65 protein-coding genes and 2 pseudogenes (1 of these 67 running past the window's edge) are annotated in these 54,563 nt (G+C 53.4%); 56 read left to right on the forward strand and 11 right to left on the reverse strand.

Features of this window, described 5'->3' with window-relative positions:
- The first annotated feature begins 130 nt into the window (after positions 1–130).
- The 17 genes from FYJ85_RS10985 to FYJ85_RS11065 all read left to right on the forward strand — a co-directional run bounded on the left by FYJ85_RS10985 (position 131) and on the right by FYJ85_RS11065 (position 11,902).
- The gene (locus FYJ85_RS10985; RefSeq protein WP_154418490.1) at positions 131–487 is read left to right on the forward strand and encodes a hypothetical protein; all 357 of its coding nucleotides are present in this window, start codon (positions 131–133) and stop codon (positions 485–487) included.
- A 116-nt stretch (positions 488–603) separates the two neighbouring features.
- On the forward strand, positions 604–1,032 hold the full coding sequence (locus FYJ85_RS10990) for a DUF3846 domain-containing protein (protein ID WP_206213117.1): 429 nt from the start codon (positions 604–606) through the stop codon (positions 1,030–1,032).
- Between the two features lie 147 nt (positions 1,033–1,179).
- Positions 1,180–1,611, forward strand: coding sequence for a gamma-glutamylcyclotransferase family protein (locus tag FYJ85_RS10995; protein WP_206213118.1), 432 nt, complete (start codon positions 1,180–1,182; stop codon positions 1,609–1,611).
- Positions 1,608–1,976: a gamma-glutamylcyclotransferase family protein gene (locus FYJ85_RS11000; RefSeq protein WP_154418496.1), complete on the forward strand. Its 369-nt coding sequence runs from the start codon at positions 1,608–1,610 to the stop codon at positions 1,974–1,976. Before FYJ85_RS10995 ends, FYJ85_RS11000 begins: the two co-directional genes overlap by 4 nt.
- Before the next feature lie 3 nt (positions 1,977–1,979).
- Complete coding sequence (locus tag FYJ85_RS11005) at positions 1,980–2,189, forward strand: hypothetical protein (RefSeq protein ID WP_154418498.1); 210 nt, start codon at positions 1,980–1,982, stop codon at positions 2,187–2,189.
- A 372-nt stretch (positions 2,190–2,561) separates the two neighbouring features.
- Positions 2,562–2,753: a methylation-associated defense system helix-turn-helix domain-containing protein MAD1 gene (gene mads1, locus FYJ85_RS11010; protein WP_154418735.1), complete on the forward strand. Its 192-nt coding sequence runs from the start codon at positions 2,562–2,564 to the stop codon at positions 2,751–2,753.
- Positions 2,750–3,967 (forward strand): DNA (cytosine-5-)-methyltransferase, encoded by a 1,218-nt coding sequence (dcm, locus tag FYJ85_RS11015; RefSeq protein WP_154418500.1) that lies wholly within the window; start codon positions 2,750–2,752, stop codon positions 3,965–3,967. The genes mads1 and dcm overlap by 4 nt, the downstream gene beginning before the upstream one ends.
- A complete protein-coding gene (locus FYJ85_RS11020; protein WP_206213119.1) occupies positions 3,964–5,181 on the forward strand; it encodes a type II restriction endonuclease in 1,218 nt (405 codons plus the stop codon). Before dcm ends, FYJ85_RS11020 begins: the two co-directional genes overlap by 4 nt.
- A 2-nt stretch (positions 5,182–5,183) precedes the next feature.
- Positions 5,184–5,603, forward strand: a complete 420-nt coding sequence (locus FYJ85_RS24410) for a very short patch repair endonuclease (RefSeq protein ID WP_154418504.1) — start codon at positions 5,184–5,186, stop codon at positions 5,601–5,603.
- Positions 5,600–6,460, forward strand: a complete 861-nt coding sequence (locus FYJ85_RS11030; RefSeq protein ID WP_154418506.1) for a TIGR02391 family protein — start codon at positions 5,600–5,602, stop codon at positions 6,458–6,460. The genes FYJ85_RS24410 and FYJ85_RS11030 overlap by 4 nt, the downstream gene beginning before the upstream one ends.
- Before the next feature lie 31 nt (positions 6,461–6,491).
- Entirely contained in the window at positions 6,492–6,860 is a 369-nt protein-coding gene (locus tag FYJ85_RS11035) for a hypothetical protein (protein WP_154418508.1), read from the forward strand.
- 77 nt (positions 6,861–6,937) lie between these two features.
- Positions 6,938–7,786, forward strand: coding sequence for a BRO-N domain-containing protein (locus tag FYJ85_RS11040; RefSeq protein WP_154418510.1), 849 nt, complete (start codon positions 6,938–6,940; stop codon positions 7,784–7,786).
- A complete protein-coding gene (locus FYJ85_RS11045; protein WP_154418512.1) occupies positions 7,783–8,439 on the forward strand; it encodes a helix-turn-helix domain-containing protein in 657 nt (218 codons plus the stop codon). Before FYJ85_RS11040 ends, FYJ85_RS11045 begins: the two co-directional genes overlap by 4 nt.
- Complete coding sequence (locus tag FYJ85_RS11050) at positions 8,436–9,938, forward strand: Y-family DNA polymerase (protein WP_154418514.1); 1,503 nt, start codon at positions 8,436–8,438, stop codon at positions 9,936–9,938. The genes FYJ85_RS11045 and FYJ85_RS11050 overlap by 4 nt, the downstream gene beginning before the upstream one ends.
- Positions 9,935–10,366 carry a hypothetical protein gene (locus tag FYJ85_RS11055; RefSeq protein WP_154418516.1) on the forward strand — a complete coding sequence of 144 codons (432 nt, stop codon included), beginning with the start codon at positions 9,935–9,937 and terminating at the stop codon, positions 10,364–10,366. Before FYJ85_RS11050 ends, FYJ85_RS11055 begins: the two co-directional genes overlap by 4 nt.
- 95 nt (positions 10,367–10,461) lie before the next feature.
- Positions 10,462–11,115, forward strand: a complete 654-nt coding sequence (locus tag FYJ85_RS11060) for a nucleoside 2-deoxyribosyltransferase (protein WP_154418518.1) — start codon at positions 10,462–10,464, stop codon at positions 11,113–11,115.
- 94 nt (positions 11,116–11,209) lie between these two features.
- Positions 11,210–11,902, forward strand: a complete 693-nt coding sequence (locus FYJ85_RS11065) for an MmcQ/YjbR family DNA-binding protein (protein ID WP_154418520.1) — start codon at positions 11,210–11,212, stop codon at positions 11,900–11,902.
- Between the two features lie 15 nt (positions 11,903–11,917).
- On the opposite strand, the gene tnpA (FYJ85_RS11070) is transcribed toward FYJ85_RS11065, so the two are convergent.
- The 3 genes from tnpA (FYJ85_RS11070) to FYJ85_RS11080 form a co-directional block, all read right to left on the reverse strand.
- Entirely contained in the window at positions 11,918–12,202 is a 285-nt protein-coding gene (tnpA, locus tag FYJ85_RS11070) for an IS66 family insertion sequence element accessory protein TnpA (protein ID WP_154418522.1), read from the reverse strand.
- 51 nt (positions 12,203–12,253) lie between these two features.
- Positions 12,254–12,577, reverse strand: coding sequence for an IS66 family insertion sequence element accessory protein TnpA (gene tnpA, locus FYJ85_RS11075; RefSeq protein ID WP_154418524.1), 324 nt, complete (start codon positions 12,575–12,577; stop codon positions 12,254–12,256).
- 261 nt (positions 12,578–12,838) lie between these two features.
- On the reverse strand, positions 12,839–14,176 hold the full coding sequence (locus tag FYJ85_RS11080; protein WP_154418526.1) for an endo-1,4-beta-xylanase: 1,338 nt from the start codon (positions 14,174–14,176) through the stop codon (positions 12,839–12,841).
- A gap of 273 nt (positions 14,177–14,449) precedes the next feature.
- Between FYJ85_RS11080 and FYJ85_RS24415 the strand changes: the two genes are divergently transcribed.
- Positions 14,450–15,229: a helix-turn-helix domain-containing protein gene (locus FYJ85_RS24415; RefSeq protein ID WP_419643245.1), complete on the forward strand. Its 780-nt coding sequence runs from the start codon at positions 14,450–14,452 to the stop codon at positions 15,227–15,229.
- 95 nt (positions 15,230–15,324) lie between these two features.
- The gene (locus FYJ85_RS11090; protein WP_154418530.1) at positions 15,325–15,585 is read left to right on the forward strand and encodes an ArsR/SmtB family transcription factor; all 261 of its coding nucleotides are present in this window, start codon (positions 15,325–15,327) and stop codon (positions 15,583–15,585) included.
- 32 nt (positions 15,586–15,617) lie between these two features.
- Here FYJ85_RS11090 and FYJ85_RS11095 read toward each other — a convergent pair whose 3' ends face one another.
- The 5 genes from FYJ85_RS11095 to FYJ85_RS11115 are packed head-to-tail and all read right to left on the reverse strand — an operon-like array spanning position 15,618 to position 25,559.
- Positions 15,618–19,931 carry a glycoside hydrolase family 2 protein gene (locus tag FYJ85_RS11095; RefSeq protein WP_154418532.1) on the reverse strand — a complete coding sequence of 1,438 codons (4,314 nt, stop codon included), beginning with the start codon at positions 19,929–19,931 and terminating at the stop codon, positions 15,618–15,620.
- A 31-nt stretch (positions 19,932–19,962) separates the two neighbouring features.
- Positions 19,963–20,526, reverse strand: a complete 564-nt coding sequence (locus FYJ85_RS11100; protein WP_154418534.1) for a hypothetical protein — start codon at positions 20,524–20,526, stop codon at positions 19,963–19,965.
- Between the two features lie 51 nt (positions 20,527–20,577).
- A complete protein-coding gene (locus FYJ85_RS11105) occupies positions 20,578–21,336 on the reverse strand; it encodes a type II secretion system protein (RefSeq protein ID WP_154418536.1) in 759 nt (252 codons plus the stop codon).
- A 24-nt stretch (positions 21,337–21,360) separates the two neighbouring features.
- Positions 21,361–24,441, reverse strand: a complete 3,081-nt coding sequence (locus FYJ85_RS11110; RefSeq protein WP_154418538.1) for a glycosyl hydrolase — start codon at positions 24,439–24,441, stop codon at positions 21,361–21,363.
- Complete coding sequence (locus FYJ85_RS11115) at positions 24,438–25,559, reverse strand: AraC family transcriptional regulator (protein WP_154418540.1); 1,122 nt, start codon at positions 25,557–25,559, stop codon at positions 24,438–24,440. Before FYJ85_RS11115 ends, FYJ85_RS11110 begins: the two co-directional genes overlap by 4 nt.
- A gap of 456 nt (positions 25,560–26,015) precedes the next feature.
- On the opposite strand from FYJ85_RS11115, the gene FYJ85_RS11120 reads away from it, so the two are divergent.
- From FYJ85_RS11120 to FYJ85_RS11140, 6 genes and pseudogenes are all read left to right on the forward strand, one after another.
- Positions 26,016–26,729 (forward strand): hypothetical protein, encoded by a 714-nt coding sequence (locus FYJ85_RS11120; protein ID WP_154418542.1) that lies wholly within the window; start codon positions 26,016–26,018, stop codon positions 26,727–26,729.
- 395 nt (positions 26,730–27,124) lie between these two features.
- A pseudogene (locus FYJ85_RS24040) lies at positions 27,125–27,196 on the forward strand (hypothetical protein); the annotation flags it as partial.
- 21 nt (positions 27,197–27,217) lie between these two features.
- Positions 27,218–27,937 carry an IS1595 family transposase gene (locus FYJ85_RS11125; protein WP_268878755.1) on the forward strand — a complete coding sequence of 240 codons (720 nt, stop codon included), beginning with the start codon at positions 27,218–27,220 and terminating at the stop codon, positions 27,935–27,937.
- A 172-nt stretch (positions 27,938–28,109) separates the two neighbouring features.
- A complete protein-coding gene (locus FYJ85_RS11130) occupies positions 28,110–28,607 on the forward strand; it encodes a transposase (protein WP_206213120.1) in 498 nt (165 codons plus the stop codon).
- 57 nt (positions 28,608–28,664) lie between these two features.
- Positions 28,665–29,204, forward strand: a complete 540-nt coding sequence (locus FYJ85_RS11135; protein ID WP_206213121.1) for a helix-turn-helix domain-containing protein — start codon at positions 28,665–28,667, stop codon at positions 29,202–29,204.
- A 105-nt stretch (positions 29,205–29,309) separates the two neighbouring features.
- Positions 29,310–29,789 carry an integrase core domain-containing protein gene (locus FYJ85_RS11140; RefSeq protein ID WP_154418548.1) on the forward strand — a complete coding sequence of 160 codons (480 nt, stop codon included), beginning with the start codon at positions 29,310–29,312 and terminating at the stop codon, positions 29,787–29,789.
- A 171-nt stretch (positions 29,790–29,960) separates the two neighbouring features.
- On the opposite strand, the gene FYJ85_RS11145 is transcribed toward FYJ85_RS11140, so the two are convergent.
- The 3 genes from FYJ85_RS11145 to FYJ85_RS11155 are packed head-to-tail and all read right to left on the reverse strand — an operon-like array spanning position 29,961 to position 32,571.
- A complete protein-coding gene (locus FYJ85_RS11145) occupies positions 29,961–31,547 on the reverse strand; it encodes a recombinase family protein (protein ID WP_154418550.1) in 1,587 nt (528 codons plus the stop codon).
- Positions 31,547–31,855 carry a DUF6694 family lipoprotein gene (locus FYJ85_RS11150; RefSeq protein ID WP_154418552.1) on the reverse strand — a complete coding sequence of 103 codons (309 nt, stop codon included), beginning with the start codon at positions 31,853–31,855 and terminating at the stop codon, positions 31,547–31,549. The genes FYJ85_RS11145 and FYJ85_RS11150 overlap by 1 nt, the downstream gene beginning before the upstream one ends.
- Entirely contained in the window at positions 31,852–32,571 is a 720-nt protein-coding gene (locus FYJ85_RS11155) for a S24 family peptidase (RefSeq protein WP_154418554.1), read from the reverse strand. The genes FYJ85_RS11150 and FYJ85_RS11155 overlap by 4 nt, the downstream gene beginning before the upstream one ends.
- A gap of 139 nt (positions 32,572–32,710) precedes the next feature.
- Here FYJ85_RS11155 and FYJ85_RS11160 point away from each other — a divergent pair, with 139 nt between their 5' ends.
- From FYJ85_RS11160 to FYJ85_RS11310, 31 genes and pseudogenes are all read left to right on the forward strand, one after another.
- A complete protein-coding gene (locus FYJ85_RS11160; RefSeq protein WP_154418556.1) occupies positions 32,711–32,896 on the forward strand; it encodes a hypothetical protein in 186 nt (61 codons plus the stop codon).
- Between the two features lie 245 nt (positions 32,897–33,141).
- Positions 33,142–33,687, forward strand: a complete 546-nt coding sequence (locus tag FYJ85_RS11165) for an ERF family protein (protein ID WP_154418558.1) — start codon at positions 33,142–33,144, stop codon at positions 33,685–33,687.
- Positions 33,688–33,689: 2 nt separating this feature from the next.
- Complete coding sequence (locus FYJ85_RS11170) at positions 33,690–34,355, forward strand: ribonuclease H-like domain-containing protein (RefSeq protein ID WP_154418560.1); 666 nt, start codon at positions 33,690–33,692, stop codon at positions 34,353–34,355.
- A gap of 27 nt (positions 34,356–34,382) precedes the next feature.
- A complete protein-coding gene (locus tag FYJ85_RS23115; protein ID WP_206213122.1) occupies positions 34,383–34,991 on the forward strand; it encodes a hypothetical protein in 609 nt (202 codons plus the stop codon).
- A 5-nt stretch (positions 34,992–34,996) separates the two neighbouring features.
- Positions 34,997–35,458, forward strand: coding sequence for an ERCC4 domain-containing protein (locus FYJ85_RS11180; protein ID WP_154418562.1), 462 nt, complete (start codon positions 34,997–34,999; stop codon positions 35,456–35,458).
- On the forward strand, positions 35,455–36,336 hold the full coding sequence (locus tag FYJ85_RS11185) for a helix-hairpin-helix domain-containing protein (RefSeq protein WP_154418563.1): 882 nt from the start codon (positions 35,455–35,457) through the stop codon (positions 36,334–36,336). The genes FYJ85_RS11180 and FYJ85_RS11185 overlap by 4 nt, the downstream gene beginning before the upstream one ends.
- A 1-nt stretch (position 36,337) precedes the next feature.
- A pseudogene (gene nrdD / locus FYJ85_RS11190) lies at positions 36,338–36,496 on the forward strand (anaerobic ribonucleoside-triphosphate reductase); the annotation flags it as partial.
- Positions 36,493–37,698 (forward strand): ATP-dependent DNA helicase, encoded by a 1,206-nt coding sequence (locus FYJ85_RS11195; protein ID WP_154418567.1) that lies wholly within the window; start codon positions 36,493–36,495, stop codon positions 37,696–37,698. The pseudogene nrdD and the gene FYJ85_RS11195, both read left to right, overlap by 4 nt.
- 5 nt (positions 37,699–37,703) lie before the next feature.
- Entirely contained in the window at positions 37,704–38,105 is a 402-nt protein-coding gene (locus FYJ85_RS11200) for a hypothetical protein (RefSeq protein WP_154418569.1), read from the forward strand.
- Between the two features lie 3 nt (positions 38,106–38,108).
- A complete protein-coding gene (locus tag FYJ85_RS11205) occupies positions 38,109–39,275 on the forward strand; it encodes a DNA polymerase III subunit beta (RefSeq protein WP_154418571.1) in 1,167 nt (388 codons plus the stop codon).
- Between the two features lie 7 nt (positions 39,276–39,282).
- Positions 39,283–40,095 carry an adenine nucleotide alpha hydrolase family protein gene (locus FYJ85_RS11210; protein WP_154418573.1) on the forward strand — a complete coding sequence of 271 codons (813 nt, stop codon included), beginning with the start codon at positions 39,283–39,285 and terminating at the stop codon, positions 40,093–40,095.
- Positions 40,092–40,604, forward strand: coding sequence for a hypothetical protein (locus tag FYJ85_RS11215; RefSeq protein ID WP_206213123.1), 513 nt, complete (start codon positions 40,092–40,094; stop codon positions 40,602–40,604). The genes FYJ85_RS11210 and FYJ85_RS11215 overlap by 4 nt, the downstream gene beginning before the upstream one ends.
- 79 nt (positions 40,605–40,683) lie before the next feature.
- Entirely contained in the window at positions 40,684–40,986 is a 303-nt protein-coding gene (locus FYJ85_RS11220; RefSeq protein ID WP_154418575.1) for a hypothetical protein, read from the forward strand.
- 134 nt (positions 40,987–41,120) lie between these two features.
- Positions 41,121–41,363 (forward strand): hypothetical protein, encoded by a 243-nt coding sequence (locus FYJ85_RS11225; protein WP_154418577.1) that lies wholly within the window; start codon positions 41,121–41,123, stop codon positions 41,361–41,363.
- A complete protein-coding gene (locus FYJ85_RS11230) occupies positions 41,360–41,665 on the forward strand; it encodes a hypothetical protein (RefSeq protein WP_154418579.1) in 306 nt (101 codons plus the stop codon). The genes FYJ85_RS11225 and FYJ85_RS11230 overlap by 4 nt, the downstream gene beginning before the upstream one ends.
- Positions 41,649–41,945 carry a hypothetical protein gene (locus FYJ85_RS11235; protein ID WP_154418581.1) on the forward strand — a complete coding sequence of 99 codons (297 nt, stop codon included), beginning with the start codon at positions 41,649–41,651 and terminating at the stop codon, positions 41,943–41,945. Before FYJ85_RS11230 ends, FYJ85_RS11235 begins: the two co-directional genes overlap by 17 nt.
- Positions 41,932–44,325: a hypothetical protein gene (locus FYJ85_RS23120; protein WP_206213124.1), complete on the forward strand. Its 2,394-nt coding sequence runs from the start codon at positions 41,932–41,934 to the stop codon at positions 44,323–44,325. The genes FYJ85_RS11235 and FYJ85_RS23120 overlap by 14 nt, the downstream gene beginning before the upstream one ends.
- 292 nt (positions 44,326–44,617) lie before the next feature.
- On the forward strand, positions 44,618–44,902 hold the full coding sequence (locus FYJ85_RS11245; RefSeq protein ID WP_154418583.1) for a hypothetical protein: 285 nt from the start codon (positions 44,618–44,620) through the stop codon (positions 44,900–44,902).
- Position 44,903: 1 nt separating this feature from the next.
- Positions 44,904–45,662, forward strand: a complete 759-nt coding sequence (locus FYJ85_RS11250) for a hypothetical protein (RefSeq protein ID WP_154418585.1) — start codon at positions 44,904–44,906, stop codon at positions 45,660–45,662.
- Positions 45,663–45,671: 9 nt separating this feature from the next.
- The gene (locus FYJ85_RS11255) at positions 45,672–46,220 is read left to right on the forward strand and encodes a winged helix-turn-helix transcriptional regulator (protein WP_154418587.1); all 549 of its coding nucleotides are present in this window, start codon (positions 45,672–45,674) and stop codon (positions 46,218–46,220) included.
- Between the two features lie 70 nt (positions 46,221–46,290).
- Entirely contained in the window at positions 46,291–47,289 is a 999-nt protein-coding gene (locus FYJ85_RS11260; protein ID WP_154418589.1) for an AAA family ATPase, read from the forward strand.
- Complete coding sequence (locus tag FYJ85_RS11265) at positions 47,283–47,543, forward strand: hypothetical protein (RefSeq protein ID WP_154418591.1); 261 nt, start codon at positions 47,283–47,285, stop codon at positions 47,541–47,543. Before FYJ85_RS11260 ends, FYJ85_RS11265 begins: the two co-directional genes overlap by 7 nt.
- A gap of 2 nt (positions 47,544–47,545) precedes the next feature.
- A complete protein-coding gene (locus FYJ85_RS11270) occupies positions 47,546–48,079 on the forward strand; it encodes a hypothetical protein (RefSeq protein ID WP_154418593.1) in 534 nt (177 codons plus the stop codon).
- Complete coding sequence (locus FYJ85_RS11275; protein ID WP_154418595.1) at positions 47,992–49,809, forward strand: phage terminase large subunit family protein; 1,818 nt, start codon at positions 47,992–47,994, stop codon at positions 49,807–49,809. The genes FYJ85_RS11270 and FYJ85_RS11275 overlap by 88 nt, the downstream gene beginning before the upstream one ends.
- A 39-nt stretch (positions 49,810–49,848) precedes the next feature.
- Complete coding sequence (locus FYJ85_RS11280) at positions 49,849–50,064, forward strand: hypothetical protein (RefSeq protein WP_154418597.1); 216 nt, start codon at positions 49,849–49,851, stop codon at positions 50,062–50,064.
- Positions 50,065–50,170: 106 nt separating this feature from the next.
- The gene (locus tag FYJ85_RS11285) at positions 50,171–51,631 is read left to right on the forward strand and encodes a phage portal protein (protein WP_206213125.1); all 1,461 of its coding nucleotides are present in this window, start codon (positions 50,171–50,173) and stop codon (positions 51,629–51,631) included.
- Between the two features lie 37 nt (positions 51,632–51,668).
- On the forward strand, positions 51,669–52,241 hold the full coding sequence (locus FYJ85_RS11290; protein WP_154418601.1) for an HK97 family phage prohead protease: 573 nt from the start codon (positions 51,669–51,671) through the stop codon (positions 52,239–52,241).
- A gap of 14 nt (positions 52,242–52,255) precedes the next feature.
- Positions 52,256–53,659, forward strand: coding sequence for a phage major capsid protein (locus FYJ85_RS11295; protein ID WP_154418603.1), 1,404 nt, complete (start codon positions 52,256–52,258; stop codon positions 53,657–53,659).
- Positions 53,660–53,728: 69 nt separating this feature from the next.
- Positions 53,729–54,037, forward strand: a complete 309-nt coding sequence (locus FYJ85_RS11300) for a hypothetical protein (protein ID WP_154418605.1) — start codon at positions 53,729–53,731, stop codon at positions 54,035–54,037.
- Complete coding sequence (locus FYJ85_RS11305) at positions 54,021–54,314, forward strand: hypothetical protein (protein WP_154418607.1); 294 nt, start codon at positions 54,021–54,023, stop codon at positions 54,312–54,314. The genes FYJ85_RS11300 and FYJ85_RS11305 overlap by 17 nt, the downstream gene beginning before the upstream one ends.
- Positions 54,301–54,563, forward strand: partial view of a hypothetical protein gene (locus tag FYJ85_RS11310; protein WP_154418609.1) — the beginning only. It continues 436 nt past the right edge of the window; the window shows 263 of its 699 coding nt (coding positions 1–263); it begins with the start codon at positions 54,301–54,303; its stop codon lies beyond the right edge, outside the window. Before FYJ85_RS11305 ends, FYJ85_RS11310 begins: the two co-directional genes overlap by 14 nt.

Below are 54,563 nucleotides of genomic sequence, written 5' to 3' on the forward strand. Positions count from 1 at the left end.
AAAAGTAGATTGCTTTACAGCTCATGAGTGCATGGGGAAGGGGGAATTTGCTTTGGAAAGGAAGAATTTTTAAGAAAAAGTCAGAAATACCACAAAACGACTTGACAAAACCTAACATAGAAGGACAGGTATGGCGCAAACCATGAAAATCCGAATTTACGAAACAGACTTTGAAGGCAATCCTGTCGAATGCACCGGGGAGTATTTTTCCGGGAAGACAGCTCTGGATATCGTCAATGCTATGAAAATGAATCCCTTTCAGGCAAGCCAGACTCCGCTGAATTTCATGCGATGGATGCTTGCAAGTATCGGGCAGGAAAAGTTCGCACTCCCTGACGATGAGGAAAAGGCTTCACTCCTGTTTCTCCAGCGTCTTACAACTCTGGGATACGCCACATTTGTACTTGACGCGGATGAGGTTGATCTTGAGCATCCCATTCCGCCGATGCAGGGAAATCCGAAAAAGCAAGTTCCATCTCCAAAATAAGACTGGAATATATATCTGATTATTAATCGGTTGCGACTGGATATAACAACAACCCATGGCATTGTATGCCACACGAACGGAGCATGGGGCTTCGGTCGGAAACCGGAGAGTTTTTTATGAGAGCAATTTTCATCAACGCCGTCGACCGGAAGGTCGAAGAAATCCAAATCGAAAACGAGCTTCATGCATTTTATGAGCGCATCGGATGCGACATGATCCAGTGCCTTGATGTCGGAGCGAACCATGTTTTGGTCTGCGACGAGGAAGGCCGCCTCCGGAACTGGAAGGTCGGATTCCGGTGGCCCGGATCCGAAGGAATCGCCGGGAATGCCCTGCTGGTCTGCGTGGACAAGAACGACGACTTCACCGATGCAAAAGTCCCAAGAATTCTGATCGAACGCAACATCAAATTCCTCGACCTGGAAAAGACGCCGCTCCCGCCGCCCGCCTTCGGATGCGCTTTTATCCCGGATTTGAGTCCGGAAAGCATCGAGGCGGCAAGGGCGGAAGCCATGCACGATCTCTTACGCAAACGCGGGTGCTGAGCATCGGAAAGCCGGGGGCTTCCGCTCCCGGCGGTTTTCACTGGAAAATATCACTTTCTTTCGGGAAAAAATCGTAGAATGAACTGGATATTCCGAAAAGCCATGCAAATATACGCTCATGGAAAAAATCGCAGGAAAGGAACTGAAATGAAGGGGTTATACGCATATTTCGCATACGGAAGCAACCTGCTGCCGGAGAGGTTGTTTCAGCGTTGCCCGACGGCGGTTCCATATGCTCCGGCGATTCTGCCGAACTACCGTCTGACCGAACGGCTTTATGCCGATGTCGACTATGCACCGGGAGAACAAGTTCACGGGTTTGTATATCTTCTCCGGGCGCATGACGTGGCGCGTCTTGACCGCTACGAGGGATATCCGCAGATTTACCGCCGTTACACCGTGGATGTGATCCTCGACGACGGGACGGAACTGCCCGCGCTGATTTACGAAATGACTCCGAAAACCAAGGAAATCCGCAACAGATTACCCTATCCGGAAGAGTATCGGAAGATCTGCCGTGAGGGGGCGAATCTTCACAGAATCAAAAATCATTTTATCAGAAAAAGGAGGCGCAAATGAAAAAAGAAACTGTCCTGATCGCCGCATACGGCACTCTTCGTTCCGGTGAACGGAATGAACGTTTCTGCCGGAATGCCATTTCCCGCAGAATCGCAACGATTTCCGGAACACTCTATGACACGGGATGGGGATTCCCGGCATTTGTCCCGAAAGGCGATACCCCGGTCACTGTTGAGCTGATTGCAATCCCGATCCGAGACTGGGCGGATGTCGACCGGCTGGAAGGCTATCCCCGCCTCTACGATCGTGTTCTGACGGATTTCCGCCTGCCGGACGGTTCGACTGTTCAGGCATGGATCTACACCATAAACCATCTGCCGGAGCAGGCTAAAGTCATCCCCTCCGGCGACTGGAAAGCGAGGTGAACCATGGAAAAGACTGTCCTTGTTGAACTGACCTCAAAACAGATCAAGCTGACAGAAGGAATCGTACTGGTGGTGCTGTTCGGAAGCATCGCCGCCGGACTGGGGCTGATGTATCTCTGGTTCCCGCTCGGTATCGCGATGTTCTGCATCGCTGGAATTGCCTTCCTCGCATTCTGCGGTATCCGCGTCTGGCGGTGGTGGGTGAACGGATAATGACAACCCACTCCTTCGGAAAGAGGTGGAAAAACAAGCTCCCCCCGCGGGAACCGATACTGCATGCGGGTCTACTTCTTCTGGGATGAGAAAAGCAATCAAGTCGTGGTCGGATGGCTCCCGTCATATCTCAGCAACCGGATCAGCTGAAAACGCTTCTTCCCCCTGAGCAGAAAAATATTTTCATGCCTGATACTTTCCTGATGAGAAACTGTCTCGAACAGTTTTTAAAGCCAACAAATACCGATAAATCAATATAAAACCCTATCAAAACCATATATTTTCCATCTGTTCTCCTTGAATATTTCAATGGCAGCAGTATGTTACGGGTATGACATTACTCATGGTGAAAATCGTGGAGCAGTCTCAATGATGGATGAAAGATGGCTTTCGGTTGACGAGATCGCAGAATATCTTGGAGTCGGCCGGGAAACAATTTACAACTGGATCGAGAAAAGAGCAATGCCAGCCCATAAAGTCGGCAGATGCTGGAAATTCAAGCGGCAGGAAGTTGATGCCTGGGTGGAGTCCGGAAAAGCTGCCGAAGGGTGTGGTGCGCTATGATGAAAAAATCAATGGATGATGATATCCTGAGACAGAAAATCATCGCACTGCTGAAAGAATCCGGCTCTACCTCGTCGGACAGCGATTTGAACGCGGCTGTCATGAACATGCTGAAAATCCTGCCGCCGCCTGTCGTCAAACTGGATGCGAAGAATTCCCTTCCGGTCAGTTCATGTCTGCTTGAAAATGAAATCCCGTATCCTCCTCCAAAGAAAGCTGATTTTACTTTCATCGACCTGTTTGCCGGAATAGGCGGATTCCGTCTTGCATTTCAAAAGGCCGGGGGACGGAGCATTTTCAGTTCGGAATGGGATGAGGCGGCACAAAAGACTTACGAGGCAAATTACGGAGAAATTCCCGTCGGCGACATCCGCGCCGTTGACAAAGATGCCATTCCCGCCCATGATGTGCTTTGTGCGGGATTTCCCTGCCAGCCGTTTTCTCTTGCCGGAGTGTCAAAAAAGAACTCAATGGGACGCGCGACAGGCTTTGAAGATCAGACACAGGGAACGCTGTTTTTTGAAATCAAGGAAATCCTGGCAAGAAAACGCCCTGCGGCATTCATGCTTGAAAATGTCAAAAACCTGTTCCGTCACGATCAGGGGAGGACATTTGAAATCATCCGGCATACCCTTGAAGATGTTCTTGGCTACGTTGTCAACTGGCGGATTGTCGATGGCAGCAAATGGGTCCCGCAGCATCGGGAACGTCTGTTTATTGTCGGATACAACCCTGACCTGATAGACATCAGAAAAGAAGATATTTTCATCCCCGTTGAGCCGCTCATTGAGGAGCATTACAAGGCGAAACAGCTCAAGGACATTATTCTGCCTCATGTGGACGGATACACACTCGGCCCGGGGACATGGGATACGCTTGAACGTCATAAGGCGCACCACGAGGCGGAAGGAAACGGCTTCGGCTACGGACTGCATCATGTTCCAATCAAAGAGAATGAAATAACAAGAACCATTTCCGCCCGCTATCACAAGGACGGAGCGGAAATTCTCATTGAGCAGCCGGGGAACCGTCCCCGCCGTCTGACCGTCGAAGAGGCAATGCAGTTGCAGGGCTATGATCCGGAACATTTCCTGTTCCCCGTCTCCAGGACTCAGGCATACAAACAAATCGGGAACAGCGTTGTATGGCCCGCGATTCATTCATGCGCATTGGAAATAGCAAGAGTTTTGAGAACCCGGAGAAAAGCAAAATGAACCTTGAAATGCGTTGCAAAAACATTTCTTTGACTCGTTTTCTTGAGCTTCTGGATCAGGATAAACTGTTCTGGCTTGTCAAACGTCTTTCCGGAAACGACACGGGAATTACAGGGGGGCACCAGTCCGGGATTTACGTCCCCCGCCAGTTTATGGAGGCGGTCGTTCCTGCGGTTGTGACTACGGAGCAATACAACCCGACGCAGGAAATCTCGTGCTATATTCCAAGTCAGGACTGCCTGAAAACCGGAATTCAGGCGAAATACTACAACAACAAGTATTTTCCTGAAATGAAACTGAAAAAGAAGTATGACGAATTCCGGCTGACCAGATGGGTGGGAACTCCATTGCAGGATGTGGAAAACACCGGCAGCATCTGCATCCTTGCCGGAACATGCAGAAACGGGGAAACGGAATTGCTCGGCTGGGTGAGCAATACGGCGGAAGAAGAGGAGCTCATCGAATACTGGCTTGGCAAAGAAGTGGAGCCGGGACAGATGTATCTATCCTCCGCGTCAGCTGAAAAAAGCGATCTGCCTCTTTTGAAACAGCTGCCGGTTTCATGGCTGAAAACATTCCCGACCGGGCGTGATATTTTTGAATTTATCGAAACGCGCTTCCCTCAAAGCTCGTGGGCAAAGTCCATTGACGAGCTGCTGCTGAAAAGGAGGGCGATGGAATTCGATATCTTTTCCGAGGTTGAGAGACACAATGTTATGCCGAACATCAAAGACGGTTTTACATCGGTGGATGAATTCATCAAATATGCCAACAGCGTGGCAAATCGGAGAAAATCCCGTGCCGGGACATCCCTTGAACTGCATCTGGAGAGCATCTTTCGGTACGAACAGCTGAAATTTGAAGCTCAGGTCATTACTGAGCAGAACAAAAAGCCGGACTTTATATTCCCTTCGGGGAAGGACTATCACAATCCGGCATTTCCCAGCGCAAAACTGCATATGCTCGCATCGAAAACCTGTTGCAAGGATCGGTGGCGGCAGGTTATTTCCGAAGCGGACAGAATTGAAAATAAACATCTGTTCACCTTGCAGCAGGGTGTTTCTTCAAACCAGCTCGCTGAAATGTACCAGCACGGAATTATATTGGTCGTCCCACAGCCGATAATCACGTCTTTCCCGGAAGATTACCGTACCAAAATCATGAATTTGACAAATTTCGTTGATTTCATAAAAGAGAGTCAACAAGCTGTGTGACAATGGATTCCCTGACCAAAGAAAAACGAAGCTGGAACATGAGCCGGATTCGGTCGAATGACACGACACCGGAACTCGCAGTGCGATCGTTCCTCTTCCGGCACGGATTCCGCTTCCGACTTCATGTCAAAAGTCTGCCGGGACATCCCGACATTGTCCTTCCAAAATACAAAACAGTTATTGAGGTTCGCGGTTGTTTTTGGCATCGGCATCCCGGATGCCGACAGGCAACCATGCCGTCCTCAAATGTTGAATTCTGGCAGAAGAAATTCAAACAGAATGTCGACAGAGACAAGGAGACGGAAAAACAGCTGAACGAGCTCGGTTGGAATCTAATCGTGGTTTGGGAATGCGAGCTGAAATCAGATGAATTTCTAAAATCCCTTCCATCCTTAATTCTTAATAAAAGGAATTGCCAATGAATTATGGGAAATCACTTTCCGAGCAGGAATTAAAATCAATAGCCAGTGTTTTGGGAGCAACAGAAAGCATTCTCTCTAAAGCGAACCTTAAGGATTTAATGATTCAGGAGAAACTCCACATCGTAGACGACGGATACCGAAGCAACCAATACGTTTATCGATTGGGGCTGAATAAGCGAGATTGGCTTTACAATTGTTTTGCCGAGACCTGTAATCAAGAGCAGAGTTTCGACAAAATTTATCGTTTTATTGAAGCTGCAATGAATCCAATTAGATATGCTGCTGACTCCGACAGATCGAAATATTTTTCACTCAAGGAAGAATTGAATAAAGTTTTGCTTTTAATTGGACTTTTTGTAGATGAAAGAGGTAAACTTTTGCCTACGAAACAAGCCTCGACTCTTGAGGAGGTTGATGAGCGTGTCAATCACCTTAATGCAGAATTGCAAAAGAGATGCATCCATTACGAAGTGAAAAAGTATTGCAAGAAAGAGCTTCTTCAAAAGGATTTCTTCGATGCCGTATTTGAGGCGTCAAAAGGGCTTGCTCAACGAGTACGTGAAATTTCTGGCATGCAAGGGGATGGAGGACAACTTTTTCAACAAGCATTTTCCTTAAAGAATCCAAGTTTATTTTTTAATTCTCTTAGGACTGAGTCCGAGAAAAGTGAATTTACCGGACTGAGCGAGTTACTTCAGGCTATTTTCCACCTCGTCCGTAATCCCGCAGCCCATACACCTAAAATCAACTGGAAAGTAGAAGAGGAAAAGGCTCTTGACATTCTGACAGTCATTTCATTTGCTCATAAGTATCTCGATGAATGTCGTCAGATGCCTGGGAAGTTGACCCAAAAATAGAAAATAAAAAGTGGCAGGAGCTTCGATAATAATGGGACTTGATATCTACATCAGCAGAAAAACATCGTCCGGCAAGGAATGCCTTATCCACTGGCACAAATTCGGGCCTCTGGCCGAATGGCTCAGGAAAAAGATTTACGATGGGAAACTGGACTGCAATGAGCGCCCCCTGGATTACCTTGCGCTGGTGTCTTTGCACGAAAACTGCGTTGCCGCGCTGGATTCAGAGAATTGGAAAGAGAAAATGCAGGAACAGCTTTTCCCCGTAAAGTCGGATTTCGCCTGGACGGGGCGGCGTGAACTTGCCTATTTAAAGATGATGGAGGCTATCGCCGAGGACATTGAAGATGTGTCCCAACCGGGAGACGGGGAAGAACTGCTGATTCAGATAACGTATTGAGTGATGTACCATGAACCACGAGCAAATCAAGACTATCAAACATAAGGTCGTGTATATTAAGGATAGAAGGCATAAAGATGAGCGAAACGGGTAAAAAATCCCTTGTGGTCTTTCAGGACAAGACTATTCGCCGGACATTGCACAATGATGAATGGTATTTTGCCGTGGTTGATGTTGTAGCGGTTTTGACGGACAGTGTCAATCCGACGGATTACATCAAAAAAATCCGTCGCCGCGATCCGATACTCGCGCAAGGGTGGGGACAAATTGTCACCCCCCTTTCCATCGAAACGGCTGGCGGGGTTCAAAAGGTGAACTGTGCCAATGTCAAAGGACTGTTCCGTATCATCCAGTCCATCCCATCGCCCAAAGCAGAACCGTTCAAGCAGTGGCTGGCGCAAGTTGGCTACGACCGGGTGTTGGAGATCGAAAATCCCGAACTCGCCCAGGAACGCATGAAAGAACTCTATGAGCAGAAAGGTTATCCAAAGGATTGGATTGACAAGCGGTTGCGCGGTATCGCCATTCGCCAGAATCTCACCGATGAATGGAAAGCGCGAGGTATCACCGATGAACGAGATTTTGCCATCCTTACTGCGGAAATCAGCAAGGCAACTTTCGGTATGACGCCGTCTGCCTACAAAATCTACAAAGGATTGAATTCACCGAATCAAAATCTCCGCGACCATATGACAGACCTGGAACTGATTTTCACCATGCTCGGCGAACGTGTCACTACGGAACTTTCCAAACAGGAAAAACCTACCTCCATGCCGGGACATAAATCGGTGGCGCAACGAGGCGGCAGGGTTGCCGGGAATGCCAGAAAAGAGACGGAAAAAGAATTAGGGCACTCCATTATATCCGAAGAAAATCATCTCTCCAACGATGAACTGCCTGGAATCGGAGAAGGCGAAGATAAATGAGTCATAAGCAGGACAAAGCCGCCAAACGCAAAGCAAAGCTGAAGGCGCGGAAATTTCACGCTGAGCAACATCGTCTGTACCAGAGCGGACGTATCGCCGATGCGCTCATGGATCTGTGTGCCGATGTTCTGCCGGAGTATGTCGACGATTCCAGGGGGATCGACCTTGTCGGGCGCAATATTCTCTGGCGCATGGGCATGGTCGCGTGGAATATCGCCGTCACCGGCCGCCGGGAGATTGATGAATCCTCTATCAACACGATGAAGCTGGATGAGGAATCCCGGAGGATGGTGCGGGATGAAGTCAACGCGCTTGTCCGGCTCAAATACAAGAAATATCCTGATCTCCGGACCTCCATTTCAAATGTATCCGCTGTCAATGCCGCCGGAGTTGCAAAGCTGAAAGTTGTTCTCGGCGATACATTCCCTGCTGTGTCCATTCCTGATTTTACCGATGAATCCGGACTTCTTACACCGGAACAACTTCTTGCCAAACGCAAGGCATTGGGACTCTCGCAGGTTAAGTTTGCCGCCGCGCTCAACGTTTCCGTGAAGAAGGTCTCCGCATGGGAGCATGGGAAGGCCGAACCAAGTGAGGATGAAATAGAAAAGATAGCCGCTCTTTTTCGTGAGAAAGTTTGCTGCAACAAATGAATGACCGCGTTTACATAGCGATTGACCTGAAATCCTTTTATGCCTCGGTGGAGTGCGCCGACCGGAAACTCGACCCGTTGACGACCAATCTTGTGGTTGCCGACCAGTCCCGGACGGACAAGACGATCTGTCTCGCGGTTTCCCCGGCGCTGAAAGCCTGCGGCATCCCCGGACGGCCGCGCCTGTTCGAAGTGGTGCAGAAGGTCCGGCAGGTCAACGCCCAGCGGCAGCGCATCGCGCCGGGACACCGATTCAGCGGCAAGTCCGTGAGCGCCCCGGAACTGGCGGCGAACCCGTCTTTGGAACTGGACTACATCGTCGCCGTGCCGCGCATGGCACGTTACATCGAGGTCAGCTCTCAGATTTACGACATCTACCTGAAATACGTCTCACCGGACGACATTCACGTCTATTCCATCGACGAAGTGTTCATCGATGCGACCCCGTATTTGAAACTCTACAAACTCTCTGCCTGCGATTTTGCCGTGAAGCTGATCCGAGAAGTCCTCGCCGCCACCGGGATCACTGCGACTGCGGGGATCGGCACGAATCTGTATCTTGCCAAAGTCGCAATGGATATTGTGGCAAAACACATTCCTGCAGACGAAAACGGGGTTCGAGTCGCCGAACTGGACGAGCAGTCCTACCGGGAGAAACTCTGGACGCACCGACCGCTGACAGACTTCTGGCGAGTTGGCAAAGGTTACGCCGCTAAACTGGAATCCCTGGGGCTGCGGACAATGGGCGATGTCGCCCGGATGTCGGTCAAGTGCGAGGATGTCCTTTACCGGACCTTCGGCGTCAATGCGGAACTGCTGATCGACCATGCCTGGGGCTGGGAACCGGTCACCATTGCGGAGATCAAGGCATACAAACCGGAGAACAACAGCATCAGTTCCGGTCAGGTGCTGCAGGACCCGTATGAATTCGACAAAGGGAAACTGGTCGCCCGTGAGATGACCGACCAGCTGGTGCTCGATCTCGTGGAAAAACATCTCGTGACCGATCAGCTGGTCCTGACCGTGGGATATGACGCCTCCAATCTGACCGATTCGGACCGCCGCATGAGATATGCCGGGCCGGTTCGAATCGACCATTACGGCAGAGAGATTCCCAAGGAGGCACACGGCTCGGTTAACCTTGATCGCTTCACCTCATCCGGCAGAATTATTACGGATGCCATGATGAAACTGTTCGACCGCCGCGTCGATCCGAATCTGCTGGTTCGGCGCATCACCGTTGTGGCGGCGCACGTCCTTAACGAGAAGGATGTCCCCGCCGCCCCGGAGGAACAGCCCGATCTCTTTACGGATTACGAGGCTCTGGAAAAACAGAAAGCGGCGGAACAGGCGGAGCTGGACAAGGAGAAGCGTCTTCAGCAGGCAGTTCTCAACATCAAAAAACGTATGGGAGCGAATGCCATCCTCAAGGGCATGAATCTGGAGAAAGGCGCGACAGGCAAGGTGCGGAACGAACAGATAGGAGGACATCGGAAATGAACAGTCCTTATGCCGACATCATCCACTTGCCGCACCACGTCTCGCAGAACCATCCGCAGATGCCGATGCTCGACAGAGCCGCACAGTTCGCGCCATTTGCCGCGCTGACGGGATATGATGACAGTATTGCTGAGGCCGGACGGCTCACGACGGAACGCCGGGAACTAAGTGAACAGGAACAGAACGAACTTAACAGGAGATTCGATTTCCTGATAAGCAGGTTGAAAGGTTCCTCCGAGGTGGATATAGTACACTTCGTTCCGGACGTGCGAAAACCCGGCGGAGAATATCAAACGACTACGGGATCAATAAAGAATATATCTCTTCCAGAACGAATCATAACTTTGGATACCGGGGTGATCATTCATCTGGATGATATTTCGTATATTGGCGGATCAATTTTCTCCGAAATGATGGAGGATTCGTGAAATGTTGTTACCGCTTTTAGCAGAGAGGCTCATTCAATTTTAACATATGATTGAAACAGAATTCGCTGATTGTGCGTAATTTCAAGAGGTGAAAAATGGCTGCGGCAATGAGGATCTATCATGCGGGGGATCTTTTTGATTTCAAACATCTTTCTGGCAACCGCCTGCTGAGCGATGCTGTTCAAAAGGTCTCCCATGGCTTTTATCAGACGATTCTGCCCCAGGATACAGAAGGGAACCAGCTTCGCAACACCAGTATCCGGAATGGTGATCTGAAACTGGTCATGAGCTGTCATCTGGCTCTTTTTAATTTTGACGGAACAGATCTTGACTCCGGAACCGTGGTCGAGTTTATGATCACCAAGATGCTGGATATTCCTTGTGTCCTCCTGCGGACGGACTTCCGAAATGCCGGGGATCAAACAGTCTCCAGCGATCCATGGAATTTGATGTGTTCGGATTACCCCCGCTCATTGACAGTGCGGATCCATGCTATGAATCTCTATCATCAGTACGTATCCGGTCCGGATGGTTTAAGCGCTTATCTGGGCGAGATCGCCACACAGGTCATTTCCGGATTTGATCGTGTTCGCACCATGCCTTCCTTGTTTCAAGGCGATTTGGCAAAAGCGGAAAAAATCTATTCCTGGGTTGCCGAGGCCTGTGGAAATGAACTGGGCAAGGTAATGACAAAAGAGCGGATTGAGCAGATTGTCAGAGAAAAAGCAGAACTGGATTTGCTCTCATAATTTAAGCGCATGAATGGCGATATAAAGTACAGTTTTCTGTAATACAAATAACCGTTCACGCCTATGCGGATGAAGCACTCAGAGAAGAACTGAAATGAGTTATACAGAGTATCATGACACGTTGAGCAAATTCGTCCGGCTGCGTGTGCGTCCCTCAACTCTTCCTGCTTTCGGCTTCCATAGCGAAGACGGATTCGGCTGGTTATATACAGTTCCCATTGATGGTACGCCCCTTGAATGCCACGTATCCATCTCCGCCAAGGGAGTTGTCTCCGAGAGGGTGCTGGACTCCGAGTCCGGGGATGAATACACCCTGTATCGAGTGGCAAATGCAAACGGGAGGTTTGTCGGTCTGGTGCGTAAAGCGGTCACATCGCTCCTGAAACGGCTAGCCGCATCCTGCTTTGAGCGGAATGTCTTTATCCAAAATCAGAGCCGTGAACTGCTTGAAACTGTCAGGAGTCAGTGGGGAGAAGAACTTGAATTCCTCTGGGAAGACAGTCCTGAATCTGCTGTACTGCGCAGGGCGGACACGGGGAAATGGTATGCAGTGATGATGCGGCTTCCCAAACGGAAATTCGGTCTGGCGGATGATTCCATATCGGAGTTTATTCTCCTGCGCATACCAAATGAAAAAAGAGATACAACTCTCGCCGACAGGCGTTTCCTGTCTGCCTTCCATATGAACAAGCGGACGTGGTTCGCTATTCAGCTGGACGGGCATATGAAGATTACGGAAATTCTACACTTGGTCGAATGTTCACGAGATCAGGCAGTCAAAAAGTGATCTCCCGTGTAAAGACTACAGCTCAGCCGATCTTTTTTTTGCAAGATCAACAACGTCAATCTGCCGCCCATCAAGATTTCTCCGGCAATGGAAACTCCTACGATGTATTTCCCCAATGCTTTCTTTCGACGATTCCGGGTCGCTCACATCATCCTGGCGTGCCTTTTCCAACACTCGGATCCAGCGACGTGTACTTTCGTAAGGAAGTTCTTTCAGTTCGCTGTATTCTTGAATCGTCAGACCGCTGTCCCAATATTCGGACAGTTGCGCCTCCCAATAATCTCGTCCTTCGCGTCCCATGCCGTCCTCCCATTATTACGGTTTGTGGAAGAACATACCACACTGTCTGACTCAAATCCAGATGGGGCTGGCTGGGCGCTTACCGGACAGCGTAGTGCCGTCAAAACCTTTTGCCACTGCAATTTCTATGCCGTCAATCAGCAGCCGAATCCCTGAGTTATCATTCGCATTGGTCTGCAAAGGCTTGATCTCTACCAGCTCCAGCGATTCCGATTCGCCCGTATCGGCCTGGCGCGCCTTTTGTAACACTCGGATCCAACGACGTACACTTTCGTAAGGCAGCTCTTTCAAGTCACTGTACTCTTGGATCGTCAAACCGCTGTCCCAATACTCCGAAAGTTGCTCTACCCAATAATCCCGTCCTTCGCGTCCCATGTATTCCTCCCATTATTCTGGTTTGTGGAAGAACATAACACGCATGCAATCTCAAATCCAGATGTAGCTCACCGGGCGGTTACCGGTGTTGTCTGCATCGGCCTCCCGCGCCTGCCGGTTGATTCTTTTCCCCTCAGAAGAGCGGAGAAAAAACAGAAAACGTCCGAGAGCTCAACCCGGGAAAGAATTGTGCGGGGGGCTCCACTCTCGTGGTTCCCCCCGCACACCGGATTCTCCGCGAAACGTCGTTGCGAAAAAGCGTTATTCCGAAAGGGCAAACGGATACTCATTCTCTCCGCGCGGAGTCAGCGAGACATGCTCGCATGTTCCGAGAAACTTCAGATCGTATTCGCCGTAAAAACCGTTCCAGACAGCTTCCCCGTTCTCATCCGTGGCGACAGTGGTTTCCGTGTGCCATTCGTGATTGATGAGCGAATCCAAAATCCGGTAAGAGGGTTTTTCAGTGAAATCCGGACCGATGAGGCCGGCATTGAATCGGCTTTCATCACCATAGGCAGTTCCGTCGCATAGATTCCAGTAAACGATGGACTGGCAGTTTTTCTGGCTGAACCAGACCCGGTAGAAGTTTCTCAGAAGTTCCCCCTGTATCTCCCGGGCAATGTCCCGGGGAAACTCCGGGTAGCACGGCAAGGAAATTTCCGAAATGTGGAGCGGAAGATTCAACTGCCCGAGCTGATCCATCACCTGCAGGAGATGGGCCGGATCAAAGAAACTTCCGGTTTCCATTCTCACCGCACTCTCCACATCCCCGTACAAATGGAACTGCAGGCCTAGCCCGTCCAGTTTGGCGCCGCGCCTCAGGAGGCGGTCAGCGAGAAGAAACATGGGCGAACTGTCATGAGCGAAGGACCGGAAAGAGATATCGGTTCCGTCGTTGTAGATGAATTCGTCCATGACGGGAAAATATTTTTCCGCCATTTGAAAGGTTTGATACACATAATCCGGCGGGACGGTCGCATCGCCGATGGTCGGACATTTCCGCGGATGATAGGTGAATGATTCGTTGACCACATCCCATTTCCGGATTCTTGTTCCATAGCGGCGGCCAAGTTCCATGATCCGTTTTTCCAACAGGAACATGACCTCGCGGGAATCCTTCGGAAGCCACGAAGGGACAAAGTTGTCGCAGAAGATCCAATGTCCCTTCGGCGCAATCCGGTTCTCCTCGCACCAGTCGATCACGAGATCTGCGGGCGGTCGACGTTCCATCACAGGACTGTCCGCGGAATAGCGGAATTCCCCCCGCTCCGGTTCTGTCGAATCCCAGAAAAGCGGGACAACCGCCTCATTGAAAACCCTGCGGAAGAACTCTTCGTATGCCGCATTCTTCTCGTTGTCGGAAAAGTCTTTCAGTTTGAAGGCATTGCATCCGAATTTAAAATCGTGTCCCGTCTGGCGGATCCTGATTTCGCAATTTTTCAGCGGCCTTCCGGCGCGATCTTTCAGAAGGATCGTTCCCCATCCCATGCGATTGCGCTTGATATCCAGCTCCACGCGTTCCCATGTTCCGGCTTTCGGATGTTCAAATTTGCGCAGCAGTTGTCTGGCCAAATCGCGTGATTTTTTTTCGTCGAACATAGATTCCTCCCAACTTGTTTCAGAAAAATCAAACCTGTGACTTCCGAATACTATATCACTGAAATATTTGAAAAAAAGTGAAATCACGGTATATTATATTTGAAAATGCGGAATGACATTTGGTAAATCATCATGTTGAAATTCGATTCCCTTCAGACACTTTTTTCAGATCTGAATCCGAAGTGTTATTACAGCAGCGGGCGGACACGTTATTACCAGAGAGAACACCACGACATTTTACGCTGGCGGCAATCTTCGGAGGAGATGGAGAAGATGCTGCTCCGCTGTACGCTGTATTGCAGAACACGCTCATGGGTCGGGGATTACCACCGCAGAGAGTATCCGCCCTTTCTGAACATCGGTCTGATTCATTCCGGAGAAACAGCCATCCGGAGCGGAGGCCGATGTTACCTGGCCAAACCCGGAGATCTTTTTTTTCTTGCTCCGGAAACGAAATATGAACTGTTGACTCCCCGCAGCTGCGAGCGATCTGCGCTTCTGATTTCCGGACCGGTTCTGGAGTCGATTCTGCGTGAGGGGGAAGGAACTCGAAGCCCGTTTTTTTCAGCCGGGGATGCAGCGGTCGCGGAACGGTGGTTTGATCGAATGAATGTTCTTCTTCCGGAATCATTTCGGCTTCCGGTCTGCCGGGAAATTTCGGGTCTCTGTTTCGAACTGCTCCAATATCTGAGTTGTCCGGCTCAGAAACCGGCCCTGCCCGCCATCCTGCAAAATGTTTTGGAAAAACTCAGACAGGATTACGGAAAATCCATTGAGATGAAATCTCTCGCTGATTCTTCCGGAATCAGTGTTTCCACGCTGACCCGCCTGTTCAAACAACATCTCGGGAAAACTCCGCACCAGTATCTGATCGGACTGCGGATGCGTCAGGCGGCACGTCTGCTGGAACAAAACTCATTTTCCGTGAAGGAAATCGCCGGACTGGTCGGCTACGGAAACGCCTTGAACTTCTCCACGGAATTCCGGAAATTTTTCGGAAGATCTCCTCGAAGCTGGAGAACAGCAGGTTCTTCTCCGACAAGCCGCCGCTGAAGATCGCCCGACAGGGAATCAACATTCCCGCAAAGCGCCGACGGCGATGATGTAATCGCCGGATTCATCAAACCGGCCATTGAAAGTCCGGTACTTTGCGGCTGCGGATACTCGAGTGCCTCGATCTGCATGGCGAATCGACGGTCAGCGAGATCATCTCCGGAGTCTCCGGTCCGCAGAGCGCGGTTTCGCAGCATCTGAACAAGATGCGTCTGGCCGGGATCGTCGCATGCCGCCGTGAGGGCCGGCAGATCTTCTATCGGATCGCGGCGGTCAATGCGGTTACGATTTTGAACTGTCTGCGCAGCAAATACCGTTCTCTGCGCGAATCCGGTTCTCCGGAAGCGCGGACGTAAAAGATACGCGCCTCCGGAGAGAATCATCCGGTTCAGTATTGCCGGATCCAGTCCGGATTGTAGTTGTAGTCGCGGTCGCCGCCGGGGTAGAGCCGCTTCCAGAAGCTCGTGACGCCGTCGGTGTTGGAGAGCTGGATTGCGGCGTCGACGAGTCCGCCGGGTTTCTTCCGGCTCTCGACCCGGATGACGAGCGTGTTTTCTCCCGGCTTGAGCAATCCGTCCGGAATCCGGTAGACGCGGCGGCCTGCGGCGGAGGAGCCGATCTCTTTTCCGTTCAGGAAAGTGCGGTCTGAGCTGTTGATGGTTCCGAGTTCGGCGCGCATGTTCTTCGCCGTGGCCTGTTCCGCGGTCAGTTTGAAGCGCAGCCGGTAGAAGCTCACCCCAGCGTAGTCGCGTTCGAGAAACGCCTCGTAACCGACTCCGGGCCGGACCGATTCGCCGCCGAGTGTCTGCTGACCGCTGAGCCATTTGCCGGAACCGTCGAACCCGGACTGCCGGTTTTCGGCGAGTCCCTCGTCATTCGGGTCGAGCGAGAACTCCCAGCGCAGATTTCGTAGCGGAATCGTGAGACTGCGATCCGGCAGATAGGGCGATGCGCTGTTCGCCAGGGCCGCGCCGTGTGACGTCAGCACTGCGGAGATCAGACGGGCATATTTCGCAGCGGCCATTTTCCCCGTGTCGAAGCTCTCCGGCGTGAGCGAACTGAAGAAGTAGCTGCCGCAGCCATGGTTCACCCGGACCAGAACCGCCGGGGAGGTCGCGTCCGCACTCTTCGGAAACCTGGAAAATTCCGGCAGTTCGGGTTTGCCGCGCCAGTAGAGTTCGCATTCGCTCCATCCCTCCATCCAGTTTCCGTTTCCGGGAGTGAGCGTGACTGCTTTTTCCGTCTTCGCGGAGCGTTTCATTTCCATCGGGAACGGCAGCCACGAACCGTACCAGTTCCCGCCAGTGTGCAGATAGAGAATCTTCCCGCCGTTGTAGACGTAGTCGGAGAGTTGGAGACTCCGTTTTTCGAGCTCCTTCCAGTCGGGGTCGGAGAGGATCAGCAGCCGGAGCGAGGCGAGGTTTTCGAGGTCGCTTTCGCGATAGCGGACGCCGAATTTGTCGAGCAGCGCTCTGCCTTTTTCTCCTCCGGAGAACCCGACCTCCCCATATGCCGGGCGACGTTCGGCGAGATAGTCGATCATGCGGCAGAACACGGTGGTCGCAACCGGGTCGAGCAGCAGTCGTTCGCCGATTTCGAGCTGAGAGCCGATCCAACCGCCGTTCGGGCCGCGGTACTCCAGCAGCGGCGTCTGATAGAGGTCGAAGCCGCTGACCAGCAGCGACAGGAGGTTTCCGGTCTGCGGGCGGCGGAAGACGTTGGCCGCGACCATGCCGCGGTTGCCCCAGTCGGTCCAGGAGGCGTTCGACCAGACGTGTCCCGGTTCGGCGATGCCGTAGGCCGGATCCAGCGAGTGACTGCCGCGCCAGTAGGAGAAATCCACGTCGGAAAATCCCTCCAGCACGGGGTGTGAGGGGGCGTTGATGAACGCCTGACGGCTGCGGATTTTCATCAGCTCCGGCGAGGCGTTCCGGGGCTGTTCCATCACGAGTGTCCGGATTCCGCGTTTGTCGGCGAGCGCGGAGAAGTCGGGCAGGTCCTTCCGGTCGCGGATTGCGCCGGGAGCGACCACGAGCGGCAGCGCCGGGTCGAGCCGGTCGAATGTATTGACCGGGACGATCTCGTAGCCGAGCTGTTTCAGCGCCGAAACGAATTCCGGCTTTCCGCCGTAGAGCGCTATTTTCCGGACGGCCGGGAGAACCTGCGGGAAGAGCTGGATCTTCTGCGCGGCGGCGAGTTCCGGCGCATCGGGCGCATCGGAAAGATACCGCACATGCAAAGTATACTCCCGCCGGACGCCCGTTTTCGGCAGCTTCAGCTCGAATGGAACGATCTTTTGGGTGAACGGGGCGAGTCGCAGCGGCAATTCGGTTTTCGCCGCCGCCGCGCCGGAACCGTCGAGCAGGACGATTTCGACCGTGCCGTCCAGCGTTTTTTCTCCCATGTGGATGACGCCGAATCCCTTGCGGAGTGTCTCCCCGCTCCAGAAGGCGTGGTCGTCCTCGTAGTAATCCCTGCCCGCTCCGACGATTTTGCAGATGGTTTTTTTCATCGCCTGCCGGAACGGGGTCGAAACGAGATTCGGGCGGAAATCGAGCTCCGGTCCGAACGGATCGAAGAGCGGCAGCACATGGGAGCCGATCAGCGATTCCGGTTTCACGCCGGGCCGCGTCAGGTCGCCGTCGAGCCGCGGGGCGGGCGGGCATGAGCGCGCCGCCGTGAGAAAGCGGCCCGAAACATACTCGAACGGCGCGAGGCCGGAGAGCCCGTCGTACCGCCAGAAAAAGACCGTCCGGTTCACCGATTCGGCCAGAATCTTCGCGTAGAAGTCGGCAATGAAATCGTATTCCAGGTTTTGATCAAACCCGTCGTGTCCGGAGCCGGCGGCGAGCAGGTCGTTGCGGGCGCCGTCCCAGGCGAATGTCGCCGTGACGGTTTTTTCGCGGTAGGCGGCGGGCCCGAGGATGCGCGCGGCGTTCTCCAGCCAGTAGTAGAACTCCGGCTTGTTGCGGATCTGACCCCACAGATTCAGATGGGCGTAGGAGCCGTGGTACGGAATGGCGTATTCTCCACAGTAGACCGTTACGGCGCGCTCTTTCGAGTAACGCTCGAAAAACGCCGCCAGTTCCGCGAACGGCGCGCCCCAGGTGTGATAGAGGTGGATTCCGTAGGCATTTTTCACATGGCCGGAGGCGCCGGTCAGCACTTCGGCGTCCGGGAAATATTCGTGCACGTGATCGGCGACGAGATTGAGTTTCTCCGAGCGGATCGTCGGATCGCCGGGAAGATTCGGATCGCCGCCGCTGCGGAGTTCCTCCGTGCCGTCCGGCAGGCGGTAGAGATGCTCCTTCGCGTTTCTCGACATCGCGGTGTAGGCCGGATTGTTCGCACTTGCCGACATCTGATAATAGATGTTGATCAGAACGGCCGCCACCGACGGGTGATTGTCGAACCGGCCGGAGTCGACAGCCTCCCGCGCGAGCGAACGCCACAGGGCGAGGCACTCTTCGGCGGTGTGCGTGTTGTACTCGTCGTAGGTGAGCTCGATCCGCTCGATGCAGAGGAACCCCTCCTCGTCGGCGATGTCGTAGAAGGAGGCGGCATTCATGCGCTGCGTGTAGGCCGCGTTGATGCCGAAGAGCTTCATCAGCCGGATGCTCTTGCGCGTCATGTTTTCCATCGTGTGCCACAACGGGGCCCACATTCCCTGCCACGAGGAGTCGGTGTTGACCATGACCGGTTTGCCGTTCAGCAGGAACCGGCCGTTTTCGGCGGTCAGTTCGCGGAATCCGAAGCGCAGCGTGGCTGCGTCGACGATGCCGGCCCCGTTCGACGTGAGGCGGCAGTCGAGGTAGTAGAGGTTCGGTTCGTCGACGCTCCAGAGCTTCGGCGTGACGTAGTCGAGCGTGACTGTCGGAGCGAAGGGACGGCGTTCGGTGTGGACCGTCTCCCCGGTCGCGGCGTCGCGGAAGGTGAATTCCAGCGTGCCGTCGAACGATTCCGGCAGCGTGCCACCGTGGAAGTCGATCCGCAGTTTCCGCGCCTTTACAAAAGTAAATACCCGGGGATTTCCGAAGTTCCGCAACGGCCGCGTGCAGAGCCAGACGTTGTCCTGAAGTCCGGCGCGAGCCGCATCTCCCGGCAGATCTTCCGGTGAGGTCGCGACGTAAATCGTATTTTTCTCCCCTTCCGGACGCAGATACCGCGTGATGTCGACCTGGAAGGCGGGAGTGTTGCATTTGAGGCGCGGCTGATGTTCGGGCAGGGGAACGCGCTGTCCGTTCACGACCACGATTCCTTTCGTGTAGAGCGCGTCAAATTTCAGAAGCGTCTGCCGTCCGGCGCTCTCCGGTGGCGTGGCGAACTCCCGGAAATACCACCCCTGGCGATAGTCGTTGTACGATTTGCCGCGCACTTTTTCGACGGCCCGTCCGTCGCTTGTGCGGAAGAAGTTGCACATCGCTCCCATCCTCCAGAAACCCGGCACGAGAAAGTATCCCCACTCCTCCGAAAGCGGCGGAGGGGTCTCCTGTTCCTTTTCGCAGAGCGTGAATCTCCAGAAGCCGTTGAGGCTGATGTCGGTGCGCTCTCCGGCGGTTTTGCGGAACGCCTTTGAGAGATCCTGATCGTGGAGTTTCTCCGGCGCGACGCGCGCAATGCGCGTCTCCGGGAAGTAAACGTGATCCGCTCCGGCTGCGGCAAGCGTCCCGAGAAGGAGCGCGGAAAACAAAGCTCGAATCATCAAATCATCTTCTCCATAAAGAGGTTCTGGTTTATCGGATCTCCGCCGGATCGAAAAATTTCCCCTCCGGCACGATCAGTGCCCGCAACGTGTTGCCGACGCTGTACAGCACGATCAGCTCCTTGGGCTTGTTTTTCGCCGGATCGGAACCCGCGAACTGGTTGTTGACGCCCGCCTTTTTCTTCTCCGCCATCATGGTTTTGACGGTTTTGAGCATATCGGCGGTTTTCGAGCCGTACCCGTAGGTGGCGCTGTAAACGGTGAGCGCTTCCGTGACCGGATAATCACCGCCTGTGCGGACGATGATCGGGGCGGAGTATTCGCCGACGGAAAGAGTGCGTTCTTCGCCGTTGACCCGGATTGTCGCAATCAGCTCCTTGGTTTTCATGCGGGCGGGGTCGCCGAGGATGGCCGTGGCGTTTTTCGCGCTCAGTACGAGGAATTTTCCTTCGCGCAGCCGTCCGGAAACAAATGCCGTCGCGTCGCATTTCCGGTCGCCCGCGCCCCAGGTCGCGCGAACCACTTCAAGCGGAAGATCCGCGGCGGAAACGAGGAGGGCGGCGAACAGGGCCGCAAGAATCGTGTGGAGTTTCATTTCATTCACTTTCTCTGGTTGGGGTTGGGGATTCTGTCGGGGAAACGGGGGTTACCAGGTCCATTCGAGCGTGCTGTTCCACCAGTTCCCCTTGTTCCAGTTTTCATACTGCTCGGTGCGGGTGGCGGCGTTCGCGTGGCCGTCCGCCCAGGACATGTTGATTCGCTGCGGGTTGTGCGCGGCCCACGAGAGCGCCATCCAGCCCTCCTGGCCGGAAGCTCCGAGATTGAAGCGCATGACATAAGGGTCGAGTGTCGGCACGCGCCCCTCCATCAGAAGCGGAAACTTCGAAGGACTCTTGATCTTCTTGAACAGCAGAGTCGTGATGTCACCCTCCTTGACACGCGGACTGGAATTGTCCTCCCCCGAACATTTCGTTCCGTCCGAGAAGAAGCAGTCGACGTTGATCGGATAACAGAATCGGCGTACCTGATCCTCGACGTCCGTGACGGATGGATGCGGCCCGGCCTTCGGACAGCGGCTGAGCTGTTCCGATTCCGGCAGCACGTTTGTTTTAACCATGACGCTCATGTAGGTGATGCCGCCGTTCAGTCCCTGCGTAATGATCGCATCCCCGTTCGACAGACTGTAGGTGATGATGCCGGTGGTGATCTGTTTCATGTTGTTGAGGCAGGAGATGCTGCGGCTCCGTTCGCGCGCCTGGTTCAGCGCGGGCAGCAGCATCGAAGCGAGAATCGCAATGATCGCAATCACCACGAGGAGCTCGATGAGCGTGAAGAGGCTGCTGCGGTTCGTTTGGGCGGCGGAGAAGCGGCGGCGTTTGTTTTCGTACTGTTGTCTCTGTTTCATTTGGATCTCCATGGTTCGGGGTTGTTATTCCGACAAGGGTTGAAAACGGGGGGACTCATCCCGGTGCGGCGCGGGAGGCTTCAGCTCTCTGCTCGGGGAGGCGACGACGGTTGCGATCCTGACTTCGCTCAGCAGCCCGAACGACTTCAGATGCCGGGCACCGGGAGAGGCATAGTTGAAATCCGACGGATCGACCATGTCGCCGGGATCCGCGCCGAATGGACCGAACGAGTTGCGGCGGCTTCCGTAGACGGTGATCTCGATGAGGTTGCGGCCGGGTTTGAGCTCTTTTCCCAGATTCAGCCGTTCCGGATGCAGCAGCGCAATGCGGGGTTCTCCGCCGTTCACGGCGATGCCGATGGCCGTACCGCGCCATTCCGGAATCCACGGAAATGCCGGCGTGCCGGCCGGTTCGTTCCACTCGAACTCGAAACTGCAGTTCATGTTTCCGGAGTAGTACGGGTAACCCTGCATTCCCCAGTCGCCCGGCGATACCGTCCGCACCGGAAGGGTCAGCTCGTTCTCGAAGACGCCGAACTCCCCGAGCAGATAGACCGCCTCGAATCCACTCATGTCTCCGCAGTAGCGACAGCTCAGTTCGAGGATGTTTTCTCCCATTCGCAGCGCATCCGGCGGGAGCGGCGTCATCCGCAAACTCGCGTCGCACCAGAAGCCGCTGTCCCGGAATTCGACCGGACGGCCGTTCAGCACAATTTCATATCGATCCGCCTCTTCGAGCGCGAGCGAAATCTTCTCCGGTTTTTCGCGGCAGTCGAAGCGGAAACGCAGGGTCGCACCGACGCAGCGGCTGCTCTTTCTCATCTGCCGCTGCTTCCATGGTTGAACCATCTCGTGACTGCGTTCGGGTTCTCCGAGCAGCCGTCGCGCCGCCGCGTCCGCCTCGCGCACATGGCCGTATCCGGCAACCGCGCCGCCGAAGGAGTATTCCGCAAAATCGAGCACGAGAACATTCGGCTCGTCCGGCTGAACGAACCATGGCCCGGAGGAGTGATGCAGAATTTTCACGGATTCCGCCGGGGGAAGGGGGGCTTCCGCAGCTTTGGCCGCTTCCTCTCCGGCAGTTGCAAAGAGCCGTGATTCGAGCCGTCCGAAATTCGTTTCGAACTCCCACCAGCCGTTCCGGAAAAACGCATTCACTCTGCGGCGCGTCCCGGTCGTCGGATCGAGTTCGAGCGGAATGCGGGCGGGATCCCCCTTCCAGCGGATGAACGCACGCGGGATCGTCAGCGTCCGTTCGTCGGCGCTCTTCGCATCCATGTCGCTCCCGAGCGGCAGCGGACAGCCCGTGTTGCAGAGGAAAAGCCGCCGTTCCCCGTTTTCCCCACACACCTCGTTGAAGAGGAGCGGCTCGACGAAGTTTCCATTTCCGTCGCGCACGGAGACGGTTTGCTCGGCAGCGAGTGCCGCCGGCAGTTCTGCGAGCGTCACGGGACGGAACTTCTGATAAATGCGGCCCGCGTCGGGGTGGGGGAGCGCGTCGACGAACCCGGGAGCCGCTCCGAGATAGACGACTTTCCCTCCGGCATCGGCGAATTGTTCGAGCAGTTTCAGGGTCGTTGAGCGGATCGTCCGGAGTTCCGGCACCACCGCTGCGACGTAGGAGGCGCAGCCGACGCGCAGGTTTTTCCCATCGACGCTCCCGATTTCGGAGAGCATCGCCTCGTCGCCGTAGTCGAACGCAAGTTTAGCGCGCAGCAGCATGTTGCGCAGGCGCGGCAGTCGGCGGCTTTCGCTTTCGTAATCGGCCCGCGTGCAGGCTGTGAGCGGCTTCCAGAACCAGGTCGATTCGAGCGGATGCACAACCAGGATCGGCCGCACCGGATTTCCCGAACCGAGCAGAGTGCCGATGGATGCAATGTGATCCTGCAGGATTTTTTCCACGCGGAAGTAAGGCGATTGGTAGTGGATGCTCGGCGGATAGTCCCGCTTCGCCTCGCCCCGGAGCGTATAGAACGCCAGATGGCTGCAGAATTGTGTGACCCCGAGCGCAAGCTGCCACTCCATGCACGCCTTCTGCGCATAGAGCGGATAATCCCAGCCGGTTCCGGCGAACGACTCGCTCAACACCCGGCGGCCGCCGTTCTGATGCGCGACCGAGGCGGTCTGGAGCATCGCGTCGTAGATGAGCTGATGGTCGCTGAGCAGATCGACCCCCGGAATATCCATGTGCCGCACGAACCGCATGGCCGAACCGCAGTTCCGGGTCTGGGTGATGACGTTCTCCTCGCCGAACACGTGTCCGGTGTAGAGCAGTCCGTGTCTGCGGCACCATTCGGCCGCCTGCACGGCGAAGGCCGATTCCAGCAGTTCCGTCCGGAGATTCGCCATCAGGTAACGGATTCGCGAACAGCTTTCGCCTTCGACTTCGAAAAAAAGTTCCGGCAGGTGATCGAATAGATCGATGCCGTATCGTTGTGCGAATTTCCGCTCCATCGCCTCCGTCCAGTTTGAACAGTTCGGTTCGTCCGAGAAGAGGCCGGGGATGACGCCGCCGAATTCCGCGCCGCATTCGCGTGCGTACCGTTCGTGTGTCATGCGGATGAACTGCCGGATGCCTTCGGCATTCATCATGTCGGAATAGTATCCGCCGTTGTTCCATGAGTTCGCCCGGTCGAACCGCACGTGAAAACGGAGGAACGACTCCCCCTCGCGCAGTTCGTCGCCGCGCTGGAGACGGCGGCAGTTGCGGAGCATACTGCCGCGGAGTTCTCCGGCGAACCAGGCCAGATCGTTCCGGCGGTAGCGCGGAGTTTCAAGCCGTTCGACTTCCAGCGTGCGTCTGCGGAAACGGCGGTTCCGGCCGATTTCGCCGGAGCCGGAGCCGGAGGCATAACGGTCTTCGTCGTAGAGCCATGCTTCGAGCCCCGTGCGGCGCGCCTCGTCGATGCAGGTGCGGACGGCGTCGAACCACTCCGCGCAGAGATATCCGGTGTCGAGCCCGGTGCGGGCGTGCATGAAAAATCCGCCGTACCCCATCTCCCGGAAAATCCGGATCTGGCGGCGCAGCTCCCCGCTGTCGAGCCTGCCGTTCCACGCCCAGAACGGCAGCGTGCGGCAGGAGCCGGTGGAAATCGAAACGTTCATCGTTGTTCTTCCTGCATCGTTGTAAAGCGTGAGAGGCTTTTTCTCCACTGTCCGGGAGTGCAGCCGTATTTTTCCTTGAATACCTCAAAAAACGCCCCGAGCGTCGGAAAACCGGCGCCTTCGGCGATCTGTTTCATGGTGAAATTCCCCATCCTCAGCATGGCGTCGGCCTGTTTGAGCCGCAGTTCGAGCAGGATCTGTTTGGGGGAGGCCCGGAATTCCGAGGCGAAGAGTTTGTAGAGCGCCGAGTCGGAAAGTCCGAACCGGAGCGCAAGCGAATGGATCGGCAGCCGCTGTTCAAGATGGCCTCTCATATAATCGACGATCTCCCGGATGCGCGGTTCGCCGCGGACGGCGAAATCCATGCTTTCGCGTTCGATCGGGATCGGGGCGGGGGGGATGAAGATTCCGTTTTTGTCGGGTTTTCCGCCGTCGATGAGCCGGTCGAGCTCCTCCGCCGCGCACCGGCCGATCTGGTAGAGGCGGCTGTCGATGCTCGAAAGCGAAATCGCCGGCGCATGGCAGACGCAGTCGTCGTTGCCCACGCCGAGTACCGAGAGTTCCGAGGGAACGGCGATGCCGCTCAGCAGCGCGGAGTTGATGACGTCGGATGCGTCCCAGTCGTTCTCCGCGAAAACCGCGCACGGCTTCGGCAGCCGGACGAGCCACCCGGGGAGTTTCTCCGGCGCGTTCGTCGAGAGCCGGGCGCAGCGGCCGACCCCGTGCTTTTTGAGCGTTTCGCCGAAACTCTTCCCGCGCGGTGAGGCGCTGTACACGCCGAAGTTTTCATAGCCGCACCGGATGAAATACTCCGCGGCGAGTCTGCCGATGGCGGCGTCATCCTCCCGCACGAGAGTGTAAGGAAGGGTCGGGCCTTTCAGCGGAACCAGCGAAACCAGTTTCCAGTCGACTCCTGAAACGGTTTTCCGCGCGAAAAGGTCCGGATAGAGCACTCCGGCGATGACGCCGTCGCCGCGCCATTCGCGCAGCGCCTTGCGGACGTCCCCCGCGTGCCAGAGAATCAGATGCCAGTTGCGTGTGCGGGCATAATCGACCACGCCGTGGACCAGCTGTCCGACCTGCCACTCCACCATCAGCATCACGCGTTTGACGATCATATTGGGAATCTCCTGTTCTGTTGCTTATCAATTATACCACAAAACCCTTTTTTTTCCAATTCCGAAAACTGTAAATCTTATCCTGATTTCGGTAATTATTCGCATTGTGAAAAATTGCTCGTAACAGTATTGTTTCCCGGAGATTACAGCAGTTCTTCCGGATGGGAAACAAGAAATGAAAATCGTAGTTGTGCGGTTGGATAAACGATTGCTTTTCTCGTTTTTTTTGGGCGGATTTCCCGCTTATCATTTTCGATTACGGCAACCGTTTTTACGACGGCGGCAGCTATCCGGTTTCCGACGAAGCGGTTGAGGGGGTCACGCGCTATTGCGAGACGATCGTCCGCAACGCGGGCGACCGGGTCAAACTTTATCAGGTCTGGAACGAGTGGGACGGCGGTTGCGGCATGTGCGGTTTCGGACGCGGTACGCCGGCGGGGTACGTACGTCAAGCTGATGAAGACCGTCTATCCGCGACTGAAGAAAATCGTCCCGGACGCGATCATCATCAGCAACTTCGTCTGCACGGGCGGGAAATTTCTGGAGGAGACGTTCCGTTTCGGTGTTCTTGATTTCTGCGACGGCATCGGATTTCATACCTACAATTGCAACAGGCGGTTCCAGACTCCCGTTGATGAGTGGCTCACGCAGATGAGGAATCTCCGGACTCTGATCCGCAAGTATAACGACGGCAAAGACAAACTGGTCTTTATCACGGAAATGGGGGGCAATCAGCGGAATTCATTCGGCAGTACCGAGGAGGAGAGTGCGATTCGGCTGGCACGCCTTTATTTGCATGCCCGGACATTGCCGTTCCTGAAGGGGATCTGGTGGTATGATTTCCAGGATGACAGGTGGAATGCCTCGCATAACGAAAATAATTTCGGGCTGGTTCGGGCCGACCTGACCCCAAAACGGCCCTATTTTGCGATGAAGTCGCTGGCTGCCCGGCTCGTCCGCGCCGAACTTGTCGGCAGCGAAACACGGGATGGATTGCTGTTGTTGCATGACGGCAAAGAGCAGTTTCTGGCTGCGGTCATTCAGAAGCCGGGAGTCGATCTGCAACTGATTTTTGAAAACGGCGGGCTGGCGTCTGAACCGCTGACGCTGGAACTGGTCGGTTCCGCGGCGCTGACACGTCCCTGGGGATTCCGGGACTGGACGGCGTGAAAGAATCAGGTCGTCCCGAACCGGCTCTCCGTGACGCTCGGCGAAATGCCGCTCCTGATTTCCGGAAATGTTCGGGCGGTTCGGCTTGCGGAGGTGCGACCTCATGCGTTCGACCGGACGAAATTTGTGAAATCCGTGCATTGCTGTCCGGTAAAAATTTCAGCATAGGAACTCGTTGAAAAGTTCAAGTTGTTCGGGAGAATTCCAGTCTGGCGGCTTCGTAATGGTCTTGCGGTTCAATGCGAGGATTTCGAGCAGGGAAAGATTTTGCATAAGCGTATCGCGGATTCGATTCGTTAATTCCGTGAGGCTGAGTTTGAATCCATGCAGGAATTTGATGTATGCAACCAAAAGATAATGGATAATCGCAACATAGATTTGCGTCATGGCCGAATGGCTTTGTATGCCCCAAATGTGGAGCGCATAGCATGTGGAATATGAAAAGCGGAAGGATTCTATGCAGCAAATGTCGTCATCAACAATATTTGTTGCAAGGAACTGTTTTTCAAGATAGCCATATTCCACTGATTACATGGTTTCGCGCCATATGGTATATTTGCTCACAGAAGAATGGAGCAAGCGCACTGGGGTTGCAACGAGTGCTGGGTCTTGGAAGTTATCGCACGGCTTGGCTGATGTTGCATAAACTGCGACGTGCAATGGTTCGCCCAAGACGAGATTGCCTTTCTGGCGTTGTTGAGGTTGACGAAACATATATTGGCGGGGTTCACGAAGGAAAGCGCGGACGCGGTGCCGATGGAAAGAGTATCGTGATGGTCGCGGCAGAATGTGATGGCAAGGGAACTGGACGTATCCGTTTGCTACGAATCAATGGTGTTGATTCTCTAACATTGACTTCGGCAGTTTCGGAACTTGTCTTTCCGGGGTCGAAAATCCTTACCGATGAGTGGGGAGGATATAACAGCCTTTCAAAAAATGGATATATCCACGAGATTCATGTGGTGTCTGGAGAAATCCTGCCCCGTTGTCATCGGGCAATAAGTCTGTTGAAACGATGGATATTGGGTACACTGCAAGGATCAATAGCTCCTGAGCATTTGCAAGATTATCTGAATGAATTTACGTTTCGCTACAACAGAAGGAAATCAAAATCAAGGGGGCTGCTATTCTATCGTCTACTTCAATATGCTGTGGAAACTGCACCTGTCACATACGATGAAATCAAAATAGCACAACCTGTAGGGTAAGGTTGTGTCAAGTGCATACCCCAGTTTGAAAATATCACATCACAAGCGGTACATAAAAAATTTATGCAATGGTCACGAGCTGGATTTTTTCAAAAGCTTTGGCACGCTGGTCTTATGGAGTATGACGAGATGGAAGGGATTGCATGGGAATGGCAGTCGGCGGATGGTTCTCATGGAAAAGCGCCATTGGCGCAAGAACTTGCCGGAGCAAACCCAACAGACCGAGGTAAGCAAGGAAGCAAAAAAAAATCTACTCGTAGACGCAGTTGGCATCCCGTTGTCGATCGTCGTAACCGGAGCCAACAGGCATGATGCAGCCGTTCTTGATGAATTACTCAAGGAGCGTATGAAGCCCCTGGATTTTGAGCATTATGAACACATTACTCAAAATGTTTGCTTGGATGCCGGATATGTCGGAAAAGCGGATGTTGCGTCAAGACATGGCATGGTGCCGCATATTCGACCTCGCGGAGAAGAAAAGAAGGCAATTGAACTGCATGGATTTCGTCCTAAACGATGGATTGTCGAGGTTGCACATTCGTGGTTCAACCGATTCAGAAAAATTCATGTCAGATACGAAAAAACCGCCTGCGCATACAATGCCTTGCTGTACTTGGCAGCTATGATGATAACGATGAATAAAATTATGGCAATTTATCCTCCGTTATGATATTATTAGTTGATAAGTTCTACAGCATCCGGCATGCCGGAGAGAGCGATTACAGAAATGAACAGCAAACAAGTGAACGAGACGACGATACGGCTGAACGCCTTTATGCGTGATGTCAAAGACGGAAATTTGCGAACCATTCTGAAAAACATGCAGTCCATGCTGGACTACCATGCGGAAAAAATTCGAATTTATGAGGAACATCTGTCGGAGCTAACGGGGAAAGCCCGACTGGAACTGACTGATTCGGATAAACGCCGTTTGGCTCAAAAGGGCAAAGCGTTGAACGACTACCTGCTGGCGGCGGTTGAACCGACATGGGCTCCGGGGACATTGCGGGGCTGGTACAATTCTCTGGTCGGCGCAAAATACAACAGCGTCAGAGATGGACAAAAGAAGCGTGGACGCAAACCGATCTCGCAGGAAATCGTGGACGAAGTCTTGAAGCTGGCTAAAAACAATCCGGACTGGGGTTATGACCGTATTGCGGGAGTCATGAAATATCTGAAATACGATGTCAGCGCAACGACGGTTCGCCACATTCTCGATGACAACGGAATTGTTCCGGATCCGGAACGGAGACTGCGCGGAGACTGAGATCAGTTTATTGAGACGCAGCAGTACTCCACCGCTTCGATCGATTATGCTCAGGTGGAACGGCTGACTCCATTCGGACTGGTTCGAGAGAGTCTACTGTTTTTCATGGACATTGGCAGCCGTGAAGTTCGGCTTGGCGGCATCGTTCATGCGCCGGACAGCAACTGGACAACGCAAATAGCCAGAAATATGTGCGATATGTGGGATGGCTTTCTTCTCGGCAAGAAGTATCTGATTCACGACCGCGACAGCCTTTTCAATAAGCGGTTCGATTCCGTTTTTGAATCCATCAGGATTACCATCAAGAAATTGCCGCCGTTTACGCCGCAGATGAATGCACGGATGGAAAACTTTATCCGAGCAATCAAGACAGAGTGTCTTGACAAAATGATCATTACGTCTGAAACGCAGTTGCGGCTGGTCGTAAAAGAATACCTCGAATACTGGAATCATTACCGCCCGCACTCCGGTCTCGGCGGTGCGATGGTCAAACCCTATCCGCAGGACATGAATGCTCCGATAAAAGAGGTTTCATTCCTGGGCGGTTTGCTCCATGGTTATCGACGAGAACAAGCCGCTGCGTGAGCGTAAAGAATTTATGCACCCCCGTTACACGCGCGCGAGGAACAATAACAGGAAGGCTCTGCGACATCGGCTCAATCCGGCTCGAAAACGGAACCAGAACCGGAGATTTGGGAGAATATTTTGAGGTCAATTCCTCGTCCCTCTGGCGTTGAATTTTGGGTTTCTTTTAGGCTATTCTTTCTCTATAAAAGTCCGGAGAATTTTTCGAGAGGGTAAAATTGCTCCTCCTTTTGAGACTCGAAAAATTCGCCATTTTGAGGTGGAGAGAATTTTTCTAAAAAATAAAAAAATGCTCCACCATTTGTTACTCTTAGACGAACACGACGGGAACTTGAAGAAGAACCGGTAGTGTTCGTTTTTTTCATTTTGGATTTTATCGAGGTAGGTTTTATATACCATCTTCAGCATTTCCGGATCATGTGACGCATTTGCAGCCTGCACCAGACGTTCAAGCATCGAAATAACTGTTCCGGCCATATCGAATGATGCGCTGTCGATTTGGCTTTTCTGGTCTTCATAAAACGCAAGTTTTCCGGTCAGACGCTCCACTTCTTGACTGATTGCACCGATTTTCTTGTCCAGCACCGTCAATGTTGCTGGCGATAGATTGTCATTCACCAGCAGTGCGATTAATTTGTCCTGCTCGGCTTTTGCGGTACGCAGTGCGATACGGACGTTTTCTTCGGATGGTTTGATTTCCTCTTCCAGATATTTCCGGCGTTCCCGCTCCACCTCTTCACATGCTACTCTGATGGCAACCGGATCGGGTTTTATGTCTCTGATGCGGTCCAACGCAGCTTCTTCCAAACGTTCCGCGGAAACCCGTGTTTTGCAATTTATGGTATCTGTACACTGGTAATAGTGATATTTCCCGCTTCGGCTGTTCGCGCTGGCGGGGGTCATGAGCCGCCCGCAATGGCAGTATACAAGACCGGTCAGAAGATAGTTATATTTTTGTGCCTTCGGACGTGGACCGTCTTTTTTCTCTGCTCGTTTTTCCTGAACACGCTGGAATAAATCAGGGTCGATGATAGCATCATGTTTACCGGGCACACATAGACCGCCCCATTCAAGTTTACCGATGTAATTTTGGTCCTGCAGCAGCCGGAAGAATTGCGCCCGGTTGATTTCCGGGTATTTGTGCATTAAGTCAATCGGCCGTATATCTGCTGCATAGGATTCAAAAATATCCCGGACAATGGCCGCTTTCCGGGGATCAATATAAAGAGTATTATCTTTGTGACTGCGACGGCAGTAACCGAACGGTACGCGGCCGGACGGCCAGTAACCATTGCGGGCAAGATTCAGCATTCTATCCCGTGTTCCTTTTGCGGATATCTTGCGCGCATACTGGTTGACATGGGTAATAATTCCCATAAGCAATTCACCGTGCAATGTTGAAAAATCAAAATCCGGCTCCGTGGCGCTGGCAAATCGTTTCCCTTTACTGCCCAAAAGCTCCATGATATAGTACATGTCTTTTGGGGCGCGGGTCAGACGGGACAGGTTATAGACACATAGACAATCCCATTCAACAGTGCCGGTTTCCAGTTCGTCAATTACTCCTTGAAACGCCGGACGATGCATATCTTTTCCGCTGGCGAATTCGTCGGATACCACCTTGACTACTTCTCCATGCTGCCCGCGTATAAATTCCTGGCAATATTCAATCTGCATCGGAATTGACGTATCGCCTTCAAAATCGCTGCCGCGAGGACTTACGCGGGCATAGATCAAATATTTCTGGACTTTATCCATTATTTCGCCCGGAATCTTTCTTGAAATTCATCATACTTCTTCATGATATCCGATAAAGTCATGCCGTCGAATTTTTTGCATACTTCGTTCATGTCAATAGCTTTTCCTTGCAGCGCAGCAGGTCCGGTTTCCTGCATAATCATCATTGTTATTGTTGCGGCAACTTTTTTTCGGTCATCTTCGCTTAGCTTCTGTGTCATTTTCTGCAAAGACGATTTGAAAGCATCTTCGCTGCTGCCATTCAGAGTATCGCGCCCGCAACCGGCAAGAAGCATCATTGTTGCGACTAGTAATATAACTCTTTTCATTTTTCGCTTTCCTTTTGTTTCTGCAGCCAAGTTTCCCAAAAATGATGTATCCCATGTTCACGCATTGCGATATCAATAGCATCTTCATTACGCAAGGATTCTTTAATCGGCCATATCCAAAACCAATCGCGGGACATTTTTTCCAAGATAATTGGCGGGCAGCCTTCATTTTCATTGATCGATAACAGGGCAAAACGGGTTTCGTCAAGATCGACAAACACTTTGAACACTGGTTCGGAATAATCTGCCAGCGTTGCAATCACTCGTTGACCGGTTCGCGGTACTTCGTCACGACCAACTAAGACCCTTGTACCTGGTGGATACCACGGCATCATAGATACGCCCGTAATCAGGACTGCAAAATCGCCCGGTTTGGCAGTTGAAAAATAGGAAAATTCGTTTGTTCCCAGCTCGGCCAGCTTATCTCCGAAAGGATGGGTTGCCGGCTGCATTTCCATTGCTTGAGCTACAGACAAAAGCGGAACGGCCACAAAATCACACTTTGACAGGAGCGTTACACTATCTTTTATATAAGGTTTTAATAGTGGTTCGATACGCTGCCATGTGTCATCTTCAAAGTAATTGATTTTACCTTTTAAGATGCGTCCGATGTGCATTCTGCTTAAGCCTAGTTTGTCGGCTAGGGCTGCATCTGATTTCATGCCGGCCCGCATTCGCCGGATAGCGTTTGATAGTGTTAAGTCAATCATTTTCATAGCGTTATCCTCCGGCTATTTACTTTTTATACAATATCATAACTTTTATAGATTACAAATTTTTATAAAAAAGATTTTTTGAACCCTTGATTTTGTAACATGTATAGGTTACATTGTATTTTGTAATACAGGAGGTGATATGAACAAGAAACAGCGGCAACCGGCAAGAGAAAAAACGGTTAAAATCAGTGTCAATGTACATCGTGAGCTGAAAATCAGAGCGGTACGGGACAATCGGAACATCCATCTTGATTTAACAGATGATATAATCATGCTCGGAATCGAAGAATACGACCGGAGCCGAAAAAATTTGCCTTCAATGTAACGCATATAGGTTACATTATGAATGGAGCTATTATCCCTAAAATAAGACAATTGACCGTTGAGGATTATCCTGGCATTACAGATGCAGAGCGTTACCCATATGCTACTCCGGAGCAAATCGCAATGGGAAAACAGATTGCACGGTCAATACTGAAATTTGTACGGGAACATCCCGAGCAAGTTGAACATTACCGGACAGCGCCGGAAGCTACTGTTAAAAGTCTACTGCAAAGGGTCTAAAAAAGAATGGAAAATAATCTGATTGTAAAAAATGAATTATGGCGGGACCTGTGCGCGATTCAAGCAGAATTGGAAGTTCCGAAGGACCGGAACAATGCGTTCGGCGGCTTCAAGTATCGCAAGTGTGAGGACATTTTGCGTGCCGTCAAACCGTTGCTTCATGCGCACGGAATCATCATTTTGCTGTCGGACGAAATTGTCCAGTTCGGGGAATGGGTGTTTGTCAAGGCGACAGCAACCATCCAGCGTGGGGATGCGGTAATCAGTTGCACCGCCTACGCCCGGCACGCCGACGAACGCAAAGGCATGGATGCGGCTCAAGTGACCGGTTCGGCATCGAGCTACGCCCGCAAATATGCGCTTTCCGGCCTGTTCGGAATCAGCGATACCGACGACCCCGACGACCCGCCGCAAGCCGCGCCCGGCATCGCTCCGGCTCCCATGTCGCAGATTGTGCGCCCGGCTGCTCCCGGTCCGGTCCCCGGTAAAACCGTTTTGCCCGGCGTTCGCACGCCGCTTCCCGGAATGCCCGCAACCAACCAGACGAGGTGATTATGTTTTATGTGTTCGATATCGAGACCATGCCGGACAGCAGCAAAATTTCCCTGCTGCCGGAACCGGAAGTCAAGCTTGGCAACCTGAAAGACGAAACCAAGATTGCCGAAAAGAAAGCCGAGGCGCGCGCCGAGCAGATTGCGAAAATGGCGTTGAATCCGCTGTATGGCCGGATCATCTGCGCGGTTTTCTCCGCTCCGGGCGTGAATGGGGAACTTGAAAGCTACCGCCTGACCGCCGGCGATGATGACGAAGAGGAAGCGGCCCTGATTGCCGGCTGTTTCGACGTTCTTCGGCAGGACGGCGCGCGTTTGGTAACGTGGAACGGCATGTGTTTCGATGTGCCGTTTCTGTTCAAGCGCGCGGCGATTCTCGGCGTGCCGTTGCACGATGTGCCGGTCTTGCCGTTCTGGTGCAAACGCTATTCGACCGGTCCCCATATCGACTTGATGCAGGTTTGGAGCAACTGGAATTCGCAGCAGTATGCAAAGCTCGATGACGTGGCCGGAGTTTGCGCCGACGACCATAAAATCAAGATCGATTTCCGCGATTTTCCGGAACTGGTCAAGACCGAGGATGGGCGCAACCGGATTGCCGACTACTGCGAACAGGATGTTCGGCTCACTTACCGTAATTTTCAGAAGTTCAACGGGGTTTTGTTTTAACCCCACAACCAGAAGAAAGGGTTTCTTATGTTCAAGGCAGAGGGTACGTATGATGTGGTGATTACTCGGGCGATTCTCGGGGAATCGAAATTCTGCAAAGACGCTGGCGCATTCGACGTGTGTATCGAGGTGCAGGATGCGAACGGAGTTTCGGACTGGTGGCGCGGGGAGTATTCCAACCGTCCCGGTGTCGGCAATGCCGCCGGCAAAGTTCAGTGGGAAATGACGATGGCGACGCTGACGAAAATCGGCCTCCCGTCCGACAACCTGTTTGAGCATCTGCAGGCCGATGCGGACGGCACCGCGACAATTCCAGCGCTGGTTGGCATCCAGACGACCGCGACCGTCAAGACGACCGAGCGGGACGGCAAGATTTATCACAATGTCCAGTATCTCGGTGACGGCGGCGGCCCGAAGGGGATGAATCTCGGAAACCTGCTTGCCATGTACGGCATGGCCGCGCAGCCGGTCCAGCAGCAGCCGATTCAGCAGCCGGCAGCGCAACCCGCTGCTATGCCGCAGCCCACCGCGCAGCCGGTCCAGCAGCCGGCACAACCGGCAGTCATGCCGGGAACAATCCCGGCGTTTCCGGGCAAGGCCGCTCCGAACGGTCCGTTTGCGAACCTGAAGAGGTAGCCGCAATGGGGGAGTTCCGAATCGTTATTGATACGCGGGAGCAAACCCCGTGGAGCTTCCCCCCGGAAATTTCGGTCGAAATCGGGACCTTGAAAACCGGAGATTATGCGCTGGCTGGCGATGATGCGTTCGCCATCGAACGCAAGTCGAAGGACGATTTTTTAGGGACGGTTTCGACCGGTTGGGGGCGGTTCTGCCGGGAACTGAACCGGATGGAGGCGGCCGGCTTCCCGGCAAAGCCGGTGATTGTTGAGTGTGATTTTTCGGCGTTCTGCTTTTCGGAGCGCAACGGGGAAATCATTCCGCCGGATCATGAACACTACAAACTGACCCCGCAATTCGTCATGAAGCGGATCGGGCAGCTTACCGCGCGCGGAGCGGCGGTTATTTTCGCCGGGAATCCGGAATTTGCATCAGCGCTGGCGCTGGCAATCCTGAAAGAACGGCATGAGGCATTGAATCAATGAAAACGATTGAAGCGAAAATTATACAAATTCTTTGGCCGCGGCTCGGCGTGGATAATCCGCGCTCTTGGTATCGCCTGGAATGCCAGACCGAAACCGGCACGATGATTTGCACCGGTACAATCAAATGGCGGCCGACCGAAAACGAGCTGTTGAAGCTGACCGGAGATTTTGAAGTCTGGAAGGGGCAGCAGTGTTTCAAGTTCGCGGAGGCGCGGCCGAACGTACCGGAGAACCCGCGCGCGCAGCTCTCGTATGTCGTTGAACGCACCCGGGGCATGGGTCCGGCGACCGAGGCGGCAATATGGGACAGTCTCGGCGACGGCTGGCGCAAACTGTCCCCGAAAGAGGCGGAGGCGCTGAAAATCCGGCCGGACGTATACGAGATTTTCAAGCAGCAACTTGATTCGCTGGTCCGCGACAAGGAGAAATGCGACGCAATTTCGTACCTGATCGGCCGCGGCTGCTCAAATGCACTGGCGTGCGCGGCGTGGGAGGCGTGGGAAACGGACGCGGTCGGGATCGTCAATTCCGACTGTTACCGGCTGGCCGACTTGTCCGGGTTCGGCTTTGCTGATGTGGACGGCAAAGTTCGGCTGTCTTACGACATCGGGGACGAAGACCCGCGCCGGATCAAAGCGGCGATCATCTACGCCATGCGGCAACTTACCGGCTCCGGTTCAACGGTGATTTCCTGGGTGGAACTGGTGCAGAAACTCGGAGAGCTGAAAATCAACCTGCAGCTTGCACAAGCGGCGGTTGGCAACATGTTCGACGATTTTACGTTGCGCGGGTTCGCCGGCGAAGAGATGGTTGCGCTCGGCTTCCATTACAACGCCGAAACCGAAATACTGAACTATTTAGGGGGGAAGCATGAGTAAATGTGGAAAACTGTGTGAAGTGTACAGCCGGGTTTGCGGCTATTTCCGGCCGGTTGCGAACTGGAACAAGGGCAAACAGGAGGAATTCAAGGAGCGCCGGCCGTTCGATGTACCGGGAAAAACGGCGACTGAGAAGCCCGGAAAGGATGCTGAAAAATGAGTTTTCAGCTCGATCAATCGCAATTGGCCGCGGTCCGGTTCGCCGCCGGGAACCGGTTTTCGATCATCAACGGCGGGGCCGGATGCGGCAAGACGACGATCATCAAGGAGATCGTCAAAACGCTGCGGAGCAACGGCAAGGCTGTCGGGCTTTGCGCGCCGACCGGCAAGGCGGCCGCCCGGCTGAAAGAGGCGACCGGCACGCCGACCGCAACCGTTCATTCCCTGCTCGGTTACGATGGGGCGATGTACAACGAGCCGCCGTTTCCGGGCAAAACAATCATCATCGACGAATCGAGCATGATGGATTCATGCTTGTTGGCGGAGGTGGTCAAGCGGGAACCGGAACGGCTGATTCTGGTGGGGGATCAGGCGCAGTTGACGCCGGTTGGAGCGGGGCAGCCGTTTCACGACATCATCGACTTTTTTCCGGAACACGTCCGGACGCTGACCACCTGTTACCGCAACACGGAAGCCGTATTCAAGGCCGCGTCCGCCATCCGGCGCGGCGAAATGCCGCTGCTGCACGACAAATCAGACAATGAGGTTTGGGACGTGTACGACAGCGGAGAAGCGGAAATTACGCAGCAGGTAATCCTTGAGTGGGTAAAAAAAGGCGTTTTCAATTTTGAAACTGATATCATTCTGGCACCGAAAAACGGAGAGCGCAACAAGGAAACCGGCCTGTTTCCGGCCTGTACCGTCAACCGCCTGAACGAAGAAATTATCAAGATCGTGAATCCGCGCTCCTCTGCCGAGGCACGGAAATTTCTGCCTGGCGACCGGGTAATCAACACGAAAAACAATCCGGACAAGGATATCTGGAACGGCACGACCGGCACCGTTCACGCTATCGACGAAGACGGCAAATTGTGGTTAAGGCTGGATATCCCGATTACCGACCCGAACCGGCCCGAAGAGGTGAAAGACCTGGTATTGCTGAATAGGGACGAACAATCGCACCTGTCGCACGCTTACGCGCTGACGGTCCACAAATCGCAGGGCAGCCAATACCGGCAGGTCTGTTTCGTCTGCCTGATGCGCGACCGGTTTATCCTGAACCGTTCGCTTGCCTATACCGCCGTCACGCGCACGAAACAGCGCTGCATCGTTGCCGGGCAGGTATTTGCACTGGCGCAGTCGATGCAGCGGGAGAAGTCAAAGCAGACGGTAATTCAAATTCTGGCCGGAAAGAGAGGATAAAATGAATGGAGAGAATCAGAGTTCGGCTTGGAAGAGAGCTTTTCAGGGTTATGCGCGGTTACTGTACGTACTGCGAAACGGCACTTTCGACGACGTTCCGGCGGTTGATCGAGGAAAACCGCGCGCAGATCGACGGCGGAAAAAGCGCCGTGGAATTTCTGGACGCCAACAGAGTTTCCACAACCGGCGGCGGAAGTCCGGAAATTGCCGTTCCCGGCATGACGGCACGGGCGTATGAAACACCGGACTATCTGCGCGCGGTTGTACACGCCAACCGGAACCGCCTCCGGATCACACCGGAGCAGCGCCGCGCGAAGCTGGACCGGGATATCGCCAGACTAGACCGGCAAATCGCGCAGGAATTCGCAGAACTTCAAAAACAACCATATATCATTGAGGGAGAATAGACCATGAAAAATTGTTTCAAGCTGATCGACGAAACCGCCAAGCAATTGCCGATGAACACCGCCGCCGCCGCGGTTTTCAACCGTGTTGTACTGCTGGATGCACTGAAACGAGTTGCGCCGGCAACCTGCCGGAAAAGCAGCGTTTTGCCGATTCTGCAAAACGTCCTGTTCAACGTGCAGAAGGACGGCAGCGCAATAATTACCGCGACGAATCTTGAATTGTCGGTTTCGGTGACGCTGGCGACCGAGGCCCGCCGGAACGTAATTTTTACAGTACCGTTTGCGCCGTTGCTGAAAGCGGTTCGTCTGATGCGTTGCGACCGAATCGGATTTTTACCGGGCGAAAACACGGTTGTTTTTGAATCCGGCTCCGTGTCAGTAACGGCGCATACCTGCCCGGCGGCCGATTATCCGCAGATGGAAAGCGTACTGAAAATGTCCATCCGCAACACGATCAGCGACAGCGTGCAGTTTTTCGACGACCTGGCACGGGCGCAGAAGTGTACATCGCAGGATGATTCGCGCCGGGCGTTGACCGGCGTATATCTGAAAAAGGAGTATGGGCGGGCGGTTGTTACCGGAACGGACGGCAAGCGACTGCTGATTATCGAAAGCACGGAAATGGCCGGCGACGATGTGAATCCGGCAATCCTGCCGGGGAAATTCATTCCCGCACTGAAAACCGCGTTTGCGGGGAAGGGAGGTGCATTGACGGTGGATTTTTACGAATCGCATATCGTGATGGAAAGCTCGAATATCCGGGTTGCACTGAAAAAGATCGAAGGGAGTTACCCGAATGCCAAACAGGTTATTCCGGTCATTCTGCCCGAGAAACTGCACATTTCCGCGTTTGTGCTGGAATGGCTGATCAATTGCGCGGAGTTGGTCAGGGATGAAAACAATTATCTGGAAATGTACCTGAAACCCGGCCGGCTCGAACTCAAAACGGAAAGTTGCAGTGTGGATGCAATCGGGGCCGCATTCTGCAACCTTGAATCGAATGACTACGCCGGGGACCGGGAATTTCATTTCACGTTCAATCCCGATTTTTTGCGAATGGCGACGCTGGCCGGCGACGACCTTACTATCAGTTTTCAGGACCCGCTTTCTCCTGTCATGTTCAGCAGCCCCGGCCGTTGCTATGTCCTGATGCCGATCCGCAAGAAGTGAAAACAGTATGAAACATATCGTTTGTTATTCTGGCGGTATTGAGTCCGCGTTGGCAGCTATTGAGGTAGTCCGAAAGTACGGCCGCAAAAACGTCATACTGGTGAATCATAACATTTGTACCGAGGCCGAGGACCCCGATATCAAAGACTACAAATATAACATCGCCGACTATCTCGGTCTTAACATCGAATTCGTGACGGCGCAGGAGACGTTCCCGCATTTAGACCCGATCAAAACTTGTATAGAAATTCGAGCGTTCAAGGTGGGAAAGGGGCGTGAGCTGTGTACTGCCAAACTCAAAACGGAGCCTTTCATGCGCTGGCTCTCTACCCATTACCGCCCGGACGAGTGTGTCATCTATTACGGGTTCACCAGTTTTGAAAACAACCGTTGTGCCCGACGAATCGAGGCGATGTGTAAGGCGGGCTGGAGACTGGATTTTCCGCTGCTATGGTGGGATCGAACGATTTACGATACTGCCGAAATCGGTATTCCGCGTCCTGAACATTATCAGATATGGCAGCACGGAAACTGTATTGGCTGTTTGAAAGCAGGATGGCTGCATTGGTACTGCGTGTACGTCCACCGCCGCGACCGCTGGGAGCTGGCGAAGAAAGCTGAAAAGGAAATCGGTTATACGATCAACCGACGCAACAATCTCCCCTGTCTTCTGATCGAACGCGAAGAGGAATTTGAAGTGTTACGCCGCGCCGGGCTTCCGGCAACTGAATGGATACCGAGCGGCAAATTTTGGAGCATGGCGCGCAATCTGCTGAAGAACAATCAACCGGAATTTAACTTTAAAGAGGATTTGAGATGAGCGAAGGGTGGATTGGGGTTGACCTTGACGGAACGTTGGCAGAGTATGATGGTTGGAAAGGTGTAGAACACATTGGAAAACCTATTCCAAGTATGGTGGAACGGGTGAAAGCATGGATTATCGAAGGGAAAGACGTTCGCATCTTCACCGCCCGCGTATGCATGTCTCAGTCAAAAAAAGATTTTACCACAGCATATGAAGCTATAGCGGCATGGTGTCGCAAATACATTGGCAAGGAACTTAAAATCACCGCAGAAAAGGATTGGAAAATGATAAAGTTGTGGGATGACAGGTGCGTAAGTGTCATCCCAAATACCGGAGAGATCATCCCTTTGGATTCTAATGAACGTGTAAAGGAGCTGGAAGCCGAGCGCGACCGGCTCCGGAAGGCACTGAAAGAAGTTCTGAACTGTGAAGTTGTAACGGACACTGGAGATTATTCTAAAGGCGGTACTGGATTCGATTGTAATGAAGTAAAAGAAATTATACGCGGGGCGCTGGCGGAATGAGGTCGAAGCGAGCAAAGGAGTGGCGGATGAACCGGAATGCGGGGAATGGGGAGTTTGAAACTATGGTTGGAGATATAGAATGAATGAAACGACATGGGGGAAAGTGCATCGATTACAGTGTGACTTGGATTATCTTTTGCAGGAGCGTGATAGTAAGCCGGAACAAGTAAATGCGAAACACGCATGGGATATGATCCTGCGGTACAGCATACGGGAATTGCAGGACATCAAAGAATTGGTCACGCAAAATACCGAGCAGATGGATCGGCTTTATAATGCGATGAGAAACGTTCTTCAGGTACTTGATGAAGCAGCTCAACAGGAACCGCAGGTTATTGATTTCCCCGGATTGACAAAACAAATACGCGAGGCGTTGAAATGAGAGAAGAAATGAAACCATGCCGTCGTTGCGGTCTAGATGTATCCTCGGATGGTATTGAAGTTACGCAAACTGCTACTGGTACATACACTGCAAGATTCGAGTGTCCGGACTGTGGAGAAGTGGCGGAAACGTGTATGCGACATTCTTCCGAAGATTTCGCAATCGCTGATGTGATTGATGATTGGAACCGGCGTTGGATTGATCCTGCTCTAACCGCTCGAATCGCGGAGCTGGAAGCCGAGCGCGACCGGCTGCGGGAGGCGCTGCAGGAAATCATTAGTTGCCAACCGGAGATGTGCCTTGCCCGGTATTGTTGTCGTAAGTGTGAAAGTATGGCAGGAATTGCGCGTAAGGCGCTGAAAGGAGCGGGAGAATGAAATGTCCGAAGTGTGGGTCCGAGCATATTTCTCAGGAACGTCGAATCGATGGTGATGCCATTTGCATGGACTGCCACCATCGCGGAAAGCCGGAGGAGTTCCGCCAGAAAACCAACTTTGAAAAGATGACCGCCAGCCCGGAAGCGCTGGCGGAAGAAATGGTGTTTGAAGCCATAAAGGGAATATGGCGATACAGGATCGGCGAGAAAATATCGATGCAGGCTTTTCGCAGCAGATGGGAAGCGGAACGAGACGCGGTCGAATATCTCAAGCAGGAGGTGGAAAATGAGCAGCATTCTTGACCGTTGCGCGGAAGTAGAGGCGGAGCGCCGGAAATGTTGCGGAAAGGAACGAGAAACGATGGAAAATGAAAAAGGAGAGGTTTTTTCTGGAAGGTATTGTGGGAATAACAATGAACAATGCAGCTATCTGCTTGGTGATGCTACTGGATTTATACGTTCAAGATGCACCAAATATAAGAAAATCGTAAGACCATATAAATCTTCATATTGTATAAAGTGCAAGGAATGTAAGGCGCTAAGGCGAGCGGAAGAACAGGGAAAATACGATGAAATTTTATGATTACTCACAAATCAAGGCTGCTGCCGATTGTGTAGCCGTGGCGCGTGACTTCCTGGGGCTGCAACTGTCCCCGGAGGGGCGTTGCGCGGCGACGTGGCGCGGCGGCGCTAATCCCGAATCGGTTTCGATTAACCGCGACGGCTGGCACGATTTCGGGACGGAGGAATCCGGCAGCGTTATCGACCTGGTTGCGCGTGTCCGCTGTTCCGGGAATCTCGCGGAGGCACAAGAGCTTTTAGGGAACTATTTACACCTGTCTCCAACAATGGCGACGAAGGCCGGCTGCATCGAATCCGGAGAGAGGTACGATAAGTTAATTGCAGCAGGATATCACGAGGTCAAACGGTACAACTATACCGACGCCGCCGGCGTGCTGGTGAATCAGGTCGTCCGGCTGGAACATCCAACGCAAAAAAAGGAGTTTCTGCAATGCACACCGCGCGGGTGGGGATTGCGTGACGTTATCCCGCCGCTGTACAATCTGCCGATGCTGCGCTCCTCCTCCTGGGCGTTGCTGGTCGAGGGCGAAAAGGACGCGGACAATCTGATCGCGTTCAATTTGCCCGCCACCACCGTCTGCGGAGGCGCTAAAAAATGGCGGGACGAATACACGCAGGAGTTCGACGACAAGGATGTGGCAATCCTGCCCGACAATGACGACGCAGGCCGCGCCCATGCCCGTTTGATTGCTCATAAATTAGTCGCGCGCGCGCGTGTGAAGTCGGTTCGGATCGTGCCGACCAGCAGCGCCCCGAAAGGCGACGTTTCCGACTTCTTCGCTGAGGGGCGTACCTGGGATGATGTCGCCGCCCTGATTGCCGCCGCGCCCGCCTTAACCGCCGCAGAGCTGGCCGACGCGGTCGATGACTACAATATCGAGGAAGCGAAAGCGGCGAATTCTGTTCCGTTCCGCAACTTCACGCCGACCGTTCAGGAGCAGCCCGGAGGCCGAAAAAAGACAATCAAATCGCCGCGGCAGATCAATAAACTGATCGACGACGTGAACCGGCGGTTTCTCGGCTTCCCGCGTAAAGTCGGCGAAAAATTGTTCGACCATGACCGCGATACCCGGCGGATTGTCTATGTCGAGCGCCAGACGGCATTTTTTGCATGGATTCAGCGCAAATCCGGCCAGTTGATCGAATGGTCAAGAGAGGAAGGATGCGTGACCAAAGAAGAGCTTTTCGAGGGTGTATTTGCTGCCGCACGCCGCTATGAAGCAATCAGTCATGTTCCGGACTGGCCGCGCCGGGATGATGTGTACTATGCTTATTCTGAACTGCCGAAGCCGGACCCGGAACACAAATATTTTGAAAAGCTGGTCAGCTTCTTTGAGCCGGTAAACGATTGCTACCGGGTATTGCTGAAAGCGATGATTACCGCGCCTTTGTTTTACATTCGCGGCGTGCCGCGGCCGGTATGGATCGTCGATTCTGTGGACGGAGCCGGAAGCGGCAAAACAAAACTGGTCGAGGCTATCGCGGAACTGTACGGAGCCGCGCCGATATCGACCAACGAGAACGAAATCAAAAAGCAGTATACAGACCTTGTAAAACGGGTGGTTTCGAGCGCCGGCCGGCAATCGCGCATTCTGCTGCTGGATAACGTGACCGGTTCGTTCACCTGTCCCGAGCTGGCGGACATGGCGACCAAAACCGATATTTCCGGCCGGCCGGCCTACGGCAGCGGGGAGGAAGTCAGACCGAATAACCTGGTCTATGTCATTACCGCGAATTCCGCGAACGTGGACAATGATATCGCAAGCCGGGCATACTATGTGTACGTCAGGCGGCCTGCCTATTCCGTGAACTGGTTGCGTGATTTATTCGACTACATCCGCGAATACCGCTTGAATATTCTGGTCGATTTGATCGATATTCTTGAACACCACAGGCCGTTCGGCCTGCCGCCCGTGACCCGGTGCCCGGAGTTCGAGACGATGATTTTACAGACGCATTGCCGTGACACCGACGAATACAGCAACGTCATAAAGCTGATCACGCAGGACAAAGCCGAAACCAACGTTGAGGAAGAGCGCGCGAAACAAGTGGAAGAGGTATTGCGCTATCATCTGATCGAGGTTCAGAGCGTGCCGCGGATTAATCCTGACACTGACCGCGTTTTCATTCGCTCCGAGGTGCTGGAAGCATGGTTGAAGCGGGAGAACGCTTTCAAGGATGACCGCAATATCGTGCAGACTGTCCGGAATCTGGCGAACGTCGGCTTGCTGCAGACGATTGATAAAAAGGTCAGGCGCTACCCGTGGAGAGGTAATCCGCGCTCCGGCGTACTTTGGAATCCGCCATGTAGCGGAAACGAAGAAATTATCACTATCGGCAGAATCGGCAGCGGAAAAATAGGTGTTGTAATCGAGATATAAGCAAAAATGTTTTCAAATGCCGTGTTGCAGGTTGCAGCAGTTGAAGCAAACAATAAGGAAAAGTTTTCGGAAATGATATGTAGCAAGTTGTAGCAATTGAAGCGCTACCAGCGGCGACAAGGGTGCTTCAACGCAAGCACCAAGGCAAAAAGATCGATTTTAAGTTCAGCTTCAAACTGCAACATATCTTTTTCTATATAGAGATGTATTACGTACTTATTACGTATCTATGAAAAGCCACATTAATACGCACATAGCTATGAAGTCTATGTTGCACACGAGGCCGGGGAAAATGATAAAGCAAAAATTGCAAGCAATTGTCGGGGCCGAGCGGCGGAACGTTCCGCAATGCAATTGGCCGAATTACGATATTGAAACCGCCGACTATATCGACGCGATTGTCGAGGAACCGGAACAGTTCGAGGTTTTGACCGCGAAACTGTGGCAGCGGATTCAACGGTACAAGACCGCCGACCTGTCGCACATTCCGCCGGCGCTGCTGCGGTATGAGGGCGAAACAATGCAGGAATATTTGAACCGCTGCTATGATGTGGCGGGCTATGTGGGAGGGCTGTAACATGCCGGGAACGCAACAAGGAACACATCCGGCCGGCCGGGTGATTACGTTCGATGAGGGGCCGCACACATATATTGACGACCGCGGCGATTCGTACACCAGCTTTACACGGCTGATTCATAACTATTTTCCGCAGTTCGAGGCCGAAAAAGTAGCGTCCAGAATTGCCAAGAAGCGCGGCAAGACTGTTCCGGAGCTGTTGCAGGAATGGGCCGATGCCGGAGAAGATGCGAGCGATTACGGGACCCGCACGCATGAGAACTGCGAATATCGCATGAAGGGAATGCCGGAGCCGAACACAGCCAGAGACGAACGGGAGCGCGCCACCTTCGCCAATGCCGTTGCTGTGGTAGATTATCTGAAGTCGAAATACCAGTTCATCGCCGCAGAGAAGATTCTGTTTTCGCCGCGCTGTCTGGTCGCCGGAACGGTCGATTTGCTGATGGCGGATTGTAATGTGTTGTGGATTCTCGATTACAAGACCAACAAGGCAATCAAGCGTACCGGGTACGGCATGGGACTGGGGCCGCTGGCGCATCTGGTCAATTGCAATTTTGAGCATTATGCGATGCAATTGTCATTGGCTGAAGTTGTCGCCAAACTGGAGGGATATATCCCGCGTGATACGATATGCCGCCGGGCGCTGATTCATTTTCCGCCGATGGCTGCGCCGGAATTCATCGAGACGCCGAACCGGTCCGGCGAGTGTTACGAAATGCTGATTGATTACGTTTCAAACTATAACCGCGTACCGTTTTAGGAGGACCGAATGAGTTGCAATAAAATCTATGACCGGCGGCACACTGAATGCGCTGGCTGCCCGGATACATCTGAATGTCAATTGCATAACGTTTGTACATGCTATGGGGGGTACAGCAATGCCGCGGATGCGTGCAAAGCCTGCGCGAATCGTGAATATTGCCAAGCTGCCAAAGATGAAAAATTTCATGCCAAGCGACATGGAGAACCGTCTATCAGTCTGATTGATGTGGAATATTCGTCACAAGAAGCAAGTCCGCAGGAAGTAAGCCGGGAAAGTGAAGTATTGAATCGGCTGTTTGAATGTTGTAATCACAATCCGTTGACCATAGCAATAGCAATAGCGCGTCACGGTGGTATGAGTTATGCCGAAATTGCGCGCGCGCTCGGGACATCGAAACAACGTGTTTATTGGAGGATTACGAAAGTCAGAAATTCGGCGTTGGTGGCTTATTTGTGCGGCCAGCGTTCCAGCAAGCACCGCAATAGTGCAATCAAGGTCAGTACGATAGAAGATCAGGAAAGAACCGGCAAAAAGGTACTTCCTGGAGATAAATAAAAAAAAGTGGGCTAGGGCGGTTCGCTATTTCTCTATTTTTCAACATCAAAAAATTTTGGGTCAAAGCAATATGGCATTATTTGAAATACAGCCGCGGCGGACACTGAACGGAACCGGCGGCGTTGCGGTAGCGGAAAATGAGACGGTCCGGGTTTGCGGTCCGCTGTTGAAATTAAAAAACGCAATTGGAACGCTTGAACGCGGGAAAAATATTCATTTTGTGACGGCGGGTAGTTGGGCGCTGCATGACTTGGTGAAATACCTGTTGACGCAGACGGGACCGGCTGATTTGTTGGCATTCACTTGGAGCCTGACAATTCCGGCAGCGGTAACATTAATACGGCAGCAGGAAGCCGGAAATTTGCGGAATATGTCGTTTATCGTCGATGCAAAAATGAGCAAATGGTCTGCGGCCGCGCTGTCGATTCTGACGAAACATTGTGACAGGATTGTCCGTACTGCGAATCATGCGAAAGGCTTTTTATTGAGCAATGCGGAATGGCGCGTATCGGTAATCAGTTCTGCGAATTTCAGCAATAACCCGCGTATTGAGGGCGGATGTATCAGCACAAATCCGGTTGTTTTCGATATGCACCGGGAATGGATCGAACAGCTTTTGCACGACGGGGACCCGTTCCGGGCGGAGACAGAGCCGCTGCCGGTTCAAGCGGCTGCAGGACCAGACAAGACTTTGTTTTTGATTCGCGGTTTGCCGGGTTCGGGAAAATCGACACTGGCGCACATGCTGACGGATACGGTTTTTGAGAATGACGATTTTTTCACTGTGGGCGGAAATTATCTGTTTTCAGCGCGGGAACTGCCGCGGGCGGCGGCGACCTGTTACAACAATGTCCGTGATGCAATGGAAGAAGGGCGGCCGCGCATCGCGGTTGCAAATGTGTTTGCGGAGGCGGCGGGAATGGACCGTTATATTCAGTTGGCCGGCGCAATGGGTTATGCGGTCGTGTCTCTGATTGTGGAAAATCGCAGCGCGCGCGAAAATATCCACAGTGTGACGCCGGCGGCCATAGATGGAATGAAGCGGCGTTTTGAGGTAAAACTATGCTGACGGAAAAGAACTTGCAAGATATTGAGGAATGCGGAGCGCGCCAGTTTACCGAGGAAGAGACTTGTATCATTGCAGACGTATCGGAAAAGGAATACGAGTGTAATCCGGAGGCGCGGCGGCGTTATCGGCGGGGGATGCTGAAAGCGCAATTTGAGGTGCGCGAAACAGTGCGGAAGATGGCCGCGGAAGGTGTGCCGCAGATGGTGAAAATCTTTCAAAGCTACATTGACCGAATCGAATTTCCGGAGGAATAAAGATGGCATTGACCCGAGTAAAACGCAGCGGCGAACCGCGCCGGAAAGCGTCTTTGCCTCCGCCGGTCAAAGCGTCGGTCAAAGCGATGACGAAAAAAGAGTTTGCCGATTGGACCGGCAAGAGCCTGCCGGCGGTCCGGAAGTTATGCGACAAAGGCCGGTTCTTTTTGGACGGATTCGGAGAATTTGAAGCGGTCAAGACCGGCACATCAAAAACCGCGCCGCTGGAAATCCGACCGGTTGAAGCTGCCCCGGTTGAACAGCATACGCGCCGGGGAACGGAGAATCTGTCATTTGCGGAACTGAAAGCGCGGAAGCTCGAAGCGGAAATCCGGCACTTGGAGCAACGCACGCTTGACCGTCAGGAAACCATAGAGCGCAATTTTGAAGCGGAAATCATTGAAAAGCTGATTGATGCGCTGCAACCATTGAAGGATGCTTTTGTAAAATGCAAATTAACTCCGGAACAGACCAGTTTAATCACCGGCGCGCTGAACGAATCATTGCAGCAGTTAGAAAGATCGTTGATACAATAACGCCGATTGCATACATGCGCCCGGTCGAATACTGCGAAGCCGTGGTCAATTTGAGTGCAGACAAGACGGCTGCGGCCTCCGGGTTGATTCGCATTCGGGACGTAACTCCGTATCTGGTGGACCCGATCAACTATTTTGAGCATCACGGAAAATGCAAAGAGACGTGCCAAGCGGTCGAACAGACCGCCAAATCGACCGGCTGGAAGATGGGCGCGATGTGGCGCTTGCGCCATATGCCGTCACCGGCTGCAATTCTGTATCAGAACGAGGATGTAGGGAAAAAGATTGTCCGCGACAGCTTTTTGCCGATGCTTCGATGTGAACCGGATTATCGGCGCGCTGTTCCGGAACGTGCCAACGAGAACCCGAAATTTCTTGATTTGCCGGATGCACCGGTCTACCTGATGAGTGCGGAACAGGCGATTATTTCTATCCCGCTCGGGCTGATTGTCGGGGACGAAATCAATAAATGGCGGCAGGAAAAAGCGAACCGCAACAAGAAGAAAATCACGTCGGATGAAGATTACCAAGTCTCGAAGCTGAAAGACATGGACAAACGGACCCGGACGTTTTACGACAGCTTGCGGGTTTTGGTCTGTTCGCCGGAGGGAAAAAACGCGCCGATTACAACCGAGTTTAAACAATCGAGCATGGGTTACTTTCATTGCCGTTGTGTGGAATGCGGAGAACTGGCGTTCAATTCCACAATGCCGGAGGATTATTTTTCCTACGAGGCGACAGACGGAACGGTGAACCGCGCGACGATTCGCTTAACCTGCCCGAAATGCGGCCATGTTCATACCGAAGCCGACAAAATTATGATCACTCGCGGCGGCGCATATGTTCACGAGCATCCGGAGCGGTTCGATTATCACGCCGGTTTCTGTTGGGGAGCGCTGGCGGCGCAGTTTCCCGGCGTTGACTGGCTGGAAATCTGTCAGGCAATCGAGAATGCGAAGAACTCGAACAGCTACGAAACACAGGCATATTTATGCAACTCCATCAAGGGAGTTGAGTTTGTGCCGACTGTCGTAACCGGAGAAAAAATCAGTGTTGTACGCAGCCACTTTATACCGGAGTTGCCACCGGATGTGTTTTTCTCGGCGGTTTATATGGGGGTGGACACGCAGGAAGTCGGTTATTGGTGGCAGGTATGGGGCATTGATCTGGCCGGTAACTGGTATACGCTGGATTATGGTTTTGCGTGGGACGATCAAGCGGTAATCGATGCTTGGAATCGGGAATATTGCGGCATTCGCCCGATGGCCGGAATCATCGATGAAGGCGGCCACCGAAAACCGGATGTAGATAATCTGCTGGCGTTGCTCGGCAGCGGCTTTTTCAAGTATAAGGGGGAAGGCGGAAATCGCAAGGAAAATTACCGGATATCGGAACAGGATGAATTTTTGATTCTGGCGATGGCGAAACGTTATCAGGCGCGTTTGCTGTATCTGATTTACAGCCAGCATCGGAAAAATAATCATTACTGGTTCATCGTGTGTCCGATCAAGAAGACATTCACACAGCAGATGGCAAGCGTGCAAGCGCCGGCCGGAGACCCGGAAGCGGATTTTGAGGAATGGACCCCATACGATCGGCAGCATGATTTATTTGATGCAGGAAAAATGATTCTGCTTATTCATGATTTTGCGTGTAATGAATTCCCATCGTCATTTTGGCGACGGCCGGCCGGTTATTCGGAACCGCAACCGGCGGCGGTTCTGGTCTGATTTTGACGTTTCGCCCCTTTCTGAAAAGGGGGGATTTTCATGTTTGCGGAAGACGTGTTGCATGATATTGAACAAATGATTTGCGGCCGGGCGACCGATGCAGTCAAGAAACGTACCGTTGACGGGGTTTCGCTGGAATATTACAGCATCGAAGAACTGTTGATTCTGCGCGACAAGTTCAAATATCTGGCGGCGGCTGAATCCGGCGAAGCGCCGCAGCTCCCCGGACAAGTCTTTTTGGAATTCCGGGGGTAATATGTTGAATTGGATTCGTGATTATTTCAAACGGACGGAACCGGCGGAGCCGGCGGAACGTTCCTTTATCGGTGCGGAGGTGAACCGCTTCAATCAAGATTTTCTGATGGAAGCGATCCGGACCAATGAGGATATTCGGCGCAATTTGCCGAATTTGCGTAACCGCAGCCGGGAGCTGTCGAAAAACAATGGCGACTACCGCAAGTACCTGCGGATGTGCGAACGCAATATCGTCGGGCCGAACGGGATTTTGCTGCAAACGATTGTCCGTCTGAAAAACGGCAAGCTCGACAAGATGGCGAACCAATGGATTGTAAAACGTTGGGCCGACTTCTGTATGAAAGGAAACTGTACCGCAAACCGCCGGCAGGGAATGCGGCGGCTGATGAAAAATATTGTCCGTTGCTGGCGGATTGATGGAGAGGTGTTTTTGCGGCGGCTACCGAACTTCAACAACCGCCATCGTTACGCATTCCAGTTGCTCGACCCGGCAGCCTGTCCGGTTACGCTGAATCAGGTATTGCCGAACGGGAACCGAATTGTTATGGGCGTGGAGCTGGACCCGTGGGATGCGCCTGTCGCCTACTATTTCTACTCCCGCAGCAATGTCGATTCGTCGATGGGGCAGTATTACGATCCGATTTATGCACCGACACAGCGGATCGACGGGGAAGCGTATGTCCGGCTGCCGGTGGAGGAGATCAACCACTTTTATGATGATGAGCTTGTCGGGCAGGTTCGCGGCTTCCCGTTCGGCCAAGCGGCGATGCAGGAAATTTATCTACTGAACAGCTATGTCTATGCCGAACTTGTCGCTGCGGATGCGGCCAGTAAAAAGCTCGGCAAAATCGTCAATAAAAAACTGCCGTCGCAGTACGGCGGCCGGAATGCGGATGGCACGCAGAAAGAAGCGCCGATTCAGCGCGTGAAGACCGAAGCCGGCAGTTTTGATTTGCTGACGGGTGATTGGGATATTCTGACTTACGACCCGCAGCACCCGGCTGCGAATTTCCCGCCCTTCATCAAGGCGATGAATCGCAAAGTTGCGAACGGTCTTGACGTTGCTTACAACGGTTTTGCAAACGACCTGGAAAGTGTGAATTTTTCGTCGATGCGCGGCGGCGTACTGGATGAGCGTGATGCGTGGATGGACCAGCAGCAAACAATCATCGAAGATATTTTGGATGTAGAATTTCCGCTTTGGCTGCAGGTTCAATTACTGCTGCCGGATTCGCCCTATGAGCCGTTTGCATTTGAGCGGTTGAACGCGGCGCAATGGCTGCCGCGGCGCTGGTCCTGGGTAGACCCGGAACGTGACGCGCAAAGCAAGTTGTCACAGGTTGCGTTAGGAGCGACGACCCCGCAGGATATTGCCGCCGAACTCGGAAACAATTTTGACGATAATATCGAGCAGATCAAAGAGGCGGTTTCCGCCCTCGGCCCGATACGGGAATATCTGTCAATCATCAAAGACCTGAAAGGCGTGTTCGATAAATCGCAGGACCTGAAACCGGACAATGTCATTCCCCCGAAAAACGATGAAAACGACGACGCGGAACAGAAATGATTTTTGACGTTTTTCCCGAAACCATAAAGAGGTGTTTATGATGAAACTGAAAATCAAATCGGAGTTTCGTTCATTCGAGATATCCGCGGTAGACCCGGAGAAGCGGACCGCAACATTTGCCGCGTCCAGTGAATTTCCGGTTGAGCGATACGATTACGCCCGGAATGAAACGTACCTTGAAATCTTGTCGCATGATCCGGGTGATGTGGATTTGTCGCGCATGATCGGCGCGCCGGTTCTGGACGGACACGGTGGGGACGTGATCGGCGTGGTGGAGAATGCCGAATTGATCGATAAGCGCATGGTGGTCAGCGTCCGTTATTCCGATGCGACGGAGCGCGCCCGCGAAATATTCAAAGATATCTGCGACGGCATTCGGCGCAATGTGTCAATCGGATACATCAAAACTGCGGTTCGATCCTGCACGAAAGACCAGCAGAACCGGCGGACGGTCCGGTTTGCGTGGCAGCCTTACGAAGTGAGCAACGTATCTATTCCGGCGGACCCGACTGTCGGAATCGGCCGCGATGCGGAACAGCCGGTTTTCCGTGAATTGGAATTGCCGGAACCGGAACGGAAAAACAAACAGAACCTTATCATTTTAACCTGACAGGAGATAACAGAATGAAGCTTACCAAAGAAGTGCGTGACATGCTGATCGCGGCCGGCATGGACAAGAACGCCAGCGACGAAGAGGCGCGCCAGTTCGCCGCGGACAATGGCATCAAGATTGTCGATTGCCGCGGCACGCAGGAAACTGACATGACGCGGGCAATTGACCTGCTGGCGCTCGGCCGGCAGCGCGGCATGTTCGACGAAGTTTCCAAGATGCTGCGCGACGGCAAGAGCAACGAGGAAATCTATACAGCGTTGCTCGAACGCTCCGGAGCGAAGCCGGCCGGAACCGCCGAAATCGGCCTGACCGACAAGGACAAGCGGCAGTATTCGATTTGCCGGGCGATTCACGCAGCCGCGTCGCAGAACTGGGATCTTGCGCCGTTCGAGCGGGAGGTGTCGGAGGCCGCCGCCAAGCACATGAAAATGGAATCGCGCGGCTTTTTCGTGCCGATGGACATTCTTTCGCACAACAGCGGCGCGCGTATCGAACATGTCATGGATGTTCGTGCCAGTGATTTGACCGCGGGGACCGCGGCAAACGGCGGGAACACGGTTGCGACCGAGCTGCTGATGGGCGACTTTATCGACATGCTGCGAAAGCGCCTGGTGCTGTCCCGCCTGGGAGTGCGCTACCTTACCGGCTTGCGCGGCAGTATCGCCATTCCGAAGCAGACTGCCGGGGCCGCCAGCTATTTTGTTGCGGAAGACGGCAACATCACCGGCAGCGGCCAGAAGTTCGCGCAGATTGCTATGTCTCCGAAAACGGTTGGCGCGATGACCAGCTTTTCGCGGCTGCTGACGATTCAGTCCAGTTTGGCGGTCGAACAGTTCGTTCGCGCTGATTTGGCTATGGCGCTGGCGGAAGGGATCGAAACCGCGGCGTTGAACGGCACCGGAACCGACAATCAGCCGCTCGGCCTGTTGAAGCGGACCGGAACAAACGTGGTTGCAATCGGCACCAATGGCGGCGCGCTGACATGGAAAGACGTGGTTGCGATGGAAACCGAGGTTGCCGACGACAATGTCTTCGACGATGGGACGATGGCTTATCTGTTCAATGCCCGTACCCGCGGCGCATTGAAAACGACCGAGAAATTTGCCAACACCGGCAAGGAGATTTACCAGCCGGGGATGAATCGCGGCGAAGGGGAGGTCAACGGCTATCTTGCCGCCGTGTCGAATATTCTGCCGAAAAACGGCACGAAGGGAACCGGAACCGGACTTTCGACCGGCGTGTTCGGCCGCTGGTCCGACCAGATCATCGGTCTTTGGGGCGTGCTTGACCTGCTGGTCGATCCGTACAGCAGCGCGCAGAATGGCGGCGCGCGCGTGGTGGCGCTGCAGAGCTTCGACACGACGGTTCGTTACGAGGAATCGTTCTGTCTCTGCTCGGATATCGTCACGGCGTAACGAGGAATCTTTCCGAAAGCCCCGTTCCCGTTCCTGTCGGGGCGGGGCTTTTTTTCAGGAGAAAATAGAATGAAACAGAAAAGAAAAGCAAACCCGGAGTTGACGTTTCAAGTGTACAAGTTCGGAATTCATGTAAAATGTCATGCCGGGGATTATTTTTACGTCGTTCAGGCATTGGACGAAAAACACGCGGCGCTCAATTTCCGTGCGGAAGGGAAACCCGGCCGGATTCTGACCATTGAGCGACTGGAAGCCGTCAAGCCGCCGGCCGACAGCAAGCCGGACGCGCCGCCGCCCGCCGACAAGTTGCCGGACCCGCCGGACAAGCTGCCGCCGGAGGAAACCGGGGAGAACGGCGACGATGATGCGGCGGAATGATATTTTCACGCCGGATATGACCGTCAAGGCGGAATGGGACGGCAAGAAATATGATTGCATTGCCGGCGGCGTGGACCGCGGAAAACGGCAGTTTGCCGAAGCGACGTTGGAGAATACGACTTCGACCGCGCGTTTCTGGCTTGCCGATTTTCCGAGCGGGCCGCCGGCTATCGGGGACCGGTTGACGATCAGCGGAGAGGTGTTCCGGATTCTGGATTCACACCGGTTCGGGCCGTTCATCAAATATGCGCTCGGGGGAGAATATGGCCGTAAGTGATATTATGCTCGATATCGATACGCGGGAATTTGAAGAGGCTATCGACGAATGCGCGGCGGAAACCCGGATCGATGATTATATGGAGCTTACCGCCAACGCGCAACGGTATCTGGTTGCCGTGGTGAAACACCTGCCGGAGCGGACCGGCAATCTGCGAAGCGCGGCTATTCCGGTATGGCGCTATCTGCGAATTCCCGGCCGGCCGTTGACCAATTTGGAAGAGGGGCAGAAAATCGCGGAATGGATCGA

Origin of the sequence: Victivallis lenta (assembly GCF_009695545.1) — a bacterium.
Lineage (GTDB): Bacteria > Verrucomicrobiota > Lentisphaeria > Victivallales > Victivallaceae > Victivallis > Victivallis lenta.

Coding starts and splice junctions, on each gene's coding strand:
- FYJ85_RS10985 (WP_154418490.1), top strand. CDS start 131: ATGGCGCAAACCATGAAAATCCGAATTTACGAAACAGACTTTGAAGGC.
- FYJ85_RS10990 (WP_206213117.1), top strand. CDS start 604: ATGAGAGCAATTTTCATCAACGCCGTCGACCGGAAGGTCGAAGAAATC.
- FYJ85_RS10995 (WP_206213118.1), top strand. CDS start 1,180: ATGAAGGGGTTATACGCATATTTCGCATACGGAAGCAACCTGCTGCCG.
- FYJ85_RS11000 (WP_154418496.1), top strand. CDS start 1,608: ATGAAAAAAGAAACTGTCCTGATCGCCGCATACGGCACTCTTCGTTCC.
- FYJ85_RS11005 (WP_154418498.1), top strand. CDS start 1,980: ATGGAAAAGACTGTCCTTGTTGAACTGACCTCAAAACAGATCAAGCTG.
- mads1 (WP_154418735.1), top strand. CDS start 2,562: ATGGATGAAAGATGGCTTTCGGTTGACGAGATCGCAGAATATCTTGGA.
- dcm (WP_154418500.1), top strand. CDS start 2,750: ATGATGAAAAAATCAATGGATGATGATATCCTGAGACAGAAAATCATC.
- FYJ85_RS11020 (WP_206213119.1), top strand. CDS start 3,964: ATGAACCTTGAAATGCGTTGCAAAAACATTTCTTTGACTCGTTTTCTT.
- FYJ85_RS24410 (WP_154418504.1), top strand. CDS start 5,184: ATGGATTCCCTGACCAAAGAAAAACGAAGCTGGAACATGAGCCGGATT.
- FYJ85_RS11030 (WP_154418506.1), top strand. CDS start 5,600: ATGAATTATGGGAAATCACTTTCCGAGCAGGAATTAAAATCAATAGCC.
- FYJ85_RS11035 (WP_154418508.1), top strand. CDS start 6,492: ATGGGACTTGATATCTACATCAGCAGAAAAACATCGTCCGGCAAGGAA.
- FYJ85_RS11040 (WP_154418510.1), top strand. CDS start 6,938: ATGAGCGAAACGGGTAAAAAATCCCTTGTGGTCTTTCAGGACAAGACT.
- FYJ85_RS11045 (WP_154418512.1), top strand. CDS start 7,783: ATGAGTCATAAGCAGGACAAAGCCGCCAAACGCAAAGCAAAGCTGAAG.
- FYJ85_RS11050 (WP_154418514.1), top strand. CDS start 8,436: ATGAATGACCGCGTTTACATAGCGATTGACCTGAAATCCTTTTATGCC.
- FYJ85_RS11055 (WP_154418516.1), top strand. CDS start 9,935: ATGAACAGTCCTTATGCCGACATCATCCACTTGCCGCACCACGTCTCG.
- FYJ85_RS11060 (WP_154418518.1), top strand. CDS start 10,462: ATGGCTGCGGCAATGAGGATCTATCATGCGGGGGATCTTTTTGATTTC.
- FYJ85_RS11065 (WP_154418520.1), top strand. CDS start 11,210: ATGAGTTATACAGAGTATCATGACACGTTGAGCAAATTCGTCCGGCTG.
- tnpA (WP_154418522.1), bottom strand. CDS start 12,202: ATGGGACGCGAAGGACGAGATTATTGGGAGGCGCAACTGTCCGAATAT.
- tnpA (WP_154418524.1), bottom strand. CDS start 12,577: ATGGGACGCGAAGGACGGGATTATTGGGTAGAGCAACTTTCGGAGTAT.
- FYJ85_RS11080 (WP_154418526.1), bottom strand. CDS start 14,176: ATGTTCGACGAAAAAAAATCACGCGATTTGGCCAGACAACTGCTGCGC.
- FYJ85_RS24415 (WP_419643245.1), top strand. CDS start 14,450: ATGCTGCTCCGCTGTACGCTGTATTGCAGAACACGCTCATGGGTCGGG.
- FYJ85_RS11095 (WP_154418532.1), bottom strand. CDS start 19,931: ATGATTCGAGCTTTGTTTTCCGCGCTCCTTCTCGGGACGCTTGCCGCA.
- FYJ85_RS11100 (WP_154418534.1), bottom strand. CDS start 20,526: ATGAAACTCCACACGATTCTTGCGGCCCTGTTCGCCGCCCTCCTCGTT.
- FYJ85_RS11105 (WP_154418536.1), bottom strand. CDS start 21,336: ATGAAACAGAGACAACAGTACGAAAACAAACGCCGCCGCTTCTCCGCC.
- FYJ85_RS11110 (WP_154418538.1), bottom strand. CDS start 24,441: ATGAACGTTTCGATTTCCACCGGCTCCTGCCGCACGCTGCCGTTCTGG.
- FYJ85_RS11115 (WP_154418540.1), bottom strand. CDS start 25,559: ATGATCGTCAAACGCGTGATGCTGATGGTGGAGTGGCAGGTCGGACAG.
- FYJ85_RS11120 (WP_154418542.1), top strand. CDS start 26,016: ATGAAGACCGTCTATCCGCGACTGAAGAAAATCGTCCCGGACGCGATC.
- FYJ85_RS11130 (WP_206213120.1), top strand. CDS start 28,110: ATGGAAAAGCGCCATTGGCGCAAGAACTTGCCGGAGCAAACCCAACAG.
- FYJ85_RS11135 (WP_206213121.1), top strand. CDS start 28,665: ATGAACAGCAAACAAGTGAACGAGACGACGATACGGCTGAACGCCTTT.
- FYJ85_RS11140 (WP_154418548.1), top strand. CDS start 29,310: ATGGACATTGGCAGCCGTGAAGTTCGGCTTGGCGGCATCGTTCATGCG.
- FYJ85_RS11145 (WP_154418550.1), bottom strand. CDS start 31,547: ATGGATAAAGTCCAGAAATATTTGATCTATGCCCGCGTAAGTCCTCGC.
- FYJ85_RS11150 (WP_154418552.1), bottom strand. CDS start 31,855: ATGAAAAGAGTTATATTACTAGTCGCAACAATGATGCTTCTTGCCGGT.
- FYJ85_RS11155 (WP_154418554.1), bottom strand. CDS start 32,571: ATGAAAATGATTGACTTAACACTATCAAACGCTATCCGGCGAATGCGG.
- FYJ85_RS11160 (WP_154418556.1), top strand. CDS start 32,711: ATGAACAAGAAACAGCGGCAACCGGCAAGAGAAAAAACGGTTAAAATC.
- FYJ85_RS11165 (WP_154418558.1), top strand. CDS start 33,142: ATGGAAAATAATCTGATTGTAAAAAATGAATTATGGCGGGACCTGTGC.
- FYJ85_RS11170 (WP_154418560.1), top strand. CDS start 33,690: ATGTTTTATGTGTTCGATATCGAGACCATGCCGGACAGCAGCAAAATT.
- FYJ85_RS23115 (WP_206213122.1), top strand. CDS start 34,383: ATGTTCAAGGCAGAGGGTACGTATGATGTGGTGATTACTCGGGCGATT.
- FYJ85_RS11180 (WP_154418562.1), top strand. CDS start 34,997: ATGGGGGAGTTCCGAATCGTTATTGATACGCGGGAGCAAACCCCGTGG.
- FYJ85_RS11185 (WP_154418563.1), top strand. CDS start 35,455: ATGAAAACGATTGAAGCGAAAATTATACAAATTCTTTGGCCGCGGCTC.
- FYJ85_RS11195 (WP_154418567.1), top strand. CDS start 36,493: ATGAGTTTTCAGCTCGATCAATCGCAATTGGCCGCGGTCCGGTTCGCC.
- FYJ85_RS11200 (WP_154418569.1), top strand. CDS start 37,704: ATGGAGAGAATCAGAGTTCGGCTTGGAAGAGAGCTTTTCAGGGTTATG.
- FYJ85_RS11205 (WP_154418571.1), top strand. CDS start 38,109: ATGAAAAATTGTTTCAAGCTGATCGACGAAACCGCCAAGCAATTGCCG.
- FYJ85_RS11210 (WP_154418573.1), top strand. CDS start 39,283: ATGAAACATATCGTTTGTTATTCTGGCGGTATTGAGTCCGCGTTGGCA.
- FYJ85_RS11215 (WP_206213123.1), top strand. CDS start 40,092: ATGAGCGAAGGGTGGATTGGGGTTGACCTTGACGGAACGTTGGCAGAG.
- FYJ85_RS11220 (WP_154418575.1), top strand. CDS start 40,684: ATGAATGAAACGACATGGGGGAAAGTGCATCGATTACAGTGTGACTTG.
- FYJ85_RS11225 (WP_154418577.1), top strand. CDS start 41,121: ATGCGACATTCTTCCGAAGATTTCGCAATCGCTGATGTGATTGATGAT.
- FYJ85_RS11230 (WP_154418579.1), top strand. CDS start 41,360: ATGAAATGTCCGAAGTGTGGGTCCGAGCATATTTCTCAGGAACGTCGA.
- FYJ85_RS11235 (WP_154418581.1), top strand. CDS start 41,649: ATGAGCAGCATTCTTGACCGTTGCGCGGAAGTAGAGGCGGAGCGCCGG.
- FYJ85_RS23120 (WP_206213124.1), top strand. CDS start 41,932: ATGAAATTTTATGATTACTCACAAATCAAGGCTGCTGCCGATTGTGTA.
- FYJ85_RS11245 (WP_154418583.1), top strand. CDS start 44,618: ATGATAAAGCAAAAATTGCAAGCAATTGTCGGGGCCGAGCGGCGGAAC.
- FYJ85_RS11250 (WP_154418585.1), top strand. CDS start 44,904: ATGCCGGGAACGCAACAAGGAACACATCCGGCCGGCCGGGTGATTACG.
- FYJ85_RS11255 (WP_154418587.1), top strand. CDS start 45,672: ATGAGTTGCAATAAAATCTATGACCGGCGGCACACTGAATGCGCTGGC.
- FYJ85_RS11260 (WP_154418589.1), top strand. CDS start 46,291: ATGGCATTATTTGAAATACAGCCGCGGCGGACACTGAACGGAACCGGC.
- FYJ85_RS11265 (WP_154418591.1), top strand. CDS start 47,283: ATGCTGACGGAAAAGAACTTGCAAGATATTGAGGAATGCGGAGCGCGC.
- FYJ85_RS11270 (WP_154418593.1), top strand. CDS start 47,546: ATGGCATTGACCCGAGTAAAACGCAGCGGCGAACCGCGCCGGAAAGCG.
- FYJ85_RS11275 (WP_154418595.1), top strand. CDS start 47,992: ATGCAAATTAACTCCGGAACAGACCAGTTTAATCACCGGCGCGCTGAA.
- FYJ85_RS11280 (WP_154418597.1), top strand. CDS start 49,849: ATGTTTGCGGAAGACGTGTTGCATGATATTGAACAAATGATTTGCGGC.
- FYJ85_RS11285 (WP_206213125.1), top strand. CDS start 50,171: ATGGAAGCGATCCGGACCAATGAGGATATTCGGCGCAATTTGCCGAAT.
- FYJ85_RS11290 (WP_154418601.1), top strand. CDS start 51,669: ATGATGAAACTGAAAATCAAATCGGAGTTTCGTTCATTCGAGATATCC.
- FYJ85_RS11295 (WP_154418603.1), top strand. CDS start 52,256: ATGAAGCTTACCAAAGAAGTGCGTGACATGCTGATCGCGGCCGGCATG.
- FYJ85_RS11300 (WP_154418605.1), top strand. CDS start 53,729: ATGAAACAGAAAAGAAAAGCAAACCCGGAGTTGACGTTTCAAGTGTAC.
- FYJ85_RS11305 (WP_154418607.1), top strand. CDS start 54,021: ATGATGCGGCGGAATGATATTTTCACGCCGGATATGACCGTCAAGGCG.